The 57,671-nt window shown below is 47.7% G+C and carries 56 protein-coding genes and 3 riboswitches (2 of these 59 running past the window's edge); of the genes, 22 read left to right on the forward strand and 34 right to left on the reverse strand.

Annotated elements, in window-relative coordinates; all coding sequences use genetic code 11:
* On the forward strand, positions 1-631 hold the 3' portion of the coding sequence (locus KNQ12_RS13435) for a uracil-DNA glycosylase family protein (protein ID WP_214748873.1). Its footprint begins 107 nt before the window's first position; the window shows 631 of its 738 coding nt (coding positions 108-738); the start codon falls outside the window, past its left edge; it ends in the stop codon at positions 629-631.
* Positions 632-723: 92 nt separating this feature from the next.
* Positions 724-902, forward strand: a riboswitch (Lysine riboswitch).
* 110 nt (positions 903-1,012) lie between these two features.
* Positions 1,013-2,596 (forward strand): Na+/H+ antiporter NhaC family protein, encoded by a 1,584-nt coding sequence (locus KNQ12_RS13440; RefSeq protein ID WP_214748876.1) that lies wholly within the window; start codon positions 1,013-1,015, stop codon positions 2,594-2,596.
* A gap of 276 nt (positions 2,597-2,872) precedes the next feature.
* Here KNQ12_RS13440 and htpG read toward each other — a convergent pair whose 3' ends face one another.
* The gene (htpG, locus tag KNQ12_RS13445; protein ID WP_214748879.1) at positions 2,873-4,735 is read right to left on the reverse strand and encodes a molecular chaperone HtpG; all 1,863 of its coding nucleotides are present in this window, start codon (positions 4,733-4,735) and stop codon (positions 2,873-2,875) included.
* Positions 4,736-4,817: 82 nt separating this feature from the next.
* Complete coding sequence (locus KNQ12_RS13450) at positions 4,818-5,687, reverse strand: PDZ domain-containing protein (protein WP_214748882.1); 870 nt, start codon at positions 5,685-5,687, stop codon at positions 4,818-4,820.
* 135 nt (positions 5,688-5,822) lie between these two features.
* On the opposite strand from KNQ12_RS13450, the gene KNQ12_RS13455 reads away from it, so the two are divergent.
* Positions 5,823-6,653 carry an SDR family oxidoreductase gene (locus tag KNQ12_RS13455; RefSeq protein ID WP_023469801.1) on the forward strand — a complete coding sequence of 277 codons (831 nt, stop codon included), beginning with the start codon at positions 5,823-5,825 and terminating at the stop codon, positions 6,651-6,653.
* 139 nt (positions 6,654-6,792) lie between these two features.
* Entirely contained in the window at positions 6,793-7,965 is a 1,173-nt protein-coding gene (locus KNQ12_RS13460; RefSeq protein WP_214748885.1) for a M20 family metallopeptidase, read from the forward strand.
* A gap of 66 nt (positions 7,966-8,031) precedes the next feature.
* On the opposite strand, the gene KNQ12_RS13465 is transcribed toward KNQ12_RS13460, so the two are convergent.
* Positions 8,032-8,379 carry a WapI family immunity protein gene (locus KNQ12_RS13465; protein WP_214748888.1) on the reverse strand — a complete coding sequence of 116 codons (348 nt, stop codon included), beginning with the start codon at positions 8,377-8,379 and terminating at the stop codon, positions 8,032-8,034.
* 85 nt (positions 8,380-8,464) lie between these two features.
* Here KNQ12_RS13465 and KNQ12_RS13470 point away from each other — a divergent pair, with 85 nt between their 5' ends.
* Positions 8,465-8,890: a DUF1801 domain-containing protein gene (locus KNQ12_RS13470; protein ID WP_214748891.1), complete on the forward strand. Its 426-nt coding sequence runs from the start codon at positions 8,465-8,467 to the stop codon at positions 8,888-8,890.
* A 50-nt stretch (positions 8,891-8,940) separates the two neighbouring features.
* On the opposite strand, the gene KNQ12_RS13475 is transcribed toward KNQ12_RS13470, so the two are convergent.
* Positions 8,941-10,179, reverse strand: a complete 1,239-nt coding sequence (locus KNQ12_RS13475; protein WP_214748893.1) for an MFS transporter — start codon at positions 10,177-10,179, stop codon at positions 8,941-8,943.
* A 26-nt stretch (positions 10,180-10,205) separates the two neighbouring features.
* A complete protein-coding gene (locus KNQ12_RS13480) occupies positions 10,206-10,661 on the reverse strand; it encodes a CBS domain-containing protein (RefSeq protein ID WP_035395501.1) in 456 nt (151 codons plus the stop codon).
* A 182-nt stretch (positions 10,662-10,843) separates the two neighbouring features.
* Between KNQ12_RS13480 and KNQ12_RS13485 the strand changes: the two genes are divergently transcribed.
* Positions 10,844-11,266 (forward strand): MarR family winged helix-turn-helix transcriptional regulator, encoded by a 423-nt coding sequence (locus KNQ12_RS13485; protein WP_035395500.1) that lies wholly within the window; start codon positions 10,844-10,846, stop codon positions 11,264-11,266.
* 68 nt (positions 11,267-11,334) lie between these two features.
* On the opposite strand, the gene mmuM is transcribed toward KNQ12_RS13485, so the two are convergent.
* The 3 genes from mmuM to KNQ12_RS13500 form a co-directional block, all read right to left on the reverse strand.
* Positions 11,335-12,270 (reverse strand): homocysteine S-methyltransferase, encoded by a 936-nt coding sequence (gene mmuM / locus KNQ12_RS13490; RefSeq protein WP_214748897.1) that lies wholly within the window; start codon positions 12,268-12,270, stop codon positions 11,335-11,337.
* Positions 12,245-13,648, reverse strand: coding sequence for an amino acid permease (locus KNQ12_RS13495; protein ID WP_214748900.1), 1,404 nt, complete (start codon positions 13,646-13,648; stop codon positions 12,245-12,247). The genes mmuM and KNQ12_RS13495 overlap by 26 nt, the downstream gene beginning before the upstream one ends.
* A gap of 77 nt (positions 13,649-13,725) precedes the next feature.
* A riboswitch (SAM riboswitch) is annotated at positions 13,726-13,827 on the reverse strand.
* A 36-nt stretch (positions 13,828-13,863) separates the two neighbouring features.
* Positions 13,864-14,781 carry a ketopantoate reductase family protein gene (locus tag KNQ12_RS13500; protein WP_214748903.1) on the reverse strand — a complete coding sequence of 306 codons (918 nt, stop codon included), beginning with the start codon at positions 14,779-14,781 and terminating at the stop codon, positions 13,864-13,866.
* A gap of 182 nt (positions 14,782-14,963) precedes the next feature.
* Here KNQ12_RS13500 and KNQ12_RS13505 point away from each other — a divergent pair, with 182 nt between their 5' ends.
* The 6 genes from KNQ12_RS13505 to ahpF all read left to right on the forward strand — a co-directional run bounded on the left by KNQ12_RS13505 (position 14,964) and on the right by ahpF (position 22,335).
* Positions 14,964-15,680 (forward strand): GntR family transcriptional regulator, encoded by a 717-nt coding sequence (locus KNQ12_RS13505; protein WP_023469811.1) that lies wholly within the window; start codon positions 14,964-14,966, stop codon positions 15,678-15,680.
* Positions 15,673-17,214 carry a gluconokinase gene (gene gntK, locus KNQ12_RS13510; RefSeq protein ID WP_214748906.1) on the forward strand — a complete coding sequence of 514 codons (1,542 nt, stop codon included), beginning with the start codon at positions 15,673-15,675 and terminating at the stop codon, positions 17,212-17,214. Before KNQ12_RS13505 ends, gntK begins: the two co-directional genes overlap by 8 nt.
* A gap of 24 nt (positions 17,215-17,238) precedes the next feature.
* Entirely contained in the window at positions 17,239-18,585 is a 1,347-nt protein-coding gene (locus KNQ12_RS13515) for a GntP family permease (protein WP_214748909.1), read from the forward strand.
* 20 nt (positions 18,586-18,605) lie between these two features.
* Positions 18,606-20,006, forward strand: a complete 1,401-nt coding sequence (gene gnd, locus KNQ12_RS13520; RefSeq protein ID WP_214748912.1) for a decarboxylating NADP(+)-dependent phosphogluconate dehydrogenase — start codon at positions 18,606-18,608, stop codon at positions 20,004-20,006.
* Between the two features lie 221 nt (positions 20,007-20,227).
* Positions 20,228-20,791 (forward strand): alkyl hydroperoxide reductase subunit C, encoded by a 564-nt coding sequence (ahpC, locus tag KNQ12_RS13525; protein WP_023469815.1) that lies wholly within the window; start codon positions 20,228-20,230, stop codon positions 20,789-20,791.
* A 14-nt stretch (positions 20,792-20,805) separates the two neighbouring features.
* A complete protein-coding gene (gene ahpF / locus KNQ12_RS13530; RefSeq protein ID WP_214748915.1) occupies positions 20,806-22,335 on the forward strand; it encodes an alkyl hydroperoxide reductase subunit F in 1,530 nt (509 codons plus the stop codon).
* Positions 22,336-22,378: 43 nt separating this feature from the next.
* Here ahpF and KNQ12_RS13535 read toward each other — a convergent pair whose 3' ends face one another.
* Positions 22,379-22,948, reverse strand: a complete 570-nt coding sequence (locus tag KNQ12_RS13535) for a hypothetical protein (protein WP_023469817.1) — start codon at positions 22,946-22,948, stop codon at positions 22,379-22,381.
* A 250-nt stretch (positions 22,949-23,198) separates the two neighbouring features.
* Between KNQ12_RS13535 and KNQ12_RS13540 the strand changes: the two genes are divergently transcribed.
* Entirely contained in the window at positions 23,199-23,741 is a 543-nt protein-coding gene (locus KNQ12_RS13540; RefSeq protein WP_023469818.1) for an ECF transporter S component, read from the forward strand.
* A gap of 45 nt (positions 23,742-23,786) precedes the next feature.
* Here the strand turns inward: KNQ12_RS13540 and KNQ12_RS13545 are convergent, their stop codons facing one another.
* Positions 23,787-25,280 (reverse strand): malate:quinone oxidoreductase, encoded by a 1,494-nt coding sequence (locus tag KNQ12_RS13545; RefSeq protein ID WP_214748918.1) that lies wholly within the window; start codon positions 25,278-25,280, stop codon positions 23,787-23,789.
* A 193-nt stretch (positions 25,281-25,473) separates the two neighbouring features.
* The gene (locus tag KNQ12_RS13550; protein WP_214748920.1) at positions 25,474-26,979 is read right to left on the reverse strand and encodes a glycosyltransferase family 2 protein; all 1,506 of its coding nucleotides are present in this window, start codon (positions 26,977-26,979) and stop codon (positions 25,474-25,476) included.
* 179 nt (positions 26,980-27,158) lie between these two features.
* Here KNQ12_RS13550 and KNQ12_RS13555 point away from each other — a divergent pair, with 179 nt between their 5' ends.
* The gene (locus KNQ12_RS13555) at positions 27,159-28,688 is read left to right on the forward strand and encodes a cryptochrome/photolyase family protein (protein WP_214748923.1); all 1,530 of its coding nucleotides are present in this window, start codon (positions 27,159-27,161) and stop codon (positions 28,686-28,688) included.
* 40 nt (positions 28,689-28,728) lie between these two features.
* Here KNQ12_RS13555 and KNQ12_RS13560 read toward each other — a convergent pair whose 3' ends face one another.
* Positions 28,729-30,096: an amino acid permease gene (locus KNQ12_RS13560; RefSeq protein WP_214748926.1), complete on the reverse strand. Its 1,368-nt coding sequence runs from the start codon at positions 30,094-30,096 to the stop codon at positions 28,729-28,731.
* Positions 30,097-30,256: 160 nt separating this feature from the next.
* Positions 30,257-30,334: riboswitch (glycine riboswitch) on the reverse strand.
* A gap of 209 nt (positions 30,335-30,543) precedes the next feature.
* Here KNQ12_RS13560 and KNQ12_RS13565 point away from each other — a divergent pair.
* A complete protein-coding gene (locus KNQ12_RS13565) occupies positions 30,544-31,083 on the forward strand; it encodes a histidine phosphatase family protein (protein WP_214748929.1) in 540 nt (179 codons plus the stop codon).
* On the opposite strand, the gene KNQ12_RS13570 is transcribed toward KNQ12_RS13565, so the two are convergent.
* Positions 31,075-32,049, reverse strand: a complete 975-nt coding sequence (locus KNQ12_RS13570) for a PD-(D/E)XK nuclease family protein (RefSeq protein WP_214748932.1) — start codon at positions 32,047-32,049, stop codon at positions 31,075-31,077. The two genes, KNQ12_RS13565 and KNQ12_RS13570, sit on opposite strands and share 9 nt — an antisense overlap.
* A 221-nt stretch (positions 32,050-32,270) precedes the next feature.
* Between KNQ12_RS13570 and KNQ12_RS13575 the strand changes: the two genes are divergently transcribed.
* Positions 32,271-33,494, forward strand: a complete 1,224-nt coding sequence (locus KNQ12_RS13575; protein WP_050678565.1) for an MFS transporter — start codon at positions 32,271-32,273, stop codon at positions 33,492-33,494.
* 43 nt (positions 33,495-33,537) lie between these two features.
* Here the strand turns inward: KNQ12_RS13575 and KNQ12_RS13580 are convergent, their stop codons facing one another.
* Entirely contained in the window at positions 33,538-34,059 is a 522-nt protein-coding gene (locus KNQ12_RS13580) for an NUDIX hydrolase (RefSeq protein ID WP_214748935.1), read from the reverse strand.
* Between the two features lie 18 nt (positions 34,060-34,077).
* Positions 34,078-34,572: an LURP-one-related/scramblase family protein gene (locus tag KNQ12_RS13585; protein WP_050678567.1), complete on the reverse strand. Its 495-nt coding sequence runs from the start codon at positions 34,570-34,572 to the stop codon at positions 34,078-34,080.
* A gap of 142 nt (positions 34,573-34,714) precedes the next feature.
* Between KNQ12_RS13585 and KNQ12_RS13590 the strand changes: the two genes are divergently transcribed.
* Together KNQ12_RS13590 and KNQ12_RS13595 are read left to right on the forward strand one after the other, a co-directional pair.
* A complete protein-coding gene (locus KNQ12_RS13590; RefSeq protein ID WP_214748939.1) occupies positions 34,715-36,322 on the forward strand; it encodes an FMN-binding glutamate synthase family protein in 1,608 nt (535 codons plus the stop codon).
* 107 nt (positions 36,323-36,429) lie between these two features.
* Positions 36,430-37,425 (forward strand): tRNA dihydrouridine synthase, encoded by a 996-nt coding sequence (locus KNQ12_RS13595; RefSeq protein WP_214748941.1) that lies wholly within the window; start codon positions 36,430-36,432, stop codon positions 37,423-37,425.
* Positions 37,426-37,470: 45 nt separating this feature from the next.
* Here KNQ12_RS13595 and KNQ12_RS13600 read toward each other — a convergent pair whose 3' ends face one another.
* From KNQ12_RS13600 to KNQ12_RS13620, 5 genes are all read right to left on the reverse strand, one after another.
* The gene (locus KNQ12_RS13600) at positions 37,471-37,983 is read right to left on the reverse strand and encodes an SF0329 family protein (protein WP_214748944.1); all 513 of its coding nucleotides are present in this window, start codon (positions 37,981-37,983) and stop codon (positions 37,471-37,473) included.
* 31 nt (positions 37,984-38,014) lie between these two features.
* A complete protein-coding gene (locus KNQ12_RS13605) occupies positions 38,015-40,774 on the reverse strand; it encodes a glycoside hydrolase family 3 protein (protein ID WP_214748947.1) in 2,760 nt (919 codons plus the stop codon).
* A 16-nt stretch (positions 40,775-40,790) separates the two neighbouring features.
* A complete protein-coding gene (locus KNQ12_RS13610; RefSeq protein WP_214748950.1) occupies positions 40,791-41,855 on the reverse strand; it encodes an alpha/beta hydrolase in 1,065 nt (354 codons plus the stop codon).
* A 191-nt stretch (positions 41,856-42,046) separates the two neighbouring features.
* Positions 42,047-43,234, reverse strand: coding sequence for a DUF4317 domain-containing protein (locus KNQ12_RS13615; protein ID WP_035395462.1), 1,188 nt, complete (start codon positions 43,232-43,234; stop codon positions 42,047-42,049).
* Between the two features lie 82 nt (positions 43,235-43,316).
* Positions 43,317-43,514, reverse strand: a complete 198-nt coding sequence (locus KNQ12_RS13620; protein WP_214748953.1) for a hypothetical protein — start codon at positions 43,512-43,514, stop codon at positions 43,317-43,319.
* A 192-nt stretch (positions 43,515-43,706) separates the two neighbouring features.
* On the opposite strand from KNQ12_RS13620, the gene KNQ12_RS13625 reads away from it, so the two are divergent.
* Together KNQ12_RS13625 and KNQ12_RS13630 are read left to right on the forward strand one after the other, a co-directional pair.
* Positions 43,707-44,327: an HNH endonuclease family protein gene (locus KNQ12_RS13625; RefSeq protein ID WP_029343013.1), complete on the forward strand. Its 621-nt coding sequence runs from the start codon at positions 43,707-43,709 to the stop codon at positions 44,325-44,327.
* 15 nt (positions 44,328-44,342) lie between these two features.
* Positions 44,343-44,582, forward strand: a complete 240-nt coding sequence (locus tag KNQ12_RS13630) for a hypothetical protein (RefSeq protein ID WP_214748956.1) — start codon at positions 44,343-44,345, stop codon at positions 44,580-44,582.
* A 65-nt stretch (positions 44,583-44,647) separates the two neighbouring features.
* Here KNQ12_RS13630 and KNQ12_RS13635 read toward each other — a convergent pair whose 3' ends face one another.
* The 4 genes from KNQ12_RS13635 to KNQ12_RS13650 all read right to left on the reverse strand — a co-directional run bounded on the left by KNQ12_RS13635 (position 44,648) and on the right by KNQ12_RS13650 (position 47,855).
* Positions 44,648-45,493, reverse strand: a complete 846-nt coding sequence (locus KNQ12_RS13635; protein WP_214748959.1) for a DUF4352 domain-containing protein — start codon at positions 45,491-45,493, stop codon at positions 44,648-44,650.
* A gap of 746 nt (positions 45,494-46,239) precedes the next feature.
* Positions 46,240-46,440, reverse strand: coding sequence for an aldo/keto reductase (locus KNQ12_RS17075; RefSeq protein WP_326188686.1), 201 nt, complete (start codon positions 46,438-46,440; stop codon positions 46,240-46,242).
* A 235-nt stretch (positions 46,441-46,675) separates the two neighbouring features.
* Positions 46,676-47,269 carry a DUF4230 domain-containing protein gene (locus tag KNQ12_RS13645; protein WP_214748962.1) on the reverse strand — a complete coding sequence of 198 codons (594 nt, stop codon included), beginning with the start codon at positions 47,267-47,269 and terminating at the stop codon, positions 46,676-46,678.
* 127 nt (positions 47,270-47,396) lie between these two features.
* A complete protein-coding gene (locus KNQ12_RS13650) occupies positions 47,397-47,855 on the reverse strand; it encodes a hypothetical protein (protein ID WP_214748964.1) in 459 nt (152 codons plus the stop codon).
* 549 nt (positions 47,856-48,404) lie between these two features.
* Between KNQ12_RS13650 and KNQ12_RS13655 the strand changes: the two genes are divergently transcribed.
* Both KNQ12_RS13655 and KNQ12_RS13660 read left to right on the forward strand, forming a co-directional pair.
* The gene (locus tag KNQ12_RS13655) at positions 48,405-48,557 is read left to right on the forward strand and encodes a hypothetical protein (protein WP_214748967.1); all 153 of its coding nucleotides are present in this window, start codon (positions 48,405-48,407) and stop codon (positions 48,555-48,557) included.
* A gap of 27 nt (positions 48,558-48,584) precedes the next feature.
* A complete protein-coding gene (locus KNQ12_RS13660; protein WP_214748970.1) occupies positions 48,585-48,833 on the forward strand; it encodes a hypothetical protein in 249 nt (82 codons plus the stop codon).
* Positions 48,834-48,960: 127 nt separating this feature from the next.
* Here KNQ12_RS13660 and KNQ12_RS13665 read toward each other — a convergent pair whose 3' ends face one another.
* The 10 genes from KNQ12_RS13665 to KNQ12_RS13710 all read right to left on the reverse strand — a co-directional run.
* Positions 48,961-49,437 (reverse strand): GNAT family N-acetyltransferase, encoded by a 477-nt coding sequence (locus tag KNQ12_RS13665; protein ID WP_214748973.1) that lies wholly within the window; start codon positions 49,435-49,437, stop codon positions 48,961-48,963.
* A gap of 130 nt (positions 49,438-49,567) precedes the next feature.
* The gene (gene rlmH, locus KNQ12_RS13670) at positions 49,568-50,047 is read right to left on the reverse strand and encodes a 23S rRNA (pseudouridine(1915)-N(3))-methyltransferase RlmH (RefSeq protein ID WP_023469837.1); all 480 of its coding nucleotides are present in this window, start codon (positions 50,045-50,047) and stop codon (positions 49,568-49,570) included.
* A gap of 72 nt (positions 50,048-50,119) precedes the next feature.
* Positions 50,120-50,281: a CxxH/CxxC protein gene (locus tag KNQ12_RS13675; RefSeq protein WP_069201504.1), complete on the reverse strand. Its 162-nt coding sequence runs from the start codon at positions 50,279-50,281 to the stop codon at positions 50,120-50,122.
* A 145-nt stretch (positions 50,282-50,426) separates the two neighbouring features.
* Positions 50,427-51,716, reverse strand: a complete 1,290-nt coding sequence (locus KNQ12_RS13680; RefSeq protein ID WP_055969780.1) for a S1C family serine protease — start codon at positions 51,714-51,716, stop codon at positions 50,427-50,429.
* Positions 51,717-51,822: 106 nt separating this feature from the next.
* Entirely contained in the window at positions 51,823-52,614 is a 792-nt protein-coding gene (locus KNQ12_RS13685) for an MBL fold metallo-hydrolase (protein WP_023469840.1), read from the reverse strand.
* A 10-nt stretch (positions 52,615-52,624) separates the two neighbouring features.
* Complete coding sequence (locus tag KNQ12_RS13690; RefSeq protein ID WP_058265606.1) at positions 52,625-53,461, reverse strand: two-component system regulatory protein YycI; 837 nt, start codon at positions 53,459-53,461, stop codon at positions 52,625-52,627.
* 6 nt (positions 53,462-53,467) lie between these two features.
* Positions 53,468-54,784: a two-component system activity regulator YycH gene (yycH, locus tag KNQ12_RS13695; RefSeq protein WP_023469842.1), complete on the reverse strand. Its 1,317-nt coding sequence runs from the start codon at positions 54,782-54,784 to the stop codon at positions 53,468-53,470.
* The gene (gene walK / locus KNQ12_RS13700) at positions 54,781-56,631 is read right to left on the reverse strand and encodes a cell wall metabolism sensor histidine kinase WalK (RefSeq protein ID WP_055969786.1); all 1,851 of its coding nucleotides are present in this window, start codon (positions 56,629-56,631) and stop codon (positions 54,781-54,783) included. Before walK ends, yycH begins: the two co-directional genes overlap by 4 nt.
* A 2-nt stretch (positions 56,632-56,633) precedes the next feature.
* Positions 56,634-57,341, reverse strand: coding sequence for a response regulator YycF (gene yycF / locus KNQ12_RS13705; RefSeq protein ID WP_023469844.1), 708 nt, complete (start codon positions 57,339-57,341; stop codon positions 56,634-56,636).
* Positions 57,342-57,566: 225 nt separating this feature from the next.
* Positions 57,567-57,671, reverse strand: the 3' portion of a protein-coding gene (locus tag KNQ12_RS13710) for an adenylosuccinate synthase (RefSeq protein ID WP_023469845.1). 1,188 nt of this gene lie beyond the right edge of the window; the window shows 105 of its 1,293 coding nt (coding positions 1,189-1,293); the start codon falls outside the window, past its right edge — the gene reads right to left on this strand; it ends in the stop codon at positions 57,567-57,569.

Raw genomic sequence — 57,671 nt, forward strand, 5'->3', positions numbered from 1 at the left:
CGAGCTGACCGTCTATTACTCTCCGATTGGCGAATATGTCAATACTGAAGCAAAAGTCGTCATCATCGGGATCACACCAGGTTTTGAACAGATGCGAATCGCTTTCGAAGAAGCAACGGATGCCCTCCATCATGGGGCTTCACTAGAAGGGACGGCACGCATCGTCAAATATGCAGCCAGTTTTGCCGGAACGATGCGACGTAACCTCGTCCAGATGCTTGATACACTCGAGCTTCCAGCATTGCTCGGAATTGAGACGGCTACTAGCTTATTCCATCAACATCAGAAATTATTGCATCCAACATCACTGTTAAAGCAACCCGTCTTTTATCGCGAAAAGAATTACTCGGGTCATCAACCGAAAATTAGTCGTAGTTCTTTATTGAGGCACTACGCGGAAGAACACTTCGTCGCTGAGATCAATCAGTTACAAAAACCAGCGTTATTAATTCCACTCGGTCGGGTCGTCGAGACGCAAGTCCGTGGATTGATTCAGGATGGACGAATCGAACAACATCAGCTTCTTTCCAACTTCCCCCATCCATCTGGCGCGAACGGTCATCGAAAAAAACAATTCGAAGAAAACCAAGCCTATTTGATGAAACAGCTCATTCAACATTTTGCCGAATGAGCAACTTTGTCTTAAATTATCAGAATATATGGTTGAATCTTTTTTGAAATACGTGATAAAGTGTCCATAAGAACAGAATATGACTATTCTATCGATGAGGTAGAGGCGCGATTTCAATCAGTACTTGGTCCGAGGATGACAACGAAGACGACTACAGGAAAGGTGACATCGCCGAAATGACAGTATGCGTCGAGCATACCGTCGTTGGTCGATTCGGGAAATACCCGATCGATTGCCATACATAACAGTTGTATGGAGCGCTCCAATTCGGCTAAGAAAGACGCATCCAGCGAGGGTGTCGGCTTTGTTGCCGGTGCCCTTGCTTTTTTTGTGCCGCGGGGTCTCATCTTTAAGCCATTTTTAAAGAGGAGGATATTTTTCATGGTCAACTATTCAGATTCCATTATTGCCCTTGTACCTGCTTTACTAGCTATCTTATTAGCCATCTTTACCCGAAAGGTCGTTCTTTCGTTAGGTGTCGGCATTCTCGTCGGTGCCCTGTTACTTCACCGTTTTAACCCGATCGATACGGTAACCTATCTCGGCAAGAATATCTTTAGCCTCTTTTGGGCGGATGGTGCCTTGAACGAGTGGAACGTTTTATTACTTGTTTTCTTGTTATTGCTCGGTGTCCTTTCCACATTAATTCAAACATCTGGTGGCGCTCGCGCCTTCGGTGAATGGGCTTCTACACACGTCAAGACAGCGCGTGGTGCACGCTTAGTCGCCTTCGGTCTCGGTATCTTGATTTTCATCGATGATTACTTCAACAGTCTCGCTGTCGGCAATGTCAGTCGTCCGCTAACGGATCGCCGTGGTGTCTCACGTGCGAAGCTTGCCTATTTGATTGACTCAACAGCTGCGCCTGTTTGTGTCATCAGTCCGCTTTCGAGTTGGGGCGCATTCATCATTTCCATCATCGCCGGTATCTTAACGACGCACTCGATTACGGATTACTCAGCGTTTAGTGCTTTCATGATGATCGTTCCAATGAACTTCTATGCGATTTTCGCGTTACTTTTAACACTTTACATCGCTTACTCTGGCGTCTCTGTCGGACCGATGAAACAGCATGAACGCCGCGCTGCGAATGGTGAACTTTTTGATGCGTCAAAAGGAACACCGATGGGGATGGCAAAAGAGGTCAACGAACATACGAACGGAAAAGTCCGGGATCTCGTCGTTCCGATCGTCGTTCTCGTCATTGCTACGATCAGTGCGTTACTCGGGACAGGTGCTCAGGCACTTGCAGCCGACAACCGTCCGTTTACTTTAATTGGAGCATTTGAGGCAACAGACGTCACACGCTCACTTGTCGCAGGTGTCGTCATCAGTTTAATCGTCGCTTTCTTGATGCTGATCGGACGAAAAATTCCGGGTCGCGATTACCGTGCAAGCATCGTCGCTGGTATGCGTTCGATGTGGCCAGCAGTCGTGATTCTATTATTTGCTTGGACGATCATCGCTGTTATTGGTGATATGAAAACAGGCGATTATCTCGCAAGCTTCATCAGCAACTCGATTTCTGCTTCGTACTTGCCGTTCTTATTATTCTTGATTGCCTGCTTGATGGCATTCTCGACAGGAACAAGTTGGGGCACATTCGGGATCATGTTGCCAATCGGTGCGGATCTCGTCATGGCTGTCGATGCCTCACTCTTATTACCGACGCTTGCTGCTGTTCTTGCTGGATCTGTCTTCGGTGACCATTGTTCACCGATTTCCGATACGACGATCCTCAGTTCGACAGGGGCTGGATCCCATCATATCGATCACGTTACGACACAGTTACCGTATGCGCTAGTCGGTGCCGTCACTGCGGCAGTAGGTTATTTAGTCATCGGTTTCACGGAGTCTTCGGTCTTCGGTTTCATCGGAGCTCTTGTCACATTCGTACTCTTCGTCGTCGTCTTGAACGTTCTCTCGAAAAAAGGCGAAACTGCTTCGGATTTACAAACGGATTGATGAAATGAAAAAGGGACTGACTCAAAAAAGAATGACGCGTCTTTTCACGCCCTTTCCTCAGGCGAGACACAAGCCTGTTTTCCTGCTTAAATGAAGCAGGAAAACGGGTCTCGTTCGTCTCTGACAGCGCATAAATGCGCTTTTCCTGTAGGAGTGGCGTGTGACGCGCCATTCTTTTTGTTACGAGATAAGGGTGGCAGATCATCATTCTGCCACCCTTATCTTTGTAGAGACCAACTTTGAGTCAGCCCCTTTTTTTCGACTTCATGTCATGTCTTATACCATAAGTTCACACACATCATTCGCGAACGCTACCGGATCCTCGAGTGGAAGCCCTTCGACAAGTAATGCTTGTTGATACATCAGTTTGGTATAGCGCTCGAATTTTGAACGATCGTTTTGATACGCCGTTTCAAGAGACTCGAACACTGCGTGTGACGGATTCAATTCAAGAATCTTGACCGCTTCTACCCCTTCATTATTCGGCATCGCCTTCAGAATTTTCTCCATCTCGATCGAGACAGCGCCGTCCGTCGCAAAGCAGACAGGATGCGATTTTAGACGTGTTGAGGCTTTGACTTCCTTGACTTGCCCACTTAGCACTTCCTGCATGGCTTGGAACATCTCTGCTTGTGCGTCCGTCGTCTCCGCTTCCTCCGCTTCAATCCCTAAATCGCTGCTCGTGACCGACTTGAACGTCTTCTCGTTGTACGTCACGAGCATCTGGATCGCGAACTCATCGATCTCTTCCGTGAAGTACAAGATATCATACCCTTTATCATGGACGAGCTCGGATTGTGGTAATTTATCCAGACGATTCGTACTCTCACCAGCGGCGTAGTAAATATGTGCCTGATCTTCCGGCATCGCTGCGACGTATTCTGCGAGTGTGATCAACTTCTTTTCCTTCGCCGAGTAGAAGAGGACCAGATCCTGCACCTGTTCTTTATGCATGCCATAATCATTATACATACCGAACTTCAGCTGGCGTCCGAACGCTTGATAGAATGTTTCGTACTTCGTGCGATCCTCGCGCAGGAGGGCTTCGAGTTGTGTCTTGATCTTACTTTGGATATTTTTCGCGATCAATTTCAATTGACGATCGTGCTGCAGTAACTCGCGCGAGATGTTGAGCGATAAGTCTTCCGAGTCGACCATCCCTTTGACGAAACTGAAGTGATCCGGCAACAAGTCGCTGCATTTTTCCATGATTAAGACACCGTTGGCATAGAGTTCAAGACCCTTTTCAAATTCCTTCGAATAATAATCGTACGGTGCCTGCTCTGGAATGAATAAGATCGATTGATAACGAACAGCGCCGTCGACACTGATATGAATGTATTTCGCCGGTGTGTCGAAACCATACCGCTTCTCTTGGTAGAAGTTCGTATAGTCTTCGTCTGTCAATTCCCGTTTATTCTTCCGCCAGATCGGCACCATGCTGTTGATCGTCTTGACGACTTCGACCTCTTCCGTCTCGTCACTGCCTTCGATTGGCTGACGTTCGAGTTCCTTCATCTCGATCGGATAACGGATGAAATCCGAGTATTTTTTGATGATGCTACGCAGACGATATGTCTCGAGGTATTCATCATACGATTCTTCTTCCTCGTTCGCCTTGATGTGGAGTGTAATCTCCGTTCCGACGGTTTCCTTGTCGACTTCCTCGATCGTATAACCTTCGACACCACGCGATTCCCATTTATAAGCGACCGCACCGCCGAATGGTTTCGTAACGACAGTGACGACGTCTGCGACCATGAAAGCGGAATAGAATCCGACACCGAATTGACCGATGATATCATGACCATCTTGTGCTTCGTTTTCTGCTTTGAAGGCAAGCGATCCACTCTTCGCGATCGTACCGAGATTTTCTTCTAGTTCTTCCTTCGTCATTCCGATTCCCGTATCACGAATGATGAGTTGACGCGCTTCTTTATTTGGTTCGATCGTAATTTTGTAGTGTTCCTTTTCGAACGAAATCGTCTCGTCCGTCAATGCTTTGTAGTACATCTTATCCATGGCGTCACTTGCATTCGAGATCAATTCGCGCAGGAAAATCTCCTTATGCGTATAGATGGAATGAATCATCATCTCCAGCAATCGTTTTGATTCCGCCTTAAATTGTTTCGTTTCCATGCTCATTCTGCCTCCCTTTTTTAGCACTCAATCATACAGAGTGCTAATTCATCTCCTATTATTAGGGAGTTCGAAATATCTGTCAATCACCTTTTTCACTGTATGTCACGACTTTTTCACGGACGATTTTTCCGATTTGACGTAAGTGTTCTGCTGACCCATAGGTGCCATGGCTGACACCGTTTTCATCCATTCGATTACCGAGACCGATGAACTGCTCACTCGGTTTGAAGTGGAGTCCGACGACGGATACCTGAAATCGTAACGAGAAGCCGATTTGAAAAATCGCGTCCGGATAATCCGTTGGTCGATAGGTCGTCCAAGCGATGTCTGGTTCGAGCTTCGCAAATCGTTCCGTGTGTTCCTTACCGAGCAGGATGATTCCTTTTATCGAGAACAGTTCAAGCAGACGTAACAAAAATGTCTGACCGAACGGACTATCTTCCAACACGCTGCGTTCTTTGATCGCTCCCATGTAGTGGTGTGTCGGAAACGGGAAAAAATCCAGATGAATGACCGGATCAAACGTCGTCTCGTAAAACGACGCACCGAGTCCGTTCAAGAATCCTTCGAGCTTACCGCCACCTGGTCGACCGAACCAGGTTCGGTACACATTTGGTTGTTTGAAGTAACGATTGAAGCGTCGGATCGATTCCGTCAATGTCTCTTCTTGTAAATACGCATTCCACGTCATGGATTGTGGACGTATGAAAAGTGGACCGTGCTCGTCAAATCGTAATGCACCTGTTCGGTCTAAAAACTGCGATCGGGATGGGTTCGTCGCGATCGTCACCCAACTGCTACGCGTCGCATCACCAAACCAGAGGACAGGTGTCGTTTGGTCGATCAATTCACTTGCGAATGCACTCTTCTCGAGTGTCATTTGGTACTGGACGGCTTCGTGTAATAATTTTTTGGCAAGTTGCCATTGATCGGATGTCAGCTTTCTCATCTCCCTCTATACAGCGATTGTGCTGTTGTAGATGTACCCCCTATCCTCTAACACTAGACGCATCGATGGGTTTAATCTCCATTTCTCCGGGAATGTTTCATAAGGTGAACGATACGACTTAGGAGGGATTTAATAATGGGGAGACTCGATCAAAAAGTAGCTGTCATTACCGGCTCGGCAACAGGGATTGGACAAGCGACTGCACTTGTCTTCGCAGAACAGGGAGCAACGGTCGTCTGTGCCGATGTCTCACTTGAAAAAGCACAACAAACAGTAGAACAGATTACACAACAAGGTGGGAAAGCGGAAGCCGTCCATGTCGATGTCTCAGACGTCGAGAGTGTCGAGCAACTTGCGAAGCACGTCAAAGAGACATACGGTACGATCGACGTCCTCTTCAACAATGCCGGAATCGATGAACAAGGCGGGAAAGTCCACGAGTATCCAATCGATCTCTTCGACCGGATCATCGCGGTCGACTTGCGCGGTACATTCCTCGTCAGTAAATTCTTGATTCCACTCATGCTTGATAACGGTGGTTCAATCATCAATACGTCATCGATGTCTGGTCGCGCAGCTGACTTGAACCGATCCGGTTATAACGCAGCGAAAGGTGGGATTGCGAACTTCACGCGCGCGATGGCAATCGATTATGCGCGTCATGGCATTCGTGTCAATTCGTTATCACCAGGAACAATCGAAACACCACTCATCGATACACTTGTCGGTGAAAAAGAAAAAGAGCAAGGCAAACAGTTCCGCGATGCGAACGCTTGGATTACACCACTCGGACGACTCGGTAAACCACGCGAGATGGCAACAGTCGCCCTCTTCCTCGCTTCTGACGACAGCTCATATGTTACAGGTGAGGATATCACAGCAGACGGCGGCATCATGGCTTATACATGGCCGGGAGAGATGTTAATCGATTCGAAGTGGAAAGACGAAGCAGAAAAAAGTGAATGAGTAAGGTACGGTGTAACCTTCTGGTTGCACCGTTTTCTTTTATCTCAAGACGTTCAGCTCCGTAAATTATTTTCCGAATTCGTTTACCTCCCTGAAGTATTTTTATCAGGGTACAGGATAGGTAAAGGAGGAAATACTTATGCAAACAGCAATTACTTACTTACAACGGTGTCTTCAAATTCCAAGCGTTAATCCGACGGACGGAGAAGAAGCCGTCGCACGTTATGTGTACGATGTACTGATTGATCATCAGATCTCGACAGAATGGATTGAAGTCTCATCGAAACGGATTTGTCTTGTTGCGACCGTTCCTGCGAGCGAAGAGGTTTCACGCCCTTCCGTACTCGGGCTATCTGGTCATCTCGATACGGTTCCTGTGCAAGGGGACGGCTGGACGAAAGATCCATACGGTGGTGAAATCGAAGACGGACGCATTTATGGTCGTGGGGCTTCGGATATGAAGTCAGGTGTCATGGCGATGGTGCAAGCGCTCATTCAATACAAGGAACGTCAAAACCGCCCGAACACCGTCAAACTTCTGATTACATCCGATGAAGAAAATGGCATGACAGGAGCTCGGCATTTGACGGAACAAGGGCATGCGGATGATTTAGATGCTCTACTGATCACAGAACCGACGAGTGGGATGATCGGTTATGCACAAAAAGGGGTCGTTGGGATTGAAGTGACATGCCGCGGAAAAAGTGCGCACAGTTCTGCTCCGCAACTCGGACGTAATGCGATTGATGACGTATACCGTGTCATCCAGGAAGTGAAGTCAGAACGTTTCTCGATCACGACGAATCATCACCCAGCACTCGGTCCGGTCGTCGCGTCAATCACATCCATAAAAGGAGGCGAAGGACCGAACGTCGTTCCGAGTCAAGCCTCGTTCTATATGGATATTCGGACGATTCCTGGATTCGGTCGAGCGGATGTTCTTGCTGCCTTTACGGATATGGAGCGTCGACTTGTTGCCGAAGATCCTGACTTTGACATGAGCGTAACCGTCATCAAGGATATTCCTTCCTGTGAAACCGATGAACAAGCGCCTTTCTTGCAACAGGTCGCGGATACGATGGAGCAGGTCAGCGGCGTGACACCGCGAAAAATCGCCATCCCAGGCGGAACGGATGGTGCGATGTTCAGCCAAGCAAAAAAAGCATTCCCGATTGCGATTGCTTCTTTCCATGATTTCCGTCTTGCGCATCAGGTCGATGAGTCGATTCTGTTATCCGAGTATGAACAAACGATTGCGTTTTGCTTTAACTTGATCAACACACCATTACATCAATCGCTTCCATCGCTTTAAATAAAAAAGGGACGACTTTTGGGTGCAGTACCCAGAGTCGTCCCTTCTACTTTTACTGTGTTTAGTTTAGTACACACCAAGTTGTGCCAACGCCTCACTTAAATAACTTTGATCACTGCGAAATTCTTGACTTGTTTGCCCATCAGACCAGCTGATGAAGACACGACCAAGCCGGTCATATCGTAAACGGAGACGTATCACGCCCTGCTCAAATACGACTTCTCCCTGTAACGATTCATGAACATGGGCAAAATCACGGATGAACAGATCATATTCGTCGAATGAAACTGAAATGTCGTGTTTACTATCTTCTCCCGTCATTTGAATCGTTAGTTCCTCTTGTTTAGGATATACGTGTAAGATGTCCCACGATAGACTGCTTTCTTCTCCTCGAAACACGATGCGATGCTTCATTCGATTTCCACCTCTGAGTTACAGGATATTTACTAGTCTTTCTCGAAAGTAACCGATATCTTCTTCATCCGAAAGGAGTCTGCTTATGTCTCATACGCCAAAGACAGGTCCTACTGAACAGTCCGTTGATGCTTTTCTGGCACAAGTCGAACCACCACTACGTCAAGCAGATGGTATCACGTTACGTCAGTTCTTCGAAGATGTCACGGGATACGAAGCCGTCATTTGGGGGTCTTCCTTGATTGGTTTTGGTGCCTATCATTATCGCTATGCCTCTGGTCACGAGGGCGACAGCTTTTATGTCGGCTTTTCTCCGCGCAAGACGAACCTCGTCCTTTACCTCGCGCTTGGTGAAGACGATGTATCGGAACGACTGCTTGCCACTCTCGGTACGTATCGACGCGGCAAGTCCTGCCTCTACGTAAAACGACTGACTGACATCGATTTAAACGTCCTTCGGGAAATGATTGAGTACTCGATCCGCACGTTAAAAGACATGTACCCGTCTTGATTTCAATCAAAAACAGCCGAAGCGGATTCGCTTCGGCTGTTTTTTTGAAATTAATGTCCGCCTTCTGTCCGATCGATATGGCGAATGTGTTTGAGATTGACCCCGATGATGATGACGGATAAGAGGACAAAGCCACTTCCGACATAAAATGGTAAGTTTGCGTTGAAGATTTCAGCCAATTTCCCGGCCATGAATGGCGCAATGGCTGCCCCGAGAAAACGTAGGAAACTGTATGCCGCAGATGCTGTCGAACGTTCGACAGGTGCTGCGTCCATGACAGCGGTCGTGATGAGCGTGTTGTTATTCCCAAGCACGGCTCCCGCTAAGATGACACAGACGATGACGACGGCAGGTGTTTCCGTGAAGATTCCCATTAATAGAAGCAAGATTGCGAATGTGATCAACATCATGACCATCGCTTTGATCGTCCCGAACCATTGTTTCAGTTTCGGAGCCGTTAAGACCGATGTGATCGCAAGCAACATTCCCCAGCCGAGGAAAACGAATCCAAGTCCTTGTGCTGGTAGTTTCATGACGAATGGTGCATAGGCCATGATTGTAAAGAATCCCACGTTATAAAGCGCCGCAACGATTCCGAGTGTCAGCAATGAACGATGCTTCATCGCTTGGAACGGTGCTTTTAATGATAACTTCTGTTTCGGTGCAGCAGATGCTGCTGGTTTTGGCATCAAGAAGAACAAAACGAGGAACGCAATGACCATGATTGTTGCAACACCCATGAATGGCGCGCGCCATGTGATCGAACCGAGCGTTCCGCCTAACAATGGCCCAATCGAAATCCCAAGACCAACGGCTGCTTCATACAAAATGATCGCTTTGGCTGTTCCGCCTGACGATAAGGAAACGATCGCAGCGAGTGCAGTTGCGACGAATAAGGCATTCCCAAGCCCCCAACCACCGCGTAACGCGACGAGCGTCCAGATGCTGTCAGCTTGTGAAGCAAAACCAGCAACGGTTGCGATGACGGCGATTCCGAGCATTAACGTTCCTTTTTGACCAATCCGTGATGAAATCGCGCCTGTAATCAACATCGCGAATGCCATGACGGCGTTATAACTTGTAAATAAGAGCGTTACTTCACTTTTTGATGCTTCTAAATTCTCGGCAATCGTCGGTAAGACGGGATTGACGAGCCCCATTCCCATGAATGCTGTGATACTGGCGAAAAAGACTGCCCAGACAGCAACCGGTTGATGGAATAATCCATGTTTGCTTTCTGCTAATACCGTTTCCGGCTCAAGCGTCGTTGTTTTTTCAGCAAGTGCCATAGTGTCCCTTCTTTCTATTGAATGTGTTACATGAACTGTTTAAACGAATGGCGGATGACGTCGCCTCGACTAATGATCCCAACAAGACGTCCTGCTTTCAGAATCGGAAGCTTTTTAATCCGTTTTGCGCCGAGCGTTGCTGCAATCTCTTCCATTTCTGTGTCAGCGTCCGCAGTTACGACTTTCCGGCGTGCCAGTTCCATGACAGGTCGATTCAAAATATGACGAATCCGATCTTCATAATCTTCTTCGTCTCCTTTGATGACATCTACATATAAGAATGTATCGACGATGATGTCCTTGTGTTTTCCGATCGCGCGCATGATATCTCCGTCACTGATATACCCGACTACCTCTTGCTCAGCATTAATGACAGGTACGCCGCTAATACCAGATTGAATGAATCGTTCGATGACCGTCCGAATCAGATCTGTATCGTTTACTGTGATGACCTCTTGTTTCATCGACTCATAAGCTTTCATCTGAATTCTCCTTTGTCGTTCATTTCTCATATGAAAAAGTTGTATGATACAATTAAAAGAACAAAAATGATTGTATAATACAACTACAACTCTGTCAAGCCTCCTGCTTTTCGCATTGACAGCTTATCCACATTGGGTAATCATGAGGGACAGAGAGACTTTTTTGAAAGGGGAGATACCCGATGTCTCAACAAGCACTCGAAACCATTGAATTGGAGTTAGCGATTCTGATCCGGCGCTTGACGACAGCGACGGCAGACAATCGTAATTTGGATCGTGCTTCCTACCTCTTACTGCGACAACTAGCGGATTCCGGCAACGTCGGTGTCAAAACACTTGCCCGTGAACTCCAGCTTGATGTCTCGACCGTCAGTCGCCAAGCTGCAGCGCTCGATCAAAAGCAACTCGTGGAAAAAGTAAAAGATCCGACAGATGGTCGTGCCTTCTTCTATCATATTACGGATAAAGGACAAGAAGAGCTCACGATTTACCGGACAGCACGTCTCGCGAGCATCGAACGTCTCCTGACGGATTGGCCATCGGACGATGCTGAAGATTTTGGACGTCTGTTGCAACAATTCAACCGTGCCTTGCGCGAGCGTTAACGAAATTACACCATTTATAGGAACGGAGGCGAAATCAATCGATTTCGCCTCCGTTTTTTCGTCATTATTCATGATGTATGAGTAACCTGACAAACTGAACGAATTTGTGCGATGTGTTCGGGTGATGTTCGGCAACAACCACCGATCAATCGTGCCCCTGCCTCATACCATGTCTTCGCGACGGTTTGGAACGATGTACACTGATTCGTACCTGACCACGTTTTTGCGACCGGATCATAGACCTCACCGGAGTTTGGATAGACGATGATTGGCACATCCGTCAACGCCTTGAGGTGACGGATAAAGTCGGTCGCGTAAGATGCCGGAAAACAATTTGCACCGATTGCTGCGAGCTGTGGATGTTGCCCAATTGTCTCGATGCACGTCGCAAGTGCCGTTCCTTCACTAATGTGCGTCGCATCTTGAAGCGAAAACGTCAGCCAAGCGGACACTTCCGGATACGTTTCGAGAATCCGGAACAACACGACAGCTTCCTCGAGCGACGGAATCGTCTCGAATGCTAGCAGATCAGCCCCCGCTTCAATCAACGCTTCGATCCGTGGCCTGTGGAAGGCTTCTAGCACATCCACTGACACCCCATAATGACCGCGATACTCAGAACCATCTGCTAAGTAGGCACCATAAGGACCCACTGATCCCGCGATCAATGCGTCACTCTTCCCGATACGCGTGCGTGCGCTTTGCGCCAAGGTGACCGTTTGTCGAATCAGCGCCTGTGCTTCCTCTGTCGTGATATGACGTTGCTTGAAGCCTTCGATACTTGCTTGATAGCTTGAAGTGATGGCGACATCAGCACCTACTTCAAAGTAATCACGATGGACACGCTCGATCTGTTCCGGTGCTTCGATCAAGAGACGTGCTGACCAAAGCGGGTCGTTCAGATCGAATCCCTTCTGTTCAAGTTCGGTTGCAAGGGCACCATCTAAAATGAGAAAGGGAACTTCCTGTAATCGTTGATCAACTGGATTTTTGATTCGGTACATCTTCAACACTCCGTTTCTGAAAAGAATTCGTGAACGCATGAACGACATAACAGATCACGATGAATGGAATACCACAGTACAAGGCAATTCGTTGTGTCGGATCAAATCCGATACCAATCAGAGAAATCAAACAAACGACGAAAGCGGCGATCGGTACGAATGGAAAGAGTGGTGTGCGATAGACCGATTCGTCGACCGTATGCCCTTCACGAAGAAATTGCTTCCGGAAGCGATACTGGGCCACACTGATACTCATCCAAACGACGACGACAGCAAGACCGGAAATCGAGACGAGCGCGATATAGACACTCCCTGCTGCATAGATGCTAGACAGCAAGGCAAGTCCTCCGCCAAGCATGCTGAATAATACGGCTCGAAGTGGAACCCCACTTGGCGTCACCTGGGCGAAGAAGCGTGGAATCATGCGTTCGTTCGCAAGCGACCAGAGCATCCGAGAGGCGGCGTAAAGTCCAGAATTCGTTGCCGACAAGATCGCTGTCAAAATGACGAAGTTCATCACGTCTGCTGCGTAGGGAATTCCGATTCGTTCGAACACGGCGACGAACGGACTTTCGAGTACACCTTTCCCATCCGTTGGCAATAAGACGGCTAATACGATGATCGTACCGACGAAGAAGAGGACGAGTCGCAAAATCGTCGTTCGGATCGCAAGCGGAATCGTCCGTTTCGGATCGACTGCTTCACCCGCCGCGACACCGATTAGTTCCGTTCCCGAGTAAGCAAAGTTCACGGCAAGCATCGTCATGAAGATGACGAAAGCGCCATTTGGAAACAACCCGCCTTCGGTTAACGAAGAAAAGAATGGAGCCGGGCTACCATCTTGCAGTGGAATAAAGCCGACGATCGCTCCCGCACCGAGTAAAATGAAAGCAATGATTGTCACGACCTTAATGGCGGAAAACCAAAACTCGACTTCAGCGAACACGCGAACCTTCAAGACGTTGATACCAAGGATCATCGCAGCGAACAATGCGCTGAACACCCATACAGGAATCGACGGGAACCAACGTTGCATTAAAATGCCTGCTGCCGTGAATTCTGAACCAAGGGCGACCGTCCATGTCAGCCAGTAGAGCCAGGCCACTGTATAACCGGTGCCGGGTCCGATGTACTTCGTTGCGTACTTATGGAATGATCCGGTTTCCGGCATGTGCACGGCGAGTTCACCGAGACTTAACATGACTAAGTAAACGACGACGGCCCCAATCAAATACGATAAAATCGTTCCGACACGTCCTGCTTGTTCCAACGTATAACCTGTACTTAAAAATAATCCGGTTCCAATGACACCACCTAACGACAGCATGATCAGATGACGTGATTCCATCTTGCGTCGAAATGCTCCGCTCGTTTTCATGAATCCATTCCCTCCTCATTCCACCTATTTCAAACAAAAAACGCATCCTCACGGATGCGTCGGTCGACAATTCGGAAATCTTATCGATCGGGTGCAGCACCCGCAGGAATTAGCACAGTATCTTTCGACCTGTTGCTGAGGTTTCATAGGGCCAGTCCCTCCACCTCTCTGGATAAGTATGTAATTGTTCCTAACCATATCAGAATGCAGATAATTCAGTCAACAGGCATTTCCCGATTTTTTTGATAGATCCATAAATTAGATTCAATCAGTTGAAGATGACGTGAAGAGCGTGTTTCGAGCAAAGTACTAAAGAAATGTTTCACTTCGACGGGCTGACCCTTTTCCATGTCCCGTAACATCGATGATTTCATCGTGTCTTCCATTGCATGCATCTGCTTCAGCAAGACCGCTTCTACATCGTCATTAAAGACTGCGCCTTGTTCTTCCATCGCTCGCTTCGCTTCCTTCATGACGTCTTGAATCATCTGATGACCAATTGGGTCCTTGCGAATTGGACCGATGGCAGAGCGAAATAGTGTCGTCACGCCCGCAAATGTCGAAATGAAGAGGTACTTTTGCCACATGTCATCCATGATATGCATCGAGTACGCCATCGGTGCCTTCGCTTTCGCAAAACGTGTTGCAATCTCCTCTAAACGCGCTGTTGGTTTACCGGTTCGTGAACCAAACAATAGCCGATGCGACGGGCTTGTCTGTACAATACGCCCTTCTGCATCAAGCGTCGATTCAATGAAGCAAAGTCCGCCCAGTACTCGATCTTCTCCGAAGACTTCTGTTAACCGTCGTATATGCTGCATGCCGTTCAACAAAGGAATGATGTACGTCTCGCTCGAAACAAATGGCGCAAGATCCTGTAGGACATCATCCAAGTGATAGGCTTTCGTCGAAAGTAAGACGACATCAAATGTGTGATTCAGTCGCATGTCTCGTGTCACTAACTGAGGCGTGATCATAACATCACCATGAGGACTAGTGATCTGTAACCCTGTCTTTTGTAATTGTTCATAGCGCTTCGGACGAACAAGGAATGTCACCTGTTCCCCTTGCTCAGCAAGACGTCCCCCGAAATAACCTCCAACTGCTCCGGCACCTACGACTAAAACATGCATATGCATTACCTCCTTTTTAACTAATCGATTCGTTACTTACTCCTTCACCCTAACATATCGGAAACCATTTTCCTCATTCCTGCTTGAATCACTAAAATGTAAGTTAAGCGTTTGCATTTTAGAAAAAAACGTTTATACTAACTTGTATACAAGTATACTCACTTTAGAAATCAGGTGATTCCATGTCAGAACTGTTATACCCCTTGAAGTGGTTAGCAAAAGCTTCCGCTGGAGATCGTGTCGCACACGAGCTACGGATGCGCATCATTTCAGGAAAGATTGAAAGCGGTACCATTTTATCCGAAAACAAATTAGCCTCTGATTTTTCAGTCAGTCGCTCGCCCGTCCGTGATGCGTTAAAGGTCCTTGCATCCGAACAATTGATTCGTCTCGAACGAATGGGAGCGGTCGTCGTCGGTTTGTCTGAGCGCGACATTCAGGAAATCTATGATGTCCGGCTACTCATTGAAACGTTCGTCTTCGAACGACTCGTCAAAATCGAACGGGCAGAACTCGTCCGTGAACTCAGTAAAATTCTCGAAATGATGAAAGTTGCCATCAAATACAAGGATGCCGATGAATTTTCCTTCCAGGACGTTCTGTTTCACGAAACGATCATCCGCTCGATTGATCATGGATATGTCAGCATGATTTGGCAAAATCTTAAACCGGTCATGGAAAGTTTCATCCTCCTATCGATGCGGGTACGATTCGAAGAAGACATCGAAGACTTCGAACGCATCCTCGCGAACCACGCCTTGTACATCGAAGCAATCGAGACAGGGGATCGTGAACGGATGGTCGCTTCCTTGCATCAGAACTTTGATGACGTCCAGGAAGTCGAAGATCTCTGGAAAACGCAACAAATGATGTCGAAAGGAGTCGATTCACATGACTGAATACATGTTAGGCGTTGATATCGGAACGACGAGTACGAAAGCGGTCCTCTTTACGACAAAAGGAGAGGTCATCGGACAAACGAACGTCGGTTACCCGCTTCATACACCGAACCGGTCGACAGCGGAGCAGGATCCAGAAGAAATTTTCGATGCGGTTCTCGAATCGATCCGTTTGATCACGAAACGTCATCCGAGCATGCCACCGAAGTTCGTCGCGTTCAGTAGTGCTATGCACAGCTTGATCGCGATGGACGCACAACATCAACCATTGACTGCCTGCATCACATGGGCAGACAGTCGGAGTGAAGCATGGTCGAACAAGATCAAGGAACAATATGGTCTATCGATCTATCACCGGACCGGAACACCGATCCATCCGATGTCACCGCTCAGCAAAATCAGTTGGCTCGTCGAAGATCGTCCGGAGCTCCATGCTCAAACGAAAAAATATATCGGGATCAAGGAATTCGTGTTCCAAAGACTGTTCGGCAGATATGTCATCGACCACTCTCTCGCTTCAGCGACCGGTCTCTTCAACATTCATGAATTAGGCTGGGATACGGGCGCGTTACATGTCGCGGGAATCGATGCAAGCTACTTATCGGAACCCGTACCGACGACGACGTCATGTACCGGACTAAATACTGATTACGCACGACAAATGGGACTCTCCGTCGATACGCCGTTCCTAGTCGGTGCCAGTGACGGTGTTCTTTCTAACTTAGGTGTCAACGCGATTCGCAAAGGGGAAATTGCGATCACGATTGGAACGAGCGGTGCCATCCGAACGATCATTGATCGTCCGCAGACCGATGAAAAGGGAAGAACGTTCTGTTACGCGCTGACCGAGGACCACTGGGTCATCGGCGGACCCGTTAATAATGGTGGAATGGTCTTACGGTGGATCCGAGACGAACTCGCGTCAGCCGAAGTCGAGACAGCAAAACGCCTTGGCATCGATCCGTACGCTGTTTTGACGAAGATTGCCGAACGCGTCCGTCCTGGATCCGACGGGTTATTGTTCCATCCTTACTTGTCCGGTGAACGAGCGCCGCTCTGGAATCCGGATGTCAGCGGTTCGTTCTTCGGTTTGACACTTTCGCACAAAAAAGAGCATATGATCCGGGCGGCACTAGAAGGCGTCATCTACAATCTCTATACCGTCTTCCTTGCTCTGATTGAGTGCATGGACGGTCCCGTGACACGGATTCAGGCAACGGGTGGGTTTGCTCGGTCTGAAGTCTGGCGCCAAATGATGGCGGACATCTTTGAATCGGAAGTCGTCATTCCGGAAAGCTTTGAAAGTTCATGTCTCGGTGCTTGTATTCTCGGACTGTATGCGACGGGGGAAGTCGATTCGTTCGAAGTCGTCTCCGAGATGATCGGGGAAACGCATCGTCATGTACCAAATGAAGAAGCGATGCATGAATATCGTCAGCTCTTACCGATTTTCATTAGCTTGGCTCGAACATTGTCTGAGGATCATAAACGAATCGCTACGTATCAACGGAGCTTGATTCAAGAAGAAAACTAACTTAATCTTTTGGGGGAAGTCATCATGCCTTTAGTCATCGTAGGAATTGGGATCGTCGCGTTGCTCGTTCTCATCATGGGGTTGAAATTAAATACGTTCGTCTCACTCATCATCGTTTCCTTTGGCGTTGCACTACTACTCGGCATGCCGCTCGATCAGATCGTCAAAACGATCGAAGCTGGTATCGGAGGAACGCTTGGTCACCTCGCATTGATCTTTGGTCTTGGTGCCATGCTCGGAAAGCTGATCGCTGACGCCGGGGGGGCGCAGCGAATCGCCATGACGCTTGTCGCCCGATTCGGGGAAAAGAACATCCAGTGGGCAGTCGTCGTCGCTTCATTCATCATCGGGATCGCCCTCTTCTTCGAAGTCGGACTCGTCCTGTTGATTCCAATCGTCTTTGCGATTTCACGTCAGCTTCGTGTCTCAATTTTATATCTCGGAATCCCGATGGTCGCTGCCCTATCCGTCACGCACGGCTTCTTACCACCTCACCCGGGTCCGACCGTCATCGCTGGGGAATATAAAGCCAATATCGGGGAAGTCTTATTGTATGGTTTCATCGTTGCTGTTCCGACCGTCATCATCGCCGGTCCTATCTTTACGAAAATCGCCAAACGACTCGTTCCTGAATCGTTTACACGGACAGGAAATATCGCGTCACTCGGGGAACAAAAAGAATTTGATTTAGACGAGACACCAGGCTTCGGCATCAGTGTCTTCACGACGATGCTACCGGTTCTTTTGATGTCGGTCGCAACGATCTTCACGCTCTTACAAGAAACACTCGGCTGGGGTGAAAACAGCGTCATCTCGGCAATCGAGTTCATCGGAAACGCCTCGACAGCGATGTTGATTTCATTACTCGTCGCGGTCTACACGATGGGGATCGCGCGTCAGATTCCGATGCAAACGGTCATGGAATCTTGTACGACGGCAATTGCTCAAATCGGAATGATGCTATTGATCATCGGCGGTGGCGGTGCCTTCAAACAAGTCTTGATTGACGGTGGTGTTGGAACGTTCGTCGCGCAATTATTTGAAGGATCAGCGTTATCTCCGATTCTACTCGCTTGGTTGATTGCTGCGATTCTCCGGATCTCACTCGGTTCCGCGACAGTCGCTGCCCTCTCAACGGCAGGTCTCGTCATTCCGTTACTAGAGCAATCCGACGTCAACTTAGCGCTCGTCGTTCTCGCGACTGGTGCAGGTAGTCTGATCGCTTCACACGTCAATGATGCAGGCTTCTGGATGTTTAAAGAGTATTTCGGATTATCATTAAAAGAAACGTTTGCGACATGGACTGTGCTTGAGACGATCATTTCCGTTTGTGGACTTGGGTTCGTTCTTCTCCTCAGCCTCGTCGTCTAAGAAAAGGAGTCGTTCTACTTATGCAACATTCTATCGGAGTCATCGGGCTTGGCGTCATGGGACGCAACCTGGCACTGAATATGGCGAGTCATCAAGAAGAAGTCGCCATCTATAACTACACACGTGATTTAACGGACGATCTCGTCGCACATGATGAGGGACTACCTCTTCATCCGTACTATGACATTGAAGCATTCGTTCAATCACTCGCTCGCCCACGTAAAATCTTCATGATGGTCACGGCTGGTAGCGCGATTGATTCGGTCATCGAATCGTTGCTTCCGCATCTCGAAACAGGCGATATCATCATGGATGGTGGGAACTCTCACTTCCTCGATACAGAGCGTCGTTTCGACGAGTTACAACGCCATGGGATCGAATACATCGGCGTCGGTGTATCGGGTGGTGAAGTCGGTGCGCGGACCGGTCCTGCGATCATGCCGGGTGGATCGAAAGAAGCTTACGAACATGTCGCACCGATCTTGACGAAGATCGCCGCTCACGTCGAAGGAGATCCATGTTGTGTTTATATTGGTCCGAAAGGCGCTGGTCACTTCGTCAAGATGGTCCATAACGGAATCGAGTATGCGGACATGCAATTGATCGCTGAAGCGTATAGCTTCCTCCGTTTCCGTCTTGGACTCGACGTCACGGAAGTCGCGGACATCTTCGCTGAATGGAACGAAGGTGAACTGAAAAGTTATCTGATTGAGATCACAGCGGACATCCTCCGAAAAACGGATGACGAGACAGGGCAACCGTTGATTGATGTCATTCTCGATCAAGCCGGTCAAAAAGGAACTGGAAAATGGACGAGCCTGCAAGCCATTGATAATGGGATCGCCTCTTCGATCATCACGGAAGCCCTGTTCGCGCGTTACCTTTCAGCTATTAAAGAAGAACGCGTCGCAGCGTCTGCTGTCCTAAAGGGACCAGAAGACTTGTCAACGCTTGAGCGAGACGCGTGGGTCGAACGGATTCGTCAAGCGCTTTATATGGGGAAAGTTGCCGCATACGCGCAAGGCTTCACCCAGTACCGAACGTCGTCTGAGTTGTATGACTGGAACTTACGCCTTGAGAAGATCGCCTTGATTTTCCGTGGTGGATGTATCATCCGGGCCGACTTCTTGAACGTCATCAGTGAAGCGTTTAAAAATGATGCGAACCTCTCAAACTTGATGCTCGCCCCGTTCTTCGCTGAGAAAGTACAGGCGTATCAAGAATCGTTACGTCACGTCGTTGCCGAGGGAGCATTATCTGGTTTTGCACTCCCATCTCTATCGACGTCACTGACGTATTACGATAGCTACCGGACAGCGAATTCGAATGCCAACATGTTGCAAGCACAACGCGATTATTTTGGTGCTCATACGTATGCCCGGACAGACCGCGAAGGGATCTTCCACACGGACTGGCAATAAAGAATACAGTTCCCGACTCCTGTTTCATTTTGGAGTCGGGATTTCTTTTTTTGTTCACACAATCTTTCCTGAAATAAGAAATTGCCGATTATACCTTGACAAAAGTGTTGGTCTATATGAAATTAGTATTAGATTAGAATTATTCTAGTGTGATAAATACAGATTCCTTGTATGCACTAGAACAGATTCTAAAAATAGAACCCTTGAGGAGGATTTTTATCATGTCTTTAATCGGAAGTGAAGTAAAACCATTCAGTGCATCAGCATTCCACAACGGAGAATTCGTTGACCTAACGGATGCTAACCTTCGCGGTAAATGGAGTGTCGTATGTTTCTACCCTGCAGACTTTACATTCGTTTGCCCGACAGAACTCGAAGATCTCCAAAACCAATACGAAACACTCAAAGCGCTTGACGTTGAAGTTTACTCTGTTTCAACAGATACGCATTTCACACATAAAGCATGGCACGAAACATCAGAAACAATCGGTAAAATCGAGTACGTCATGATCGGCGACCCATCACACGTCATCTCACGTAACTTCGAAGTCTTGAACGAACAAGATGGTCTTGCTGACCGCGGTACGTTCATCATCGACCCAGACGGTGTCATCCAAACTGTTGAAATCAATGCAGGCGGTATCGGTCGCGATGCAAGCACGCTCGTCAACAAAATCAAAGCAGCACAATACGTACGTAACAATCCAGGCGAAGTCTGCCCAGCGAAATGGGAAGAAGGCTCTGCAACACTCACCCCAAGCCTTGACCTCGTCGGAAAAATTTAAGGAGCGGATTCGCGATGGCTTTAGCACAAGACATTAAAGCACAACTCGCGCAATACCTCGAGCTTCTCGAAGGCGATCTCGTCCTAGCGGTTAGCGCTGGGACAGACGCCGTCTCGCTTGAGATGAGCGCACTCGTCGAAGAGATCGCAAGCATGACACCACGCATCTCCGTCGAGCAGGCAAGCCTTCCCCGGACACCAAGTTTCACAGTCAACCGTGTCGGTGAGACAAGCGGCATCACGTTCGCGGGAATCCCACTCGGTCATGAGTTCACGTCCCTCGTTCTCGCTCTGCTACAAGTCAGCGGTCGAGCACCGAAGGTCGATGCAGACGTCATCAAGCAGATTCAAGGCATTCAAGAAACGTACCATTTCGAGTCGTACATCAGCTTGAGCTGCCACAACTGCCCGGATGTCGTACAAGCATTGAACGTCATGAGCGTCCTCAACCCGAACATCAGTCACACGATGATTGATGGCGCGGCATTTAAGGAAGAAGTCGAACAAAAAGAGATCATGGCTGTTCCGACGGTCTTCGTCAATGGCGAAGCATTCGGTAACGGACGGATGTCACTCGAAGAAATCTTGGCGAAGCTTGGTACAGGTGCCGATGCTTCTGATTTCGCTGATAAAGATCCATACGATGTCCTCGTCGTCGGTGGTGGTCCAGCTGGATCGAGTGCTGCCATCTATGCAGCCCGTAAAGGCATCCGGACAGGAATCGTCGCAGAACGCTTCGGTGGACAAGTCATGGATACGATGAGTATCGAAAACTTCATCAGCATGAAGTACACGGAAGGACCAAAACTCGTCGCAAGTCTTGAGGAGCACGTCAAGGAATATGGCATCGACGTCATGAACCTACAACGGGCAACTCGCCTTGAGAAGAAGGACCTCCTTGAGCTCGAGCTTGAGAATGGTGCTGTCTTGAAAACGAAGAGTTTGATCCTTTCAACAGGTGCACGCTGGCGTAACGTTGGTGTCCCAGGCGAACTCGAATTCAAGAACAAAGGCGTCGCCTACTGCCCACACTGTGATGGTCCGTTGTTCGAAGGAAAACGTGTCGCAGTCATCGGTGGCGGAAACTCAGGAATCGAAGCAGCCATCGATCTCGCAGGAATCGTCAAGCATGTCACAGTCCTTGAGTTCGCACCGGAATTAAAAGCAGACGCTGTTCTTCAAGAACGCCTCGCTTCACTTCCGAACGTCACGGTCGTCGTCAACGCACAGACGAAGGAAATCACAGGAACGGACAAAGTGAACGGTATCACGTACATCGAGCGCGAAACGAACGTCGAACGTCACGTTGAGCTCGAGGGTGTCTTCGTCCAAATCGGTCTCGTACCGAACACAGACTGGCTCGGTGAAACGGTGAACCGTAACAAGTTCGGTGAAGTCCAAGTCGATCGCCACGGCGCAACGAACGTACCAGGCGTTTTTGCTGCAGGAGACTGCACAGATAGCGCGTATAAACAGATCATCATCTCGATGGGATCTGGTGCAACAGCTGCACTCGGTGCTTTCGATCACTTGATCCGGAATTAATGAAAAAGAGCGGAACTCAAACGAGTTTCGCTCTTTTTCTGCCTCAATAGTAGATTTCACCGTACCATGAACAATGATATTCTTTCGTGATGTGATGTCTTGTTAAGATGCCTTGCTTCGCGTATGTACCACTGACCGTTACGACCATCGTTTGCAAAGCATCGATTGGAGTACCGGAGAATCCGGTTTGCGTCCACTTTCCACCATCGATCGCAAGAGACGTCATCGAAAAGACATCGGATAATCGTTGGCGTTTACTCTGTTCCAAGAGTTCCGTCTCGAAATTTCCGATGATCCGGACATCGTTTCCACGTTCCGTACGTTCAAGCGTTCGTTCACTATCCCACTCTAAGCTCGTTTGGACACGTAGCGGCTTCAACCGTTCGAGTGCCCGTTCTTGAAAACGTTCCGGCGAAACCCAGTCCTCGTCTGCGAATTGATTTGCTGCAAGCAACGTGACGTCCGCATTTTCATGTGTCCGATTTATGTTTTCCACGATTTTTTCATATGCTGCGTAATAACGTTGGTGTTGTGTCGTCTGGTCCTTTGCCTCTGATGTGACTGATGACAATGAAGCGAATAAAAAAACAGCTGTCGCAATCTGATATTTCACTGACTTCCCCTCCCTTTCGCTGTTCATTGTACGAAAAAAACGAGGAATAGATTCGAAAACGACAACCGTTTTATGGATTTTTTCATTCAAGAGTGTATCAATAGATCGTACTCTTATGGAATTAAGAACAGATCAAGATTTGTATTCAAAACTGACCCCTATAAATAATTCAAAGTTGACACTTTTGACTAGTCCAGTCATCTGATAGATTGAAGATATCTTAAAATCTATCATAAAGAAGGTTAGCCACATGCAAAAAGCAGCACCGTATTCTAGCACTCGTACCCGCCAGCTCGTCATCACTGCGATGTCAATCGCACTTGTTCTTGTTGCAACGATGTTCATCAATATTAAATTACCCATCGCTCCAAACGGTGGTCTCATTCATATGGGAACAGCGATGCTCTTTCTTGTTGCCATTTTATTCGGTCCACGGACAGCATTGATTGCCGGTGCTGTTGGAATGGGCTTATTTGATCTTCTATTGGGCTATACGATTTGGGCCCCTGGTACGATCATCGCACGTGGACTTCAAGGGCTGATTGTTGGTTACATCGCGTGGTCAGGTGGTCGCAACGGAACGAATGTCACATTCAACTTGATCGGGATGATCGCTTCCGCTCCTGTCATGCTGCTCGTCTACTTCGTACATGAAGGGATTATGTTCAGCAACTGGGTCGCACCATTCGGTTCCATTACAGGAAACATTATTCAAAACGTCCTCGGAATCCTTGTCGCGATTCCAGTCGGGATTGCACTGAAGAAAACACGCTTCTTCCGTAACTTCCGCTAAATCAAAAAAACCGTCCGGCTCCTCGTAGAGTCGGACGGTTTTCGTTTAGCGAATCGGTTGACCTTGTTCGAGTTCGAGCGTTTTTGCTGTTTCGGCATGGATCTGTTCGAACAGCTCCGGATGTTCAACGAGTGAGATCCCGTAAGACGGAATCATCTCCTTGATTTTTGCTTCCCACGCCGGTAATTCGGACGGGAAACATTTTCCGAGTACTTCGAGCATGACTGGAACCGCTGTTGAGGCACCTGGTGACGCCCCGAGTAAGGCAGCGACAGATCCGTCGGCCGCACTGACGACTTCTGTTCCGAACTGGAGTGTCCCTTTTCCTTGTGGTGTATCCTTGATGACTTGGACACGTTGACCAGCGACGACGACATCCCAGTCTTCTGTCTTCGCATTCGGGATGAACTCTCGTAATTCGTTCATCCGTTGTTCCGTCGACAAGAGGACTTGTTCGATCAGATACTTCGTCAATCCCATCTCTTTAGCTCCCGCAGCAAGCATCGTCAAGACGTTATTCGGTTTGACGGACGCAATCAAATCAAGATTCGATCCTGTCTTGAGGAACTTCGGTGAAAAGCCAGCGAACGGTCCGAAGAGGAGTGATTTCTTCCCATCGATGTATCGTGTATCCAAGTGCGGTACTGACATCGGCGGTGCTCCGACTTTCGCTTTTCCGTAGACTTTCGCATGATGCTGTTCAATGATTTCAGGATTTTTACAGACGAGGAACAAGCCACTGACTGGGAAACCACCGATCTGCTTCGATTCCTCGATGCCTGTTTTTTGGAGCAATGGTAAACTACCGCCGCCACCCCCGATGAAGACAAACTGAGCCGTATGATGCTCGATCCGGTGATCGCGCTCATTCTTCACTTTGACTTCCCAACCTCCGTCAACACGTTTCAAATCCTCGACACCGTGCTGATAGTTGATCTCTACATCGTGCTGTTCGAGATATTCAAACAGGATTCGTGTCAACGCACCAAAGTTGACGTCCGTTCCTGAATCGATTTTTGTCGCAGCAATCGGCTCGGGTGACGTCCGACCGTTCATGATGAGTGGAATCCACTCGGCTAATTTCGCTGGATCCTCTGAATATTCCATTCCCGCAAACAACGGATTATCTGATAGCGCTTCCAATCGTTTTTTCAGAAATTCTACGTTTTCTGTTCCTTCAACCATACTCATATGTGGAATCGGCATGATGAATTCTTTCGGATTCGGCAAGACACCTTCCTTGACGAGATGCGACCAGAATTGACGTGACAGTTGGAACTGTTCGTTTACTTTGACTGCTTTACTGATATCGATCGAACCATCAGCGTTTTCCGTCGTATAGTTCAGTTCGCATAATGCGGCGTGACCTGTTCCTGCATTGTTCCACTCGTTCGAGCTCTCTTCCCCGGCACTCGCGAGTTTCTCGAATACCTTGATGTTGATCTCAGGCGCGAGTTCTTTTAATAAGACCCCTAACGTCGCGCTCATGACTCCGGCACCAATTAAAATAACGTCTGTTTTTTTAGGCATACTGCTCATGATATCCTTCCTATCCCCGTTGATATTATGGACTACCTGTCATGAAAAACTTCCCCCTCATGACGACAACTTACCTTTCCATTATAACCCTATCATAGCTTGCACAGAAAGGAACTTCTTTTACATTCAGAAATGTGCCGCGGCAGCTGATTTTACAAAATCGTCTGCCTCTTTTCAAAGCAGACGATTCCGCTCATTTGATGCGTAATCCTAAGTTTCCTTTAATGGTTTCATACCAACGATAGGTGTGATGGCTTTTTTGAATCACTGGCTCCTCCATCGAAATAGCCATGACCTGCTGTCCATAGTCATCAAAACGTAGATAAACAAGATAACTCCCCCGCTCCATTTGTTTGGGTAGTTCTACCTGCAAGCGATAATAATGTTTTTCAAGATCTGTGACATCTGTCTTTAAAAGATGCGTTTCTTCCATCCAATTACGATGTTGCAGTGTAATCCCTTCTACACGAATTCGACGATCTCCAAGTGTTTGAACCGTTAGCTCGAGTCCCTTTTCTGTCAGTTCTAATTCGTGCACCTTCACATATAGAGGGAGAGCTAGCATTTGTTTCTGACCACTGCCTAATGGAATACTCCAGTAAGGTTGATCATCCACCCATTCGATTTCCTTTGTTTCTTTCGATTTCGACCACTTGACAGCATCCATGAAATCATCAAAACGTCCGGTGTTCCAGTAATGATACAACAGACGATTGAACGGCTTTTCAATCAATGAATCGATGGGATAGGAACGGTTTTGCGTAAATAAGGCAACGACGCGCGCAAACATTTGATGATAGGCTGACGGATCATGACTTTTGAGAAAGTGCTTACGATCATATAAGCGTGTGATGCAGTCAAACTCAATCAGTCGATTGAGGATGAGACGCTCCTTTTCAACAGATAATTTATATTCCAACACACGTCGTAAGACGATAAGATTCGTTTCCATCTTTTCCATGATATCAGTCTGCTTCGTTAATGAGTCATTTTCCTCAAGACGGTTCAAATAATAGATGGGAGCCGTGACCGTTGATATCGCATCCGTTCGTATTAAGACATCGATAAAAAATTGTTTATCTTCGGCGAATTTCATTGATGGAAATTGAATCGCATGACGTAGCAGAAAGTCTCGACGCATCATACGGGCACGTGGACCAAGATGATAAAACGCATGCTTTAACGTATAAGGAGAAACGTGATCACGATTACGATTCGATTCGTGAACGCCGATGATTCGGTTCGGTTGATTCGTAGACACTTGAATCGTACGTCCGACGGCGTAGTCCACTCCGGTTCGATCCATCGTCTCATTTAAAATCCGTAATCCATCATGCGCTAACCAATCGTCCGCATCCAAAAACGTAACATATTTCGATCGTGCAAGAGCCAAACCTAGATTACGTGGCATCGCAGGCGTGCCCGTATTGTTTTTCAGCAGTACACTGACAAGTTGAGGATATAAGGCAGATAAGCGTCTTAACAGACGGCGTGAGCCATCTGTCGATTTATCATCTACCGCAATGATCGTCACGTTTCGAATACCGATCGTCTGTACTAAAACGGAGTTAATCGTTCGTTCAAGATAGATAATCGCGTTGTACACTGGAATAACGACTGTAACAGCAACATGACGTCTTAGACGTTTTGCATTTAAAACCTCATAGTCTTTTGGTACTGATGAAATCTTTGACCTCACTTGATTCACTCCTCATCCTCAAAGGTGATTCAATTTATCAACTATATTGGTTTTTAATGTAAAATACTTATAGTATAAATAAAATTCAATTGTCCTGCAAGTATCGTTTGGAACACACACGAACGTATGAATTCATTCAAAAAAGGTAATCATATAACAAAGATAAAGGAGGAAGACTTATGGCGACACGCTGGATATTCGGTAATCAATTGAATCACGATCTCCCTTTATTGCAGGAAGCAAACAAACAAGACGACGTCATTCTGATGGTCGAAGCGACCTCGCGTTCTAAGTGGAAGACGTACCATAAACAAAAACTTGTCCTCGTCTTCTCAGCGATGCGACATTTTGCGGAAGAACTCCGCGAAAAAGGCTTCACCGTCGATTACCGGGAAGCCGATTCGTTCGATCAGGCGTTCAAGGCGCACCGAAAAGATCATGATCCGGATCATGTATTCTATACGGCGATCACGGACGAACCGATGCGCAAGGCGATGCACAAGTGGCAAGACGCTTTACCGAAGAAAATCACGGTCGAGGTCTGTTCCGACGTGCCGTTGTTTTTACTGACACAGGAAGAAGCGGTCGAAGCAATCGGCGATAAGCCATACAAGATGGATCGATTTTATCGCAAACTGCGCAAGGAACGAAACGTTCTCATGAACGGCTCTAAACCGATTGGTGGAAAGTGGTCGTTTGACGCCGAGAATCGAAAACCAGCGAAGTCCGGGACGACGTTTCCGGATCCAATTCAATTTCGTCCCGATCGCATCACAAAGGACGTCATCGACAAGGTCGAGCGTGATTTCTCTGATCATCCGGGAGCACTTGATTCCTTCCATTGGCCAGTCACGCGCAAGGAAGCGACGCGGGCTCTTCATCGTTTCATCGAAGAACGACTTGAGACGTTCGGAACGTATCAAGACGCCATGCTGACCGGTGAAGATACGTTATCGCATTCGCTCTTATCAGCAGCAATCAATCTCGGCTTGCTGACACCGGAAGAGGTCATTCGTCAAGTCGAAGCCGCCCTCGAAGATCAAGATGCTCCGCTCAATGCGGTCGAAGGTTTTATTCGACAAATCCTCGGCTGGCGCGAGTACATGCGTGCCGTCTACTTAGCCGAGATGCCAGACTATGCTTCCGTCAATGCGCTGCGTCATGAAGCGGATTTACCGGACTTTTTCTGGACCGGGAAGACGAACATGAACTGTGTCGCTGAATCGCTACGTCCTGTCGTCGAACATGCGCACAATCACCACATCCAGCGTTTGATGGTGCTCGGAAACTTCGCTAATCTGTTTGCGATCTCGCCGCAACAGACAGCAGACTGGTTCAATGAGATGTACATCGATGCTTATGACTGGGTCGTCTTACCGAACGTCCTCGGGATGGCGCTTCATGCCGATGGGGGGACTTTATCGACCAAACCGTACATCGCTTCGGCGAATTACATCCATAAGATGAGTGATTATTGCAAGGGGTGTCCGTTCCATCAAAAGGACATGCTCGGAGAGGATGCCTGTCCGTTTAACGCTCTGTACTGGGACTTCATCGACCGGCACGAAAAGCGCTTCGCTGATAATCCACGGATGTCGATGATGTATCGGCAATGGGGAAAGCGCGATGCAGACAGCAAACGTGACATTCGAAAGAAAGCGAAAGCACTTCGGAAACAATTACAGGATGGTGCTTTCGATACACCATGAAACAAGCCGGTCGGATTAGATCCGACCGGCTTGTTTTGGCTTACGCACTTTTTTGATTAGCTGCTTGTTGTTTCTTTTTCCGGAGATGATACAGTCCGAATAGTCCGAGGAACCAGACCGGTGTCAGCAGCAAAGCTGGACGTGTATCGTCAGCAAACAGCATGACGACGAGAATGACTGCAAACAATCCGAGCACGAGGTAATTGACGAGTGGTGTCAATGGTGCTTTGAATGTCGATGCCGCATGTAATTCCGGATTTTGTTTTTTGTACCGGAGATGACAGACGAGGATGACACCCCAGACCCAGATGAAGCAGATCGCACTGATCGTCGTGACGATACTGAACGCTTGTCCTGGTAACAGTTTACTGAGCAAGGCACCGACTGAGACGACAATCGTCGAGACGAACAAGGCGTTTGCCGGAACATGGTTTTTGTTCAACTTCGAGAACTTTTTCGATGCTTGCTGTTGATTTCCCAGGTTATACAGAATACGGCTCGTCGAGAACATTCCGCTGTTACACGCAGAAGCAGCGGATGTCAGTACGACGAAGTTGATGATTCCTGCTGCGAGTGGAATCCCGATCAGACTGAACGTCTTGACGAACGGACTTTCTGTCGCACTTAATCCTGTCCATGGGTTGATCATCAAGAGGACGAGTAAGGCACCGACATAGAAGAATAAGATCCGAAGCGGAATCTTATTGATTGCGGACGGAATGTTCTTTTTCGGATCCGCTGTCTCTGCTGCGGATACCCCGACGAGCTCGACGCCGACATAGGCGAAGACGACCATTTGGAACGATAGCAAGAATCCAGAAATCCCGTTTGGCATCCATCCACCATGTGACCAGAGGTTCGACACGGTCACGGGACCAGCGTCCGTTTTAAAACCGATCGCGAGCAGGACGATTCCGACACCAATCAAGGCGAGGATCGTCACGACCTTGATCAAGGCAAACCAAAACTCGAGTTCCCCGAACAATTTAACGGTTAATAAGTTAAAACCAAGTAAAATCAAGAGCGCGAGAACGGCTGGAATCCATTGCGGGATATCAAACCAATACTTGACGTACAGACCGACGGCGATGATGTCCGCCATCGCTGTCATGATCCAACAGAACCAATATGTCCACCCGGTCACGAACGCGGCACGTGGTCCGAGATAATCTTCTGCGATATCCGTGAGTGACTGATAACCTGCTTTTGACAATAACAATTCCCCAAGTGCGCGCATGACGAAGAAGATTGCGATCCCGACGAGTAAGTAGGCAAAAATGATTGATGGGCCGGCGAGTTGAATCGCTTTACCTGATCCTAAAAACAAACCCGTTCCGATTGTTCCACCAATGGCAATCAACTGTACATGACGATTCGATAAATCCCGTTTTAATCCTTGCTGTTCCAAACCTGAACTCCTCCTTATGATGGTTTCTCTACGCTTCAGACCGTTCTGTCGGTCCTGAAAAAGAAAAAAAGAGACTGGACGAATGTCCAATCTCAACAAAATCAAAGGAATAACCCATGCACGCCACTACGACATTCCATGAATGCCCGTCGCTGCATGTGATTACTCTTCTGTCCGTTTGCCTGAGATTGTGAACCCTTCGGCGCCGTGTCGACACGGTCTCTCCAGAAGCTGCTCCTGCCATAGTGTGACCCATGACAATCATAGCTTTCTCTTTATTTGATTATCCGATGCGTCGCTGCATCGATGAATTGTTTCTAATTCTAGTAATCTCTAAAGCGTTTGTCAACGCCTTTTTTCAAAATAATTTTCAACCTGTGAAAAGGACTTTACCATCTTTTCCAGAAATCATACAGCACGACTTGATCACGAAAGGATGGAATATTCATGTCGACGATTTACTTGGTTCGCCACTGTGAAACGACCGGTCAAGCGCCTGAAGCCCCGTTAACTCCTCGCGGAGAAGAACAGGCGCAACGACTGTGTACGCAGTTACTTGAGCTTCCGATCACGCATCTTCTTTCGAGTCCGTATCGCCGTGCGCTCGACTCGATTCAACCACTTGCGACTGCTTTGAAACTACCCATTGCACAAGAAGAAAACTTAAAAGAACGACGGTTAAGTGCTGTTCCACTTGACGATTGGCAGGACCATCTTCGTCGAACGTTCATCGATCCCGATTATACGTGTCCTGGTGGTGAATCTAGCCGGGTAGCGACGGAACGTATCACACGCGTCGTTGAAAAAGCGTTGCAACAGCATGATGGAGCCATTCTCGTGACGCACGGGAATCTGTTATCTTTATATCTGCATTCGATCGATCCAACGTTCGGATTCAAAGAAAGTTTACAGCTGAAAAATCCAGATCTTTTTAAGGTGACGCAAGTAGATGATGTAATATCTTTTCAATCGATCGATCTATACTGACGGAGCCTGATTCAAATATGCATAACGCTTCAATTCGAATACGGTTTGTTCAAAATTAATTGTTTGATCATCAAAGACTTGTATGTAATCGGGGCGTTGTGCAATCGTCATCGTTTTTCCGCTACGAACACTTTTCGGTCGACTTAAATTCAAGTCATTCTTTTGAGAATACTCCAATAACGCTTGCATGCACTGATCCCGGTACGCTCTCATATTTTGATTGTCAGCAGCTTCTACCTTTGCTTTTAACGTTGATTCTTCTAACTGCCAATAGTGCGGTTGACTATCATCTCCTTTCCACCAGAATGCCCAAAATCCACCGCGCGCATTTTCCACACGCCCCCAGTTTCCGTGCTTCAATTCTTTTTGCAGATCTCTAAAGAATCCTTGCCAAGAGAAATTGCTCCATTCCGTGAGAGGTAATGATTTATAGGATTCGATCGAGGTGTCAATCTGCTTGAGATACCGAAGATAATCATTCAAAATATCATTTCTCGTCGAAGCAGGAAAGCCGCTCAGTACTTCAATCATCTTCGTTCGCGTAAATACTTGATATCCTGCTCCTGTTACGCCGGAGTAGTCGCCTTGTTCTACGATTTTGTAATAAATCGGTATCGGCTCCAAATACCATGTTTCAGGATGCGTTTTGACCATATCAAGATATCGCTTTAATTGATTGGAATGATGTTTCGTAAAGACTTTATCCTCGATCAGAATGGCATATGTCTCATTAATGATCGCTAATATATCTAGACTATTGAATTGTCTTCTAATACGGACACTGTGAATAGGCTCCGGCAATGAGCAATCATGAAGGTAGAACATTTCGCGTACGAATCCATTCGCAATCGCATGAAGTTGTGGATCGTGATTTCGTGCTCCTTCTTCCGCCCACTTCAATAACCAACATAGAAAGGCATCTTGCGATAATTCACTGGTGGCATAATTAAAAATATTAGGTTTCAAATGAACACCTCCTTTTATTACAATTATAGGCATTTATTTTCTTCTTATTATTCATTTGAAGAATAATAATGAACTCTACTCATTCAATTTGCTTATAGATTTCATAAGAACTATCTATTTTACTTCCCTTCGAAACGGCTTTATATTAAACGAATTGATAATAAAGTTAAGTAGTTTTCGATTCAGGTATGAAGCGGAACTTCAGAAAAGAAGGGATTTTTATGTCTACCACAAAAAAAGGCTATTTCATGATGATCGTCCTCTGGTTTGCCTATGCGACCTTCGCCATGAACTGGGTTGCGGGTTCGTCGTTGACGCCACAAATCACGGCGCATTTCTTCGGCAATCAGACCGTTGACCCCCTCATCTCACAACTCGTCAATTATTCGATTACGACGGCGCGTGTCTTCGCCAACATTCTCGCCGCGCTCATCTTGATGAAGCTCGGTCCGAAAAAAGCACCGTTGCTCGCATTGTTGTTCCTGATGATGTCGATCGTCGCCATCTATCTACCGAACTACTGGGCGTATACGGTCGCTCGCATGGTCATGGGACTCGGTGGTTCAATGGTCATCGTCTACATGAATCCGGTCGTGACACGTTACGTCCAAGATCCGGCTGAAAAATTACGGATCAACGCCTTCAACACTGTTTCCTATAACGTCGGTGCATTCGTCGTGTCACTCTTGTTCACCTTGTTTGCCGATCAATTCGTCAGTGACTGGAAACTGACGTTGACGATTTTCGCGAGTCTGACAGCGATTCTCTTCTTCGCATGGTGGATTGGTAGTGAGTCGTTCGAGTTGAACGATGCTGCGGACGCGGACGAAACGCCTTACGGTTATGGAGATGCTGTCCGCGATCCGTTCCTCTGGAAATATGCGGTTGCCTTCGGCGGTTTCTTGACGCTCTATATCTTATCGCTCGTCGGCTTGAAACCTGTGTTCGATACGTATACGCAGTTGAACGGTTCGCTCGTCAACCTGTTAGTCTCAGGTGCCGGAATCGTCGGAACGTTCGTCGGTCTACGGATCGGTAACAAAGGAACACCTCGTAAACCGATTCTGTTGATCAGCGGGACGGTCATGATCGCGAGTTTCCTCGTCACCGTCTTGTTCGGAAACATCTCGCCACTCGTTTCGTATGTCTTTGCGTTCATTTCCGGATTTGCGATGTACATCCAGTATCCGATCTTCATGAACTTGGCACACGAACGAAAAGGGATGACACCGCAAAAGATTACCGTCTTATTCGGTCTCTTCTGGGCGATTGCTTATGCGACGCAGACGATCTTTACGATCATTTGGAGTTACGCACTCGGACATGCGGGATATACGGTCTCGATGATCGTCTTCTTCCTCTGCTGTTCCGTGTATCTGTTCTTCACGTTCTTCTTACCAGAAACAAAACCAAAACGGACGGATGCACTTCGAAAATCCGCTTAATCAAGCAACAAGCCCTTCCGAATCACCGGAAGGGCTTGTTTTTTTATGCCTCGTTATGCGCGCCATAACTATGACGAAGAGCAAATAACAGCCGAATCAATGATTCATGATAACCGATGAACCATCCTTCTTCGATTCCGTTAACGATCGCTTCTTCTGTCATCCAAGCGACGCGCTGGACTTCTTCTTCCTGCAGCATCAAAGTCGTCAAATCCACTTCCTGCTCGACGAGATAATAATCGTCAAAACCGATTTCAAACGGGATCGTCAGATGGGGACGGATGCCTGTGAAATCGATATCGAGTCCAAGCTCTTCCGACAGTTCTCGTTGCGCTGCCATCTGACTCGTATCCCCACTAATCGCACTGCCCCCGACCGTCAGATCCCACATGTTCGGCCAACCGGATTTGAACGGTTCCCGTTGTTGGACGAGCATCTCTCCTTTGGCGTTAAAGACACAGACGTGAATCGTCATGTGATAATCGCCGGCTGTATGCGGCGTCCCCCGTGTCCAGAGCCGTCCTGTTTTCTTACGATCTGCTGTGTATACATCCCACTGTTCCATCCTAAATCATGCCCCTTTTTAATCAATGAAAGATGTAGAGTTCGAACTTTCCTCCGCCTTGACGCAATCAATCGCGACGACGAGGGCGATCAACAATTCTTCCATCGCTTCATCTTCGACTTCAATCATGTACTGGTCGGTCCAAGAAATCCATTTTTTCTGAACGCGACCAATCCGTTGTCCCTGTTGTAGAACCTCAAAATCAACATCCCACCAGTCACCCGTCACTTCGAACTGATCCGAGTTGATCGTATAACGGTCCTTGAAGAAGGTGAACTCTTTAATAATTTCAAATGATTGCCCTGCTGCTTCGACATAAAAGACCGGTCGGAAACTGAACGTTTTCTTCTCGATTTCGGCGACGACTTCTCCGTTTCGGTTCGTTACGGTAAAGGTCTTCGGTAATTTCATAAAACTGCCCTCGATGTGATAGGCATCATGCCCCTCTTCGTCCTGAATCGCAAATCGTCCACGTAAACTGAACGCTTTTTCTTTCATATAGAGTGTATGCATCCCGGTCTCCTCCTTTAACGTATAAATTCATTTACGCTATCATCGACGGAAAAGATTCAATATCTGGAAATTATCGTTTGTGTCCGGACTTTCAGTGGTATCAACTTACATATCACGAATCTACGGGAAAGAAGGAATTTTGATGTCTATCGATACGATTGTTCTCTTCATTTTACTCGCCATCGCCCTGTTGATCATCCTTGTCCCACCGCTTCTTCTTTGGCATGTCTGGCGCGCCGATCGCCGCCAGCAAGAACACGCGGTCCTGCGAAACTTCCCTGTCCTTGGAAAAATGCGCTATATCCTCGAGAACATGGGACCGGAACTCCGCCAATACTTATTTCTCAACAATAACGAAGGTAAACCCTTCTCCCGCAATGAATACAAGACAGCCGTCCTATCCGGCAAATACCAAAGTCGAATTCTCGGTTTTGGATCGGAACGTGATTTTGAAGAAGCTGGTTTTTATGTACAAAATGCCCTCTTTCCAACGAATCGAAATGAACTGCGCATCGATCAATCCGAACGTGTGGATACTCATATCTATCAGATCGACCGCGATGAACTGTTTACGCGTAAAGAACATCTCGTTGCGAAGCAAATTTCACCGTATCTCTTGAAAATGGAGGATGCACCGGTCATTGGCGCGACGACATGTCGACACCCTTATCAAATTCAAGGACTGATTGGTCAATCGGCAATGAGTTTTGGCGCACTCGGTGATCGGGCGATCACCGCGCTCTCGATCGGACTTGGTCGCGCTAAAGGGAGCTGGATGAATACCGGTGAAGGCGGGCTGTCTGACTTTCATCTTAAAGGTGACGTCGACATCATCTGTCAGATTGGTCCCGGTTTGTTCGGTGTCCGAACGGAAGACGGTGATTTTTCGTTCGATGAGTTCCAGAAAAAAAGTGAGTTACCGCAAGTCAAAGCCTTCGAACTCAAGCTCGCTCAAGGAGCTAAGACACGCGGTGGTCACCTCGAAGGATCAAAGGTCACAGAAGAGATTGCCGCTGTCCGGAAGGTCAAAGTCGGTGTCGGCATCGATAGTCCGAACCGGTTCAACGAATTCACGACACCAGAGACGATGCTCGACTGGGTCGAACGTCTTCGCGAAGCTGGCGGCAAACCGGTCGGGGTTAAAGTCGTCGTCGGTAATCTCGAAGACATGCGTCAGTTGATTGCTTATATGAAAGAATCCGGACGTCACCCGGACTTCATGACAGTCGACGGAGGTGAAGGGGGTACAGGCGCGACGTTCCAGGAACTCGCGGATGCTGCCGGTCTACCACTCTTTTCCGCCTTACCGTTCGTCCATCAACTCCTGACGGAAGCTGGTTTACGCGACAAGGTCAAAGTGTTCGCGTCCGGTAAGCTGATCAGTGCCGATAAGATTGCGATCGCTCTCGCTCTCGGTGCCGACTTCGTCAATATCGCGCGTGGTCTGATGTTTAATGTCGGCTGTATCCAAGCGCAAGTTTGTCATACGAATCACTGTCCGGTCGGTGTCGCGACGACCGATCCGAAGCTGCAAAAGGCACTGATCGTCGACGAAAAAAGTTTCCGCGTGACGAATTACATCATCTCGTTACGAGAAGGTCTCTATAACCTGACGGCAGCAGCAGGACTCGTCTCACCAACAGAACTTCGCCCAGAACACGTCATCTATAAGGACGAAGCCGGACACCTGATTCCGGGACCGGACTGGATGACACGGCATATGATGGATCGCTCTCTTTCCTCACGGTAACGAATAGCACTCACTTGCACTTTTTAGCCAGAGCGCTTAAAGTGTATAGTTGATGAAATTCTTTAACCACACACGTGCATTACCTTAAGGAAAGGGTTTAATATACTATGAAAAAGAACTTTTGGCAGGACTTACCACGACCATTTTTCGTCTTAGCACCGATGGAAGACGTCACCGACGTCGTCTTCCGCCACGTCGTCGCAAAAGCGGCGCGTCCGGACGTCTTCTTCACGGAATTTACGAATACAGAAAGCTATTGTCATCCGAAAGGCAAACAGAGCGTCCGCGGACGTCTCGAGTTCACGGAAGATGAACAACCAATGGTTGCTCACATCTGGGGCGACAAACCAGAATATTTCCGCGAAATGAGTATCGGCATGGCAGAGATGGGCTTTAGCGGGATCGACATCAACATGGGCTGTCCCGTCCATAACGTTGCTGTTAACGGTAAAGGCTCCGGTTTGATCAATCTTCCGGAAGTCGCAGCTGAACTGATCCAAGCTGCAAAAGCGGGCGGTCTCCCGGTCAGCGTCAAAACGCGTCTCGGTTATACGAAGGTCGAAGAGTGGCACGATTGGTTGCGCCACATCCTCGAGCAAGATATCGCGAACCTCTCTATTCATCTCCGGACACGTAAAGAGATGAGTGCCGTTCCAGCGCACTTCGAATTGATTCCGGAAATCAAGAAGTTACGTGATGAAATCGCACCACAGACGTTACTGACGATCAACGGGGATATCAACGATCGCCAACACGGTCTTGAACTCGTCGAGAAATACGGTGTCGACGGTGTCATGATCGGTCGCGGGATCTTCCACAACCCGTTTGCGTTCGAAGTCGAGAAAAAAGAACATTCGAGCCAAGAACTCCTCGATTTGTTACGTCTCCAGCTCGATCTGCACGATCATTACTCGGCTCAATTCGAGCCACGTCTCTTCAAGCCATTACGCCGGTTCTTCAAGATTTACGTCCGCGGATTCCGCGGCGCGAGTGAACTGCGGGTCAAATTGATGGAGACGAACTCAACGGACGAAGTGCGTGCCTTACTCGACGCCTTCGTTGAAGAAGAAGGGATTCACGAGGTCAACTCGTTTTCAATCTAATAACAAAGCACGCCTCCTCGTCTCGAGGAAGCGTGCTTTTTCGTGTCACCAGCGTTCGACGGTTTGCCGCGTATCTGCACACCATTGTTCAAAGTCAGACTGATGCGTCAGCAACAGAAAACGTCGTTTGCCGAGTCGCCGATCGAGCCGTGCGATACCACGAATGAAAGGATGTGGATGAACAAGCGCTTGTTCAAAAGGAAGATTCGGATACTGCAACAAGTCCTGTTGCATCTCGTAGTTCTCCATGTACCCGTCTTGTTTGACCTGTCGTTCAATCTCAGCGGATAACGCATGCGACTGCTTCAACCAGTCGGACTGCCATAACGATCCGGCTGGTTTTTCAGGTAACTGTGCAGCTTGTAACGCGTAGCGCCGATCGACTTCCCGTTCGAAGTGAAAGTCGTCTGCTCCGAGAATTTCTTCTCCGTCAACCGTCACCCAGACGCGACTAGGACTATCTTGAATCCGGTAGACAGCTGCATGAAAAGCAATCCGTCCCTGTAACGACGGGGCGAGCAGTTGCTCAACCCGTTTTTTGATGATGGAAAACTGCAAGCGATCCGTCCTTTCCGTCCGACTAATGTGATTAGCCGTTCTTCATATGAAACGATTCCGCAAGTGTGAACGTCAACTCTTTTAACTCCAGACCACCGAGTGCAAAGTAGAGTTTTAAATAGTTGTGCGGGTTGAAGACGAAGACGTCCTTCGTCTGGCTGACCCACTCTCCGTTCGTTCCGTTGAAGGTGAAGGTCGCGACCGGCATGTTGTTCGCAAACAACGTTACCGGCATCTGCGCTAGTTCACCGGCATTCGAACGTGCCGTCAACGTGACCTGGTACATCCCTGTCTCTTCCGCCGTGACAGCGAAGACATGACTGCTGCCTGTTGTCGTCACGACGTCCGTTAACGGGAACGCATCCCCACTGACGAGGCGTTGGTGCGAGACTGCTTGCTCTTCGAGCGTCTCTTCTTCGATCGGTGCCCCGAGGACCTCGACAGGTGACGCCGTTCCCATCACGCGATCCATGACCGGTGACCGGAGTAAGAACTGACAGATGTTCGCGGCACTTCGCAATAACTCGGAACGTCGAAGTGTTCCGTCGGCGAGAGCCGTCAACGTATCATCCTCGAACGGATTCGTTCCTGGTTCACCGACGACCATGTAGAGATCGTTTTGCGAACGGACCATCGTCGCTGTTTGCTGACGATTTGCTTCCGTTCCTTCGGCGTTGATTTTCGCCCACCAGTCGGTCATGACGATTCCGTCAAAGCCCCACTCATCGCGCAAAATACGTGTGTTCTGATCATACAAGCCAGCAGTCCAAATCCCATTGACGGCACCGTACGTCGTCATGATCGAGTACGCTTTCCCGTCCTTGATGGCCATCTCGAACCCTTTCAGGTACAACTCACGTAACGCCCGTTCTGATACGATCGAATCCAGATCATGCCGGTGGAACTCTTGGTTGTTGGCACTGAAGTGCTTCAATGTTCCCGTCACACCAACCCGGTGCATCCCGTCGAGCTGTGCCACAGCCATTTTTCCAGTCAGATACGAATCCTCCGAGAAATACTCGAAGTTCCGTCCGTTGAGTGGATGACGGTGAAGGTTCATCCCTGGTCCAAGCAACGTATCAATCTCGTTCTTCCGTAACTCGAGACCTGTCATCTCGAATAGATCGGCAATCAACGTCGTATTAAACGTCGAGGCAAGCAATGTTCCGTTCGGTAACGAGAAGGCTTTCGTCCCGATGTCCATCCGGATTCCGGACGGACCATCCGCGCAGCAGCCTGCTGGAATGCCGAGTGCTTCGAGTTCTGTCGTCACGCCACCGAAGGCGCCCGCCGTTCCCGGTGTGACGCGCGGTGAGTTCATCCCTTCCCCCCGGACGATTGCCGCGAGACCCGCATTCGTCAATTGATCGAGGAACGTCTCGAGCGTGACGCGCTCTTCTTTAACATCGCGTAACTTCCAACCGGCATCTTCCGTCTGCGTCCGGTCAACGGGACGCTCCTGTTGACGACGCTGTTCCGGATCGATCGTCCGCAGTGGTGTCGCTTCATATATCACCGTATATCCCGTTTCGGTCGCTTGTGGTTTGATGCGTTCAAACGCCGTCACCGGTGCCATGTTCTCCGTTAAGACATCCGTGACGTCAAGCGTCTCGACGGAATGGCTTGCGACTGGAACCGCCGACCGGACGTCCGTTCCGAGATAGAGCTGATACGTGCCGGGTTCGACGACATAAGACGACTTATGCCCGGTAACGCCACTATCGTCATAACTCGCAAACGAGGCGAACGGTACGACGAGTGTGAGAGATTCTTGTTCGCCTGGTGCGAGTTCTTTTGTCTTGCCGAACGTAACGAGTTGACGCGTTGGGTTCCCAAGTTGTCCTTGTGGTTTCTCGAGGTATCCTTGTACGACTTCCTTCCCGCTCGTCTGACCGGTATTCGTAACCGTCGCCGTAACCGTCCAAGCATCAGCTGACGTCGTTACGTCTGTCGTAAGGTCAAACGACGTATACGATAATCCATAACCGAACGGATACAAGACCGCTTCCGGTGCGAACGTCTCGAAGTAACGGTACCCGACATAGATGTCTTCTTGATACAACGCGCGATCGGCATGACCGAAGTATGGTGTCGACGGATAATCATCGAGTGAACGGACGATCGTATCCGGTAGTTTCCCAGACGGCGAGACGCGGCCGAGCAAGAGATCACTCAGTCCAGTTCCGCCTTCCATTCCTCCTTGCCACGCGTAGAGGACAGCACTTGGCGTCGTCTCTTCGACCCAGCGCATATCGATGATGTTCCCGACGTTCAAGACGACCACAGTTTGTTTGAAGTGTGTCGTCACGAGTCGGAGCATCTCCTGTTCCGTCTCCGTTAAAAAATAACTCCCTGGATCCGCTGTATTGTCGCGATCTTCCCCAGCCGTGCGACCAATCATGATCAAGGCAACATCGGAGTCAAGTGCTGCTTGCTGAACGAGTGTCGCGTCAAGCGGCATCTCTTCTTGCGACCACGGCTCGGCTGCCCAGCCTTCCCCTTGGTCAAACGGATGGTCTTCAATCCAGTTCTCATACGCCTTGAGGACGTCTGCGTTCAGCGTCACGTCTTCGCGTAGCATATCGAGCGGACTGACGACGTTCGTGACGTTGACCATCCCGCCTGATCCTGTTCCACTTTTATAGTAGTTGAACTGATTACGTCCGAAGACAGCGACCGTCGATGCGGGTTGCAACGGGAGCACACCATCATTTTGTAAGAGGACCGCCCCTTCCGCGACCGTTTGTCGTGCGAGTTTTGTATAGGCTTGCCAATCGAGCGTGTATGTCATACGTCATCCACCTTTATTAGTTAGTTTGAGAAAAGAGTCGTTTTAAGTCCTTTGCGATTTCGTCTAAGCTGTCTTCGGCTTGCGGATACAGACCGAGTTTATCAAGAAAGGCATGTTCCATACCGCGGTACTGGAGATAGCGGGTCTTGACGCCTGCGCGCGCAAGCTTTTTCGCATACGCTTCCCCTTCAAGACGTAAGTAATCAAACTCTCCTGTAATGACGAGTGCCTCTGGTAGATCGTCAAGTGTCGCGAACAACGGTGAAATCCGTCGATCCTTCGAATCACTTGCTTGAACGTACCACTGCTCGAGCACACCCTCTTCATCTTGAAGCGACAAAATGATCCGTTCGAGTAGCTCCGATTCCGTTTGTCGGTCATACGCTTCAAGCATCCAGTCATATTCCGAATTCGGATGTTCCCCGACATTAACGACCGGATAATACAAGACTTGATAGCGGATATACGGCGTCGGACGCTCACGGTCGAGCAAACAACAGACCGTCGCCAAATTCCCACCGGCGCTATCGCCGGCGACAGCGATTGCACCCGGATCAATCCCAAGTCGATCAGCGTGTTCGACTGCCCAATCGATCGCTGCATGACAATCCTCAAGTCCTGTTGGAAACGGATGCTCGGGCGCCAATCGGTAACCAACCGACAAGACAGCGACGTTCCCTTTATCGGCTAATGCCTTACATGGATTCTCGACCGTCTCGAGCGTGCCACCGAAAAAACCACCGCCATGGAAATAGACGACGAGCGGGAGCGGACGCGCTGCTTCCGGACGATACAGCCGTGCTTCGATCGTGGTACCGGGTCTTGGAATCGCAAGGACGTCCGTTGAAATCTGCCGTGTCGTCACGTCTTCGTTGTTCCAACCCATGCCGGCACGTGCCAGTTCGACTGGCGACGCCCCTTCTGAAATCGAGACCGATGGACGCTGCGTGAGAACAACCTCACGGACACGCGGATCGAGTGTCCCTGGAGTCGAGACGTCGGGAATAGGCTTATCGACGATTTCGAGTCCGTCTTGATGGATGGATGAACGATTTCGTAACGTTCGCAGTAAATCTTGCATCAATGCGGTAGACAAGTGGATCGCTTCCTTTCTTATCAAATGGTTATCGAAAGCGCTTTCGATAACCGTTAAAAAAATTTCGAATGCCTCTTTTTCAAAAAAGAGACCGCTTACATCACAATATACCTGTCTTTGACAGGAGAAGCAAATATTTCACCTAAAAAAATCAGCGCAGTCGCCTGCGCTGATCCTCATCGTAATTGTTCTTGGGAAACGATCGTAAAACCATCAATGACCGTGTCTTCCTCGACCTCGATCAACAGGCAGCGTTTCCCTTGGTAGTTGACTTGTTTGACGTACTTCAAGTCTTGCGGACTGATCGCGATGTTTGCGACCTTCGTATTGATTTTAATCGATTTCGCTTCATAGTTCGGGACGATATTACTCGCCTTCATCTCGTACGTCGGATCATCAACAACCGTCTTGAACGCCCGTTCGACTTGTTCTGTACTGACGTCTTCGACACCACTTGCTTTGAGCACACGCTCGACTTCTTGGACGTCGAGCATCGGTACTTCTTCCTCATCTTGATCCTCTTCGACGACGATCAACTGGTTGATGTTTTCATAGACACCAGCTAACGTCTTCGTATCCATCGATTCACCCACGACTGATTTGACGATTTCCTCGAAGATCGCTTTATCCTCATCTGCCGTGACGATTGGTTGACCGTTCAAGACGTTTTCAAGGAAGCCAAAATCCGGTTTATTCGGCTTGCCCGCCGCATACAAGACATGATTGACGTCTGCTGCATTGTCGGTGAAAGTCGGGAAGAGGAATCCACCGATCGGCGACGCCAGTTTGATGACCGGATTAATGAATAAGTTCGACTTGAATTCGCGTTCGACGAAATCAAAGACGAGCGATTGTTTCGGTAACTCCGTTAAGTTCAGGCTACCGAGGATGAATGGTGTCGTATAGACGTCGTCATTCGGATCGATCTCTGTCTCGTCCGCTTGGCGCTTCGTCGTTTTATAGTATTGTCCGCGAATGAACGTGACGACGAGGTCATTCTCGTACTGGACGTCCTGAACCATCTTCAACGCCATCGTCTGCATCTGTTCAACCCAGTCCTCCGGCTCTTCCGCATACAGTCCTTCATAAAGAAGCTGTTGCGTATGACCCGTCTCTCCTTCTTCCGGATGCGTGAACTTGACCTCGAACAGCTTGACGTCGAGTTTTCCACCTAATACTTTCTTGAAGTTCGCGAGGAACAGCTCCTGTTGTTCCGGATCAAGCAATGGAAACGGTCGGGCTTCCTCATGATAGATTTCGCTCGTCTCTTTTCGGATATAGACGTTGTAGATTTCATGGATTTTTAGTAAATCGGCATCCATCTTGAAGTGACGACGGATGTCGGCGATGTCTTTTTTATTCATGCATACCAGCTCCTCGAATCATTAAAATCCTGCTTCCTGAAAAGCGTACCATATGCGAGATGACCCGACATCTTTTAGAAAATCAATGCGCACGGAATGAATACGCGCGTGTGACAGGATTAACGATCTCATATTCATATTCTTGGTGGGCAGCGCGAGCTTGCGCGATGCAATTATCTAGTTCTTTCGTGTTGAAATAACGTTGCGCTTCCGTCAACGTGCCACTTACGACTAAAAAGATACCGAACACGATCAACCATCCTCTAATTCGTTCGTTCATGATGTAGTCTCCTTTCTTCTCCACCTAAATCCTAACATCAGACCCTTCTATATAATGACAAAAGTTTAATTTTAATAACATTTACACGATATTCATTTTTTCCTAAATAAGTGATGCCATACTAAAAATTGTGAAGGGTGTCTTCACATCATCTCGTCTCATACATAGGAGGAATGACACGTGTTCAAAGCCATCAAGTCCATCGTCATCACTACGCTCGTCTGCCTGACCGCTTTCCAATTCGATACGACATCCGTTTCCGCACTGCCCTCAGGGATCTCGTCGAAAGCGACGGCACAGTCTCAACTCGATGCCTTAACTGTTAAAACAGAAGGCAGCATGACCGGTTATTCGCGTGATTTGTTCCCGCACTGGAGCAGTCAAGGAGGCGGCTGTGATACACGACAAGTCGTCTTAAAACGTGACGCCGATTCATATGTCGGATCGTGCCCTGTTACGTCTGGTTCTTGGTATAGTTACTATGACGGACTGACATTCACGAATCCGTCTGACCTCGACATCGATCACGTCGTACCACTTGCGGAAGCATGGCGTTCAGGAGCAAGCAGCTGGACGACGACGACTCGTCAAGCATTCGCAAACGATTTGACAGGTCCGCAATTGATTGCTGTCTCTGCAAGCTCGAACCGTTCAAAAGGGGATCAGGATCCGTCGACATGGAAGCCGACACGAGCAGGTGCGAGCTGTGCCTACTCGAAGATGTGGATCAATACGAAGAGCCGCTGGAACCTCAGCTTACAGTCGAGTGAAAAAACAGCCTTACAAACGATGTTGAACACATGTACATACTAAAAAGGAGTCGATTCGATGGAAACGAAAACCTCTACCTTTACTGCCACACATGGTGTCATGACGCAAGAAGTCGGTGTCATCAGCGGTGAACTCGAGCTCCGGACGACCTGTCAGGAGGATGGAACGTTGGAACTGAAGATTGCTTACGTCGGAGCGATAGACGTCTATACGTTACCCGGAACTTATCGTGTCCATGACGTTCGGGATCATGACGTCATCCATCAGATGCTAGTGACAGTGCTCGAACGCTACTGAAAAAACAAAACCAGGACAAGAATGTGAAAAACATTCGTCCTGGCTTTGTTTTTTTCAAGTGCTATTCAATTTATGGATACATCAAAAATATATGGTTTAATTTCCAAATCGTAATTCTCTGAAGATATCTCAGCATTCAATTTAATTTGTGTTTCACTTAAATCAATTGCAGGATAGACAATTACACCTTCAGTTTCTATACTAGGTAATATTTCATTTTGAATTTCTTGAAGTCCAGTAGTTTCAGAATCAACATACTCTTCCTCTAATTGCTTATTTCCGACAATTAATTTCGCAGATCCCGGATAAAATGAAACTTTTTCTTTTGTATCGTTTTTTATTTTCACATAAACTCTCGTTTGATTCTCCGCGATCTCGATGTTTTTTAAAGTCATCTTAATTCCGGATTGATTGATTTCTTTATCTACTTGAAGGTCCTTTAGTGTAGGAGAAACAGCAGTTAAATAACTAACGACTTCAATATGTTTAGCTAAGACAATTGGTGCTGTTACAGTTCCTCCAAAAGCATTCTCGCCTTTAAATTCATCTTTAATTACTCCATCTATTTTTACATAATCATCTGTCTTAATTTTAAATTTCGGATCATCTATAGCTACTAATGTATTTTTTTCAGATTTTTCCGGATCAGCCCAAACCTGAATGTACGTACCTTTTTCATCCTTTTCAGGTTCAGCGAATACTTTTCCAGTAATCTCTAATTCGAAACCCTTATATTTTTTAGGATCACTATACAATTTTTCATAATCTTCTTTTTTTAATTTACCCTTCGTTTTGACACTCTCTGTTTTTTTAACATCTTCAGATTCTGAGGTAGAAGACTTATTATCATTACATGCTCCTAACATCACTGTGACAACGATCAGGCTGACAAGAATCATTGATTTTCGCATAATGAAGATACCTCCCTTAAAAAATTTAATATAATAATTTTACCATATTTTTTAATTTTTATTATCTTAATTCTATTTAAGCTATTAAAATGTAAAATCCGAAAAAAAATCGATTAAATCGTATAAAACGTTTTACCACGGTAACTTTGCATTTTTTATTTCTTCTTCCCACAAAATTCGTATCTCCTCGAAAACATTCATCGGTAATTTGCCTTCGGGTGCAGATAGATTGTGTTGCAATTGCTTACTAGTTTTAGCTACAGGAATCATCGTCGATACTTCTTCGTATGAAAGAATGCATTGTATGGCCGCCTGCACCATAGAAGTATCTTGACCGAGAATGCGACGAACGTTTTCAACTAACGCAGCTCTTATTTCGATTTCTTCCTTGCTTCAGCGATCCCGAACCCCACTGAAGGTACTGTAACGATCATATTTTCCAGTTAACCAACCTGAATCTAGCGGAATCTTAGAAATGATTCCGACTCCTTGTTGATGAGCTGATTTCATTCTCGTCACTGGTTCTTGATGAAACATATTGAACATTACTTCAATCACTTGACTGTTCGTGTGTTCTAATAGTTCTTTTACTTCTTTCCCTGTATCGACCGAAGCACCGAAAGCTCGAATTTTCTCTTCTTTTTTAGTCGTTCAAGTAGTTCGAATTGTGGAGATTCGCTTGTCAACGTCGTAAACGGTGGATTATGTAGTAAAAGACAATCTAAATAGTCTGTCTGTAAACGACGTCAGCTACTTTCGACGGATGTTAAGAGTTGTTCCGGTTCAAAATTTTGTTCCCCACTCGATTGATGACCACACTTACTACTGATTATGACTTGATCTCGTTTCTCTTTAATTGCTTTTCCGATCAACTCTTCACTTTTTTCAGCTCCATAATTAGGTGCTGTATCAAAAAAGGTGCACTCTTCATCAATAGCTTGCTCGATCTAATGTACTGCATCTGCATCGGTCATTTTACCCCAATCCTTTTCGTTTCCTAATTGCCATGCACCAAAGCCGATCTCCGATACTTTGATTCCGGTATTTCCTAATACTCTTTTTTTAATAAATATCTCCAACTTTCTTTTTTATGATTATCATCAATACCCCCCTTAATCGGGTCACTTTATGTAGTGTATAAAAAAAGACAATCATTCCACCTGACCGTCTTTTGTCATTCATTCAGTAAAATTCAATCGTCACATCGTTATACCCATTTGTTTTAAGGAAAGAGGTTAATAATTTTTGTATGCGTACATCTGCCGCTTTTAGAAAACCTTGCTGAATTTTTTTCTCTTCAATTTTTCTTTTTTCTTTGTTGATATCATCAAAAATCTGCTGGGATTGATAATCAGAAAAAATATTCCCTTTGATATCCGTTACCTTGGCTGTATCTGTATCTGCTACATTATCAAGGATAGTCGCATTCGGAACCTTAACGTATAATTGCTTAGCTGTTTCGTCATAAGATAACTGTAATTTCGAGAGATCCGTTCCTGCTTTTAGATAACCATCATATTCAATTAGTTTGATTGCCTCTGCCAGCTTCATGTCGATGAACGGTACCTTTTTACTGCTTCGACTGACTATGACTTTGCTATATTCATATTTTAAGGTAGTCCACTCGGACAATTCGACCAATCGTTCTTTTACTAAAGCAGTATCAGAACTTTTAGTTGTAGAAAATAGAGAAGGTTTGAAATAGAAAATGGCACCGGCACCGACTATTCCTATGATTACCAAAAGAACCAACATGTTCATAACGAATTTTTTCATTTTTAAAAGTCTCCTTACATGTGTATCACTAAATTTCAAGTATTAAGAATATATCTACGCGCTAGTTAAAAAGAGGTGACATGATCCATGATAATCACATCACCTCTTCCATTCATACTTATTACTATTACATAGCTCTTTTACATACTGCATAACATTCTTCGATATGTGCGTTCCCTAAATATTTCATTGCACCAAAACTAATTCCAGCTGAAACGGCCTGTCCCACAAAAGGAACGTACTTGGTGACCTGTTTAATTGCCATTTTGGCACCCATTCTTTTTAGTAATTGTGCAACTACTGTTTTTGTAATGTACTTCCCAACCAATTCGCTTCCGACCGAAGAAATAATGATTGCGAGTCTTCCTTTTATTTCAGAATCGAGCTGATCAATCTGCTCAGGAGATAATCCGAATTTCCGGTTAATCGCAGGAAGCAGCTCCATCATAATGACGACGTCTGCTCCAACGTCTGCTCCTGGAATAGGAACGACTGCGGCTGCGGCTGAAGCTGATGCTCTTTTATTAACCATTGAATGACACTCTGCTTTAATACGGTCTAGTTCTGAATTAGAAATAGGCAACACGTTGTTTCCCCCGATTCTTAAATTAATTTCTATACTAACAAAAGATGGTATCTCATAATGATTATCGGTTTCATTCCTTAAATTTACAATCTTTTTTATTATTTGATGTAAAAAGTTATTTATCCGTAATATCTTTTATTTTATAAATATAAATAAGAAGTACCTCAGAATTTTTAAAATAGTATTAGGACTGCTTTATGATATCCTGTCCCCTCAGATAGAAACAAAAACCTTTACGTTTGCTACGATCGCGGGATTATCAGCGGTGAACTGGAAGTCGGATGACTTGTTACGGTTGCTTATGTCAGAGCGGTAGACGTTTGCGTTATTCAGTAATTATTGTGTCATGACGTCATTTATCAAATGTTCATCAACGTGCTAAATCAGACACAATAAAACAGACGCTGTTCCATCACTGAATGGCGTCTGCTTTATTGTCGAGTATTTAAAATCAGATTGTCATTATTTACTAAAGCATACGTTTTTATCTGACGTTCCATTCGGTATAGTGAGAGCAGAGTCATTATCCGTTTTAAGGAGGCATAACTCATGCGGAATATTTTGATTCCAACCGGCGTCATCTTAAGTGGTGCAGGTCTCTACATGGCACTAGAAAGTCATGTTCCTGCGTTACTCGTTACCGGCATCATCATGCTATTTGGCTGCGGTATTGGTATCATCACGAAAGAAAAGTCGGAATAATCCATAGATCCAGTCAGGAGGATAAATATGATTCAACAATTCATCGAGGAACAGCAGTCACACGATACTATTGGCGGGTTTATCGCTAAGTCTGTTGACCCGATCCTCGCCCACGTTAATCCATCACGTTTACAAGACAACGATCTTGTACTATTGATTCAAGCTGATCAATCGATTGTTATCTCTTTCGCTAATTCACAAGATCAATCAGATTGGACGCCAATATCACGAGAGCAGATTCATCGATCGAAAAGTCTACTTGCACCTAAGACATGATATTTCAAAATTAAGCACGGTGAATATGCCGGAACCTATTTGATTTCACCGGATTTGATTGTGAATGATCAATTCAAGAGTGAGAAAGATTATTTAGAAGTTCTCACATCAACAACGAATAAGTAACTCATAAATGTTTTATCAAGACGATTTCGTCTTTAATCGGAACTCCCTTTTCATTGTATAACGGGATTTCCGGTTTTATTTTGCGTGCAAAGTCCACGGCATTCGGAATCACCTGCGATATTGTATATCCCCGATGTTGATAGAAACGTATCGCATGCTCATTATCATTCGTCGTAACAAGTGTCAGCAAGTCGCATTGTTGCTGTGCTGCCCTTTCTTCTACCACTTGCATCAATCGTGAGCCGATTCCTTTTCCTTCCTCAAGACTATCCAGCGAAATGATTTCGCACGTCTGCGAAGTCATATGATAGGTAATCAGTCCAATGATTTCATGATCATCGTTTATGGCATAAAATCCATCTAAGAGACTACAATCATGAACACCTGTCGATGTTACCATTTGTGAACTGCCCCAATGCTTGGTAAAAAAGACTTTAACCTGACTACGTGTTTTTTCTTCGATGATCTGAATAACCATTATGTCCTCCTTTCATTTATATACATTTCGTCGTCTTTGTTAATTATGATATAAGAGTTAATCTTACTTAACTAAAAAAGACCACCTAGAGTATCAGTTAATACACTTAAGGCGGTCATCTAAATAGTGCTTATTTGTGATAAGGCTCATTTCGATTAATCCGGTACGCCCGATAAATCTGTTCACAGAGGATCATCTTCATCAATTGATGCGGGAATGTCATCTTCGAGAACGAGATTGTATCGTTCGCCCGCTGCATCACTTCTGGTGCAAGACCAAGTGATCCACCGATGACGAAAGCAATTTTACTCTTGCCGTATGTCGCGAGTTGATCGAGTTCTTTTGCGAACTGTTCGCTCGTCCGTTGTTTTCCTTCAATAGCAAGTGCGAGGACGTGAACATCCGGTCCGATCTTCGCTAAAATCCGTTCGCCCTCTTTTTTCTTCACTTGCGCCATCTCCGCTTCACTCAATTGCTCCGGTGCCTTTTCGTCTGCGACCTCGATTTCTTGAATTGAACAGTAGGCGCCGAGACGCTTCGTATATTCAGCGATGCCTTGCTTCAAATACTTCTCTTTTAGCTTTCCGACTGTAATGATGGTAATTTGCATCTTTTTTCTCGCTTTCTGACAGAAAATTCAGGAGTTATCCACAGAGTTATCCACAAATCCACATGTTGATATTTATTTTTTGCTTGACACAAGATATGTTGCTGGTGCCTCGCAGTATTCACACGTGATGTTTTTTTCTGGATTTAGCTGATCAAGAATCGGGTATTGTTCTGTTTCATCTACGATTTCGTCGAGTGCGAGCTCGACATGTTCTAAACAAACGTACTTATCCACAGGTGGTCTCCTCCTTTCACTTATCCACATTTATCCGCTTCCAGTATAACAAATATCAACCTTCCTGACCGGAAAAGCCGCAGGTTTCCTCACTCAAAAAAACCATCCACAGGTCGGACCTGTGGATGGTTTTTCAAGTGATGCCTTACTGAACGGTTGGTGATTGAGCAGACAACTTCACATCTGCTGTCTGTTTTTCACCGCCCCGGTAGAACGTGACTTTGACCGTATCACCGACTTTTGCATCCCGGTAGAGGACACTTTTTAAATCCGCGAACGATGCGATCGCTTTTCCGTTGATCTCAACGATGACATCGTTTGCCTTCATTCCCGCTTTTTCGGCTCCACTATTACGGGTTAGACCAACGACGACGATTCCTTTCGTGACATCATTCGGTAATTTCAGACGATCTTCGCGATATCCGCTTGGGAATTCCTGCACGTCACGAATCTGAATCCCGAGCTGTGGACGAACGACTTCACCGTTTTGCTCGAGATCACGCATGATTGGTAACGCTTCGTTGATCGGAATCGCAAATCCGACTCCTTCAACACTTGCTTCCGCAATCTTCATCGAGTTGATCCCGATCAATTGACCGGCTGTGTTAATGAGCGCTCCACCGGAGTTCCCCGGGTTGATCGCTGCATCGGTTTGAATGACTTCTGTATTAAAGTCTTGCTGTCCATCCTTATTCGTATCGACGGGAACCGTCCGTTCCTGCGCACTGATGACACCGCGTGTGACCGAGTTCGCAAAGATCCCGAGCGGGTTCCCGATCGCAAGCACCGTTTCACCGGCACGTAACGTATCCGAATCCCCCAGTTTTGCGACTTGTGTCACTTTCGATGAATCAATCGACAGGACCGCTAAATCGTACGTCGGATCTTCGCCGAGGACTTTTGCCTCGAGTGCTGTTCCGTCGGATAACGTGACAGACAAGCGGCTCGCCCCTTCAACGACGTGGTAGTTCGTAACGACGTAGGCTTTATTGCCGTCTTTTTTATAGATGACGCCGGACCCTGCACCCGTTTCCTGATCGGTTCCTTGGAACGAGCTCTGAAGGTTCGTCACGCTCACTACGGCTTCCTTCGTCTTACCGACCGCACCGACGATGTCGGCTTCATCCTCCGTCGTCTGTGTCGCAGTCTGTTCCGCTGTCGTCGACGAAACTGGAGTCGGACTCGTCATCTCATCGCGGACGAACGGCCACGCGACGAGAGCAATCAACAAGGCTCCGACGATTCCGCCGATCAGACCGACGAAAAAGGCTTTTCCGGCACCGCGACGACGCGGTGGTTCTGGTTGTTCTTCATATGGTTCACGATAAGGGCTGACCGGTTCGCTCGTTGCCGGCTGACGGGGCGGGAAGCCGCTCTCATCGGATGACTGTTCATATCGTTCGGATTCGTTCCGTGGTTCTTCGGGTCGATCCATCGACATACGCCTCCTTTATGACTCTCTTTACACAAGTATACCCCCATCACGTGGCAAGTGAGCCAAATGTGGGGGTCTTTTGAGCATATTCAGTAATTTCCCATAATCAAAGCTTCAGAAGCGGTGTCGGAATGACCGGATCCGTGTCGAGAAGCTGAATCTTACTCAGATCGACGTCACGGCTCGCGAGCGTCTGGGAGACACTCATCCGGGCGAGTTCCTTCATGTTGTTGTCCTTGCTCAAGTGGGCCATGTGGATCCGTTTCGTCCGGTCATCTAGGACCTCGCTCATCGCGATTGCGGCGTCCTCGTTCGAGACGTGTCCGTAATCCCCGAGGATCCGTCGTTTGACGCTCCACGGATAATGTCCCATCTGGAGCATGCCGATATCATGGTTCGCTTCAAAGATATAGGCATCAGCGCCCCGAATGACACCTTTCATTCGGTCCGAGACGTATCCGGTATCCGTGATGTGCGCCAATCGTTTTCCTTCATGGGCGAACTGGAAGAACATCGGATCGGCTGCATCGTGACTGACGTTGAATGATTCGACTTCGATGTCACCGAACTGCTTGACCTCTCCGACTTCCCAGAGGAACTTCAGCGCCGGATCAATCTTACCGATCTTCGCTTCCATCGCTGCCCATGTCTTTTCATTCGCATAGAGCGGGATATTGTACTTCCGTGCCATGATGCCGACGCCTTTGATATGGTCGGAGTGCTCATGGGTGACGAACAGACCATCGATGCCATGTGGCGACCGGTCGATCTGGTCGAACAAGGCGAGCATCGCCTTGCCGGTCAATCCCGCGTCGACGAGCAAGCGGGTCTGTTCACTTTCGATATAGAGGGCGTTCCCCGTCGAGCCACTGGCCATGACGCTGTAGTGTAGGCTCATCGTGCATTCCTCATTTCTCTGAGACTGTATCCAATCGTTCGACGGTCTGGACACCGCCGTCAATCGCATTGACGAAGTAGACTTCTTCGTTGTCGAGCTCGATTTGCCACGTCGGCGGCAGGATTTGGACCGATTCCGTGCCTTCCGTGACGAGACAGAAATAACCGAGCTTGTGACTCGTCAACCGCTTCGATGCCGGGAACAAGCCTTGCTCCGACAACTGGACGATTGCTTCACTTGCCGATAACAACGTCACGTCCTGCGCTTGCCGGACGACCTTGTTCAAGTGGCGTTGTTTGTAGCTGACGATTTCCTTTGCATCGTTGAGCTGCAAGACGAGCAGGGACGGTCCGATCATCGCATCGTCCTCACGCGACTGCTGTGGTGTCGAATAGAGCGGCTGTCCCTTATACGTCTGAACGAATGTCATCTCCTGATACTTACTATCATACTTCCAAAATGTATATTCGGCACCATACCGAACGGATGCTTGAACGAACGATGAAGCAGAATCCCGCATCGTCTTCGTTTCGAGTCGATACGGTTTCGTCAACCGGACCGACCACTCGACATCGTTCTTGACGGAAGCGACCGCATCACGAATCGGTGAACTCGCGAGTGGCGCTAGCGTCCGCGCATCGACTTCGGCTGTTAAATAGCCGATATCCCGCGTAACCGGTTGTAGTTTTTTCTCGTCGATTTGACGATCCTTCAAGATCGATTTCCCGGTCGCACTCGTCGCAACGATCCGCGGCTCGACCATCCGGTCCATCAATTGAATGGCAAGGTAGACGTTCAGGATCAAAAAGGTCAGCATCAATAAGGTCTTCGCTTTACTCCAGTCCATTCATCCTCACCCCTCATTCCCGACAGCTTGATTGATCGATTGCCAGACGCCGTCGATTTTGATGAACCACGTCGGCTCAAAGACGGCATAGCGGCTCGTTGAAATCTTATACGTCATCTCATATCCAATCCGGATTCCACTGATCTCTTTTAAGAGGTCAGCACGGCTCAGACGTTCGAGAACCGTTTCAACAGCTGGCACCGTTTCTTCCCGAAGGATCAGTTTCCGCTTCGCCCGAAGCATGCTACGGCTGAGCGATCGGACTTGATTTTCCTCATACATAATCTTCAGTGTCGCGAGATCGAACTTCGTCTGTTCGAGTAGCGGACCACTCTCCCCAAATACCGGATATCGGTTCAGATACAATCGGAACGTCGCCGTCTGTTCCTCACTCTTTTTACTCATCTGATCAAAGTAATACCGGAAACCACTACGCTGGGTATCTTGATCGAGCCAGCCCCCATGAATGTTGACATAGCTGACGAGCGTGCTGTAATCGACGGTCGAGCTTTGGGTATTCGGCGATAACGTGTTGAAGCGATAGACATTGTAGTTTCGGTCATACGTCGAAACGCTGACACCGTCCGTCAAGACGTCAAGATCATCCCGACTCTTGATTTGCTGGACGTTCGAGTTCTCGGCAAAAAAGGCACTCCGGATGCGGTCGAGTGGTTTCGGCGATTGCCCAACCTCGTCATAGACGAAGACTTGCTCTAGTCGCGTCGTACCGCTCGCGACATACGTATAATCGCCACCTTTGAGTTCGACGCGTGTCATCGGTTTTTTCTTATCATGCGCGAACAGTCGCTTCAGAACCGTCTCATCGCCGACGAGCTTGAAGTCCTTCAGGCGACCGGTCGCCGACTCAAGACGGAGGATTGGTCCATCATAATCGAGTAAATAAAGCCGTTTGATTGGTTCCGAGAAGGCGATTTGTTTTTCGCCGAGTAACTCTTCAAGAATCGTCGCACTGATCGGTGTCGGGAAAATCATCTCGACACTCCGGTCACCGACCGGGATGTTATTCGCTTTATCCGTCAAGACGAGGACACCGATGTTAAACGACGCACCGATGCGGTTAAGGAAGGTCCGACCGATGATTTGTGTCTGATAGATCCCTTCCTGGTCCGAATAGACGAGTAGTTCCGGGTTGATCAGTTGGTTGCTTTCAATCGTCTTTGAGGCATCGATCTCGTTGAACGAGACCTGTTCCCGCTCGATTGATTCACTGCTTGGATGATAGGTCCAGAGCATCGCTGTCTGAGCGATCGAACCAGCGACAAGCAGGACGAGTAACAGCGAACTCCAGTGTTGTTTCTTCATCCGGCATCCACCTCTTCGATCACCTCATACGGAAGCGTGAAGTAAATCGTCGTGCCACGTCCCCATTCACTTTCTGCCCAGATGTCGCCACCATGTGCTGAAACGACGTCTTTTGCGATCGACAGACCAAGACCGGTGCCGCCAATTTTACGGGCACGGGCTTTATCGACACGATAGAAGCGTTCGAAGATTTTTTGGAGATTCGCTTTCGGGATTCCGACACCTTCATCCTTGATGCTGATGACGATCCGTTTTGCCCGGAGCATCGTCCGGACGGTGATCGTTCCGCCTTCCGGTGAGTACTTGATTGCATTCGTCAGGATGTTGTCTGCGACCTGGATCAATTTATCCTGATCCCCACGGATATAGACTTTCCGCTTCATGATCTTACGACGGAAACGAATCCGTTCGGGCTTCGTCATGTCATGGCGATCGAGAATCTCATTCAGGAACTGAATGTAATCGAAGCGGACCTTGTTCATTTTGTATTCCTTACTGTCCATCTTCGACAGTTGTAAGAGATCGGTGACGAGGCGGATCATCCGCTCCGTCTCATTTTGTGTCGTCTCAAGGAAACGCGGTGCGAGTTCCTCGTCCTGATACGCTCCTTCTGCCAAGGCTTCAAGATAGCTGCGCATCGTCGTCAGTGGTGTCCGGAGCTCGTGACTGACGTTCGCGACGAATTCGCGACGATCCTGTTCGACTTGCTCCTGTTCCGTGACGTCATGCAGGACGACGATCATCCCGGTTATTGGACCACTGTGTTTCTTGACGGGCGAGAAGAATGCCCGGACGAGGAACAGTTCGTCCTCACTACTGAAATCAAGCAGACGCGGTGGCATCGTACCGTCTTCCGGAATCATGAAATCGTCACCGAGTGCCAGTAAGTCCTTCAGGTTCGTGCCGACGACGCTCGCATCATCTGCACCGACGATATCCTTCGCTTGATCGTTCATCAAGATGACGCGCAGCGTCCGGTCCGTCGCGATGACGCCATCGGTCATGTTCTCTAGGACACTCGTCAACTTCCGTCGTTCGGCTTCCGTCGTCGCGTTTGCTTCGAGCAACTCATCCGTCAATTCGTTGAAGGAACGGGCGAGTTGTCCGATCTCATCGTCCGAATAGACCTTAACCTTCCGCGAGAAGTTCCCGCGTCGCATCTCGATCGCTTGACGCCGCATATCGGAAATCGGGCGTGTGATCGTCCGCGACAGCAAGACACCAAGAATCGACGTGATGACGAGAGCGATGACCGTTCCGGTCGCAAGAATCCGCGTGACCTGTTGCATCTGCGAATAGATCGACTCCATCGAGGCGCGGACATAAATCATCCCGGTCGTGACACCGTCTCGTTCCGAGGTGACCGGTACGGCAAAGATTCGGATCTTATCCTCTGATTCCGGATCAAGCACGGTGTCCGTCCGGGTCGAGCTCGTTGCCTGTGCTTTTTTAATCAATGAATTCGTCGCTCGTTGTCCGACCGCCGACTGGTTCTCGTTATCCGACGTCGCCTGGATGATCGAGTCCTGGTCGATGATCTGGACTTCGAGGATGTCGTTCCTTGAGGTGGAGCCATTACTAAACTCAGACAGCAGTTGCCCTAGTGATTGGGACAACTGCCGTTTGGAGGCTTCATCATCGCCTGTTTTATCGAATTCCTTCCCGACGTTATAGGCGACAAGACCTGCCCGGTCCTCGACCGACTTCGAGAAGTTCGTAATGTACTGCTTTTCAAGGGAACGAACGAAATAGACACCAATGACCTGCATCGCCACTAAGATCAATAAGGCATAGATGACGACGAGTTTCCATTGGATGGATTTAAAGAAGTTCGTTCCTTTTAACATCGTTATTCATTCTCCCCGTCTTGGAGATAGTAACCGACCCCACGACGCGTCATGATATAGACCGGCGTACTTGGGTTATCTTCGACTTTCTCACGAAGACGACGTACCGTTACGTCGACTGTCCGGACGTCACCGAAGTAGTCATAGCCCCAGACCGTCTGCAACAAATGCTCACGGGTCATGACTTGACCGATGTTTTTCGCGAGGTAGTGCAACAATTCGAATTCACGCTGCGTCAGCTCGATTTTTTGATCCTTACGTGTCACCGTATGCGAATTCGTATCGATATACAGTTCTCCGACTTTGAGTGGACCTGGTCCAACTGGTTGTGGTGTAGCTTCCGGACTCGTGTTGCGTAAATGGACTTTCACGCGGGCCAGTAACTCGCGCGAGCTAAATGGCTTCGTCACGTAATCGTTCGCGCCAAGCTCAAGACCAAGTACCGTATCGATTTCGGAATCCTTCGCTGTCAACATGATGATTGGAATCTTCGACGTCTTCCGGACTTCCCGGCAGACCTCCATCCCGTCCATTAACGGGAGCATGATGTCGAGCAACATCAAATCCGGTTTGAACTCCTCGAATTTCTCTAATGCCTCCACGCCGTCATTTGCGATCGCGACCTGGTAGCCTTCTTTTTCTAATTTAAACTTGAGTATATCTGCAATCGGTAACTCGTCATCGACGACTAGAATTTTGCGTTCCGTCACTGGGTGTGCCCCCTTAAAAATTTCTATTCAATCTATTTTACCTGTTTTTTCGGCATATAGAAAGGTGGCGACGGAAACTCCCGGCGCCACTCTCTCTACTGTTCGTCGTCTCACGAGAGAGGTTCCACGTGAAACACTGTATTCAGTATACATGTTTTTGCTTCCGTTTGTGAACCATTTCGCACAAAAAACAGCCTCTTGCAGGAGGCAAGAGGCTGTTGAGACTTATGCTTCTTCGTAGAGATCACGCAAGACGACTGTCTGTTCACGACCCGGTCCGACCGAGAACGTGACGAGTGAGATACCTGTGAGATCCGCAATCCGCTTGAC

Source organism: Exiguobacterium sp. s11, from assembly GCF_018619015.1.
GTDB classification, from domain to species: Bacteria; Bacillota; Bacilli; order Exiguobacteriales; family Exiguobacteriaceae; genus Exiguobacterium_A; species Exiguobacterium_A indicum.

Bases quoted from the DNA above. Each gene is read 5' to 3' on its own strand.
- KNQ12_RS13470 (WP_214748891.1), top strand. From the start codon at position 8,465: ATGTCTCATACGCCAAAGACAGGTCCTACTGAACAGTCCGTTGATGCT.
- KNQ12_RS13585 (WP_050678567.1), bottom strand. From the start codon at position 34,572: ATGCATACACTCTATATGAAAGAAAAAGCGTTCAGTTTACGTGGACGA.
- KNQ12_RS13690 (WP_058265606.1), bottom strand. From the start codon at position 53,461: ATGGACTGGAGTAAAGCGAAGACCTTATTGATGCTGACCTTTTTGATC.
- KNQ12_RS13660 (WP_214748970.1), top strand. From the start codon at position 48,585: ATGATTCAACAATTCATCGAGGAACAGCAGTCACACGATACTATTGGC.
- KNQ12_RS13595 (WP_214748941.1), top strand. From the start codon at position 36,430: ATGAAAAAGAACTTTTGGCAGGACTTACCACGACCATTTTTCGTCTTA.
- KNQ12_RS13500 (WP_214748903.1), bottom strand. From the start codon at position 14,781: ATGCATGTTTTAGTCGTAGGTGCCGGAGCAGTTGGAGGTTATTTCGGG.
- KNQ12_RS13440 (WP_214748876.1), top strand. From the start codon at position 1,013: ATGGTCAACTATTCAGATTCCATTATTGCCCTTGTACCTGCTTTACTA.
- KNQ12_RS13540 (WP_023469818.1), top strand. From the start codon at position 23,199: ATGCAAAAAGCAGCACCGTATTCTAGCACTCGTACCCGCCAGCTCGTC.
- KNQ12_RS13555 (WP_214748923.1), top strand. From the start codon at position 27,159: ATGGCGACACGCTGGATATTCGGTAATCAATTGAATCACGATCTCCCT.
- KNQ12_RS13635 (WP_214748959.1), bottom strand. From the start codon at position 45,493: ATGCGAAAATCAATGATTCTTGTCAGCCTGATCGTTGTCACAGTGATG.
- KNQ12_RS13665 (WP_214748973.1), bottom strand. From the start codon at position 49,437: ATGGTTATTCAGATCATCGAAGAAAAAACACGTAGTCAGGTTAAAGTC.
- KNQ12_RS13475 (WP_214748893.1), bottom strand. From the start codon at position 10,179: ATGGCACTTGCTGAAAAAACAACGACGCTTGAGCCGGAAACGGTATTA.
- KNQ12_RS13480 (WP_035395501.1), bottom strand. From the start codon at position 10,661: ATGAAAGCTTATGAGTCGATGAAACAAGAGGTCATCACAGTAAACGAT.
- KNQ12_RS13610 (WP_214748950.1), bottom strand. From the start codon at position 41,855: ATGCAAGATTTACTGCGAACGTTACGAAATCGTTCATCCATCCATCAA.
- KNQ12_RS13580 (WP_214748935.1), bottom strand. From the start codon at position 34,059: ATGGAACAGTGGGATGTATACACAGCAGATCGTAAGAAAACAGGACGG.
- gnd (WP_214748912.1), top strand. From the start codon at position 18,606: ATGCAACATTCTATCGGAGTCATCGGGCTTGGCGTCATGGGACGCAAC.
- KNQ12_RS13545 (WP_214748918.1), bottom strand. From the start codon at position 25,280: ATGAGCAGTATGCCTAAAAAAACAGACGTTATTTTAATTGGTGCCGGA.
- KNQ12_RS13590 (WP_214748939.1), top strand. From the start codon at position 34,715: ATGTCTATCGATACGATTGTTCTCTTCATTTTACTCGCCATCGCCCTG.
- rlmH (WP_023469837.1), bottom strand. From the start codon at position 50,047: ATGCAAATTACCATCATTACAGTCGGAAAGCTAAAAGAGAAGTATTTG.
- yycH (WP_023469842.1), bottom strand. From the start codon at position 54,784: ATGAAGAAACAACACTGGAGTTCGCTGTTACTCGTCCTGCTTGTCGCT.
- gntK (WP_214748906.1), top strand. From the start codon at position 15,673: ATGACTGAATACATGTTAGGCGTTGATATCGGAACGACGAGTACGAAA.
- KNQ12_RS13460 (WP_214748885.1), top strand. From the start codon at position 6,793: ATGCAAACAGCAATTACTTACTTACAACGGTGTCTTCAAATTCCAAGC.
- htpG (WP_214748879.1), bottom strand. From the start codon at position 4,735: ATGGAAACGAAACAATTTAAGGCGGAATCAAAACGATTGCTGGAGATG.
- KNQ12_RS13495 (WP_214748900.1), bottom strand. From the start codon at position 13,648: ATGAAAACGAGCGGAGCATTTCGACGCAAGATGGAATCACGTCATCTG.
- KNQ12_RS13615 (WP_035395462.1), bottom strand. From the start codon at position 43,234: ATGAATAAAAAAGACATCGCCGACATCCGTCGTCACTTCAAGATGGAT.
- KNQ12_RS13515 (WP_214748909.1), top strand. From the start codon at position 17,239: ATGCCTTTAGTCATCGTAGGAATTGGGATCGTCGCGTTGCTCGTTCTC.
- KNQ12_RS13565 (WP_214748929.1), top strand. From the start codon at position 30,544: ATGTCGACGATTTACTTGGTTCGCCACTGTGAAACGACCGGTCAAGCG.
- ahpC (WP_023469815.1), top strand. From the start codon at position 20,228: ATGTCTTTAATCGGAAGTGAAGTAAAACCATTCAGTGCATCAGCATTC.
- walK (WP_055969786.1), bottom strand. From the start codon at position 56,631: ATGTTAAAAGGAACGAACTTCTTTAAATCCATCCAATGGAAACTCGTC.
- KNQ12_RS13620 (WP_214748953.1), bottom strand. From the start codon at position 43,514: ATGAACGAACGAATTAGAGGATGGTTGATCGTGTTCGGTATCTTTTTA.
- KNQ12_RS13655 (WP_214748967.1), top strand. From the start codon at position 48,405: ATGCGGAATATTTTGATTCCAACCGGCGTCATCTTAAGTGGTGCAGGT.
- KNQ12_RS13505 (WP_023469811.1), top strand. From the start codon at position 14,964: ATGTCAGAACTGTTATACCCCTTGAAGTGGTTAGCAAAAGCTTCCGCT.
- KNQ12_RS13685 (WP_023469840.1), bottom strand. From the start codon at position 52,614: ATGAGCCTACACTACAGCGTCATGGCCAGTGGCTCGACGGGGAACGCC.
- KNQ12_RS13465 (WP_214748888.1), bottom strand. From the start codon at position 8,379: ATGAAGCATCGCATCGTGTTTCGAGGAGAAGAAAGCAGTCTATCGTGG.
- KNQ12_RS13680 (WP_055969780.1), bottom strand. From the start codon at position 51,716: ATGGATCGACCCGAAGAACCACGGAACGAATCCGAACGATATGAACAG.
- KNQ12_RS13630 (WP_214748956.1), top strand. From the start codon at position 44,343: ATGGAAACGAAAACCTCTACCTTTACTGCCACACATGGTGTCATGACG.
- ahpF (WP_214748915.1), top strand. From the start codon at position 20,806: ATGGCTTTAGCACAAGACATTAAAGCACAACTCGCGCAATACCTCGAG.
- mmuM (WP_214748897.1), bottom strand. From the start codon at position 12,270: ATGTACCGAATCAAAAATCCAGTTGATCAACGATTACAGGAAGTTCCC.
- KNQ12_RS13450 (WP_214748882.1), bottom strand. From the start codon at position 5,687: ATGAGAAAGCTGACATCCGATCAATGGCAACTTGCCAAAAAATTATTA.
- KNQ12_RS13605 (WP_214748947.1), bottom strand. From the start codon at position 40,774: ATGACATACACGCTCGATTGGCAAGCCTATACAAAACTCGCACGACAA.
- KNQ12_RS13575 (WP_050678565.1), top strand. From the start codon at position 32,271: ATGTCTACCACAAAAAAAGGCTATTTCATGATGATCGTCCTCTGGTTT.
- KNQ12_RS13455 (WP_023469801.1), top strand. From the start codon at position 5,823: ATGGGGAGACTCGATCAAAAAGTAGCTGTCATTACCGGCTCGGCAACA.
- KNQ12_RS13645 (WP_214748962.1), bottom strand. From the start codon at position 47,269: ATGAAAAAATTCGTTATGAACATGTTGGTTCTTTTGGTAATCATAGGA.
- KNQ12_RS13485 (WP_035395500.1), top strand. From the start codon at position 10,844: ATGTCTCAACAAGCACTCGAAACCATTGAATTGGAGTTAGCGATTCTG.